Raw genomic sequence first — 56,342 nt, forward strand, 5'->3', positions numbered from 1 at the left:
GCTTTCCATATCGCGCGGGAGCGCGGCGTCGTCGATGCCCACGCCTAGTATCTCCGTTCCCGGGCACGATCCGAACAGGAGGGGCGGACAGAGCTGTGGAAATCACTGCCGGTGGACTGCTGGAGATCCGTATTACCCACGCTGACGTGGGTAAACGGGTTTCTGTGCGACGGGTGGAGGCGGACCTGAGCGGGCGCCCCTCGTTCACGGACACGGTCGGGGTTCTCACATCCTGGACCGAGGGTGTGCTCACGATCACACGCAAGGACGGGCTTTCCGTCCACATCGCGGAATCGACGCTGGTAGCAGGCAAGATCGTCCCTCCGGCGCCGGCCCGACGCAAGGGGCCCGCGGCGTCCTTCGAGGAGCTGGCGCGGGTCACCGCGCGGGCCTGGCAGCCGCTGGAGAGCGAGCCGCTGGGCGAGTGGACCTTGCGGGCGGCGGCGGGATTCACCCGGCGGGCCAATTCGGCGCTGCCGCTGGGCGACCCGGGTATACCCCTGGACGAAGCACTCGCGCGAGTGACGTCCTGGTACGCGCGACATCGCCTTCCGGCGTACGTACAGGCCGCGACCGGCGCGCTCGGCACCCAGGAACGGCTGTGCGCGGAGCTGGAACGGCGCGGCTGGGCGAACGAGGTCTCGGCGGAGGTCCGGATCGCGGCGCTGGCCCCGATCGGGGACGTGGAGGCCGCCGCGGCGTCCGAGGTCCGGCTGACTCGGGCGCCCGACGAGGAGTGGCTCGGGCGGTACGGACGGGTGAAGGATCCCGAGGTGGCCCGGAAGGTGCTGGTCGCCGGGCCCTCGGTGTGGTTCGCGACGCTGCCCGGACGGGCGATCGGACGCATGGTGGTGGACGGCCGGTGGGCCGGCTTCGCGGCGGTCGAGGTCGATCCGGGTGAGCGGCGCCGGGGCCACGCGACGGCGGTGATGGCGGCCCTGGCCCGGCGGGCCCTGGAGGAGGGCGCCTCGGCGGCGTGGCTCCAGGTGGAGACCGACAACCCGGGCGCCCGGGCGCTGTACGACGGGATGGGCTTCGCGACGCACCACGCCTACCACCACTTCCGGGCGGCGGTGTGAGCCCCGGCCGGCGTGCGCGGTTCGCGGCGGAGGCCCGCTCCGAGCGGCCGGACCTGGCGCTGTTGTGCCTGCTGCTGGCGACGGAGGCGGATCCCGGGCTGGACGAGCCCGCCATGGACCGGGCGCAGATCGAGCTGGACCGGCTGGCGGGGATGCTGCCGTACGGGCTGCGCGGCGGGGCGGCGTGGGCGTCGGCGGTGACGGAGCTGCTGGGCGGCCGGCTGGGTTTCCACGGGACTCCGGCCGACTACGACCGGCTCTCGTCCTCGCTGCTGCACGAGGTGCTCGGTCGTCGCCGGGGGCTGCCGATCCTGCTGTCCGTGGTCTGGCTGGAGGTGGCCCGGCGCGCGGGTGCGCCGGTGTACGGGCTGGGGCTGCCGGGGCACTTCGTGGTGGGCTTCGGGGACCCGGAGGAGGGGGTGGTGGTGGACCCCTTCGCGGGGGGCGCCTCGCTCGGGGCGGGCCCGGCGGAGCAGGCGACCGGGCCGCGCACGCCGGCCCGCACGCTGGACATCGTCCTGCGGATCCTCAACAACATCCGGGCGTGGGCCGCCACTCGGCCGGAGCAGTCGGGGGTGGCGCTGTGGGCGTTGGACCTGTCGCTGCTGCTGCCCTCGCACCCCGCGTCGCTGCGGTACGAGCGGGCGCGGGTGCTGGTGGAGCGGGGGGAGTTCGTGACGGGCGCGGCGGAGCTGGAGGCGTACGCGGAGGTGGTCGACGCGGTGGACACGGCGGCGGCGGCCCGCGTCCGCGCGGAAGCCCTCTCGGCCCGGGCCCTGCTGAACTGACCGCCCGATGGGCGGGGCCCGGGGCCGGCCCGGGGCCGGGCCGGGGCCGGGCCGGGGCCGGGGCCGGAACGGGGCGGGGCGGGGCGGGGGGAAGCTTCGTCCGCGCCGCCGCCGCGCAAGTGCCCCCGGCCGCGCCGGGCTCCGCCCGACACCCCGCGCCTCAAACGCCGGCGAGGCTGGGAATGCCCCTAGAGCCAGCCCTTTTCGCGGGCCACGCGGACGGCTTCGGCGCGGTTGCGGGCGGCCAGTTTCTGGATGGCCGTCGAGAGGTAGTTGCGGACCGTGCCCTGGGACAGGTGCAGTCGGGCCGCGAGTTCGGCGTTGGTCGCACCGAACTCCGCGGCGCGCAAAACCTCGCGTTCGCGGTCGGTCAGCGGGTTCGCCCCCTCGGCGAGGGCGGCCGCCGCGAGCGTCGGGTCGATGACCCGCTCTCCCGTGAGGACCTTGCGCACCGCGTCCGCCAACTGCGCGGCCGGGGCGTCCTTCACGAGGAACGCCGACGCCCCCGCCTCCATCGCCCCGCGGAGGTAGCCGGGGCGGCCGAAGGTGGTCAGGATGACGATCCGCAGGTCCGGCAGGGCGTCCCGCAGCGCCGCGGCCGCCTCGATGCCCGTCATGCCCGGCATCTCGATGTCGAGCAATGCCACGTTCACGTCGTGGGCGCGGGCCGCCCTCAGTACCTCGTCGCCCCGCGCCACCTGGGCCAGGACCTCGATGTCCGGTTCGAGGCCGAGCAGCGCGGCGAGGGCTTCCCGGACCATGGACTGGTCCTCGGCGAGGAGGATCCGGATGGGCCGTGGCGTCATGAGGTCGATCCTAGGGGGACCCGGGCCAGCAGCCGGAATCCGGTCCTGCCCACCGGGCCCGCCTCCAGGGCGCCGCCCACCGCGTGAAGACGTTCCGTCAGACCGGTGAGACCGTTGCCGTGGGGCGCCGCGCCGCCCGCACCGTCGTCGAAGACGACCAGCTCGACGACGCGGCCGGCCAGGGTCTGGCGGGTGGCCAGGGTGACCGTGCAGCGCTTGGCGCCGCTGTGCCGCACCGCGTTCGTCACGGCCTCGCGCAGCGACCAGGCCAGCGCCGACTCGATGTCCTGCGGAAGGTCCTCCGGGACGTCCGGGGGAAGGTCGGCGATGACGCCCGCCGCGGTCAGGGCGGTGCGCGCCCCGGCCAGTTCGCCCGGCAGGGTCGGCCGCCGGTAGCCGCTCACCGCTTCCCGTACGTCGACCAGCGCCTGCCGGCTGACCTGTTCGATGTCCGCCACCTGCTGGGCGGCGAGCTCCGGGCGGTCCGGGAGCATCCGGCCCGCCAGTTCGCTCTTGAGCGTGATCAGCGACAGCGAGTGCCCGAGCAGGTCGTGCAGGTCGCGGGCCATCCGCAGCCGTTCCTCGTTGGCCGCGAGCTGCGCCACCGTCGCCCGGGCCTCGCGCAGTTCGATGGTGGTACGGATCATCGCGCGAATGCCGACCATCGCGAAGCCGCCCATCACGGCCGGGATCAGCAGGCCCGCCAGGTAGGCGTCGCCGCCCGGCACCGCCATGGCGGTCGCCGTCAGCAGCGCGGTGGCGGCCGGTACCGTCCAGCGGGAGATCTCCCCCGGCAGCGAGGCTCCGGAGGAGATGGAGACGTAGACGAACAGGACCAGCCATTCCCGGCCGAGGCTCAGGGAGAGGACGGTGGCCTGGACGGAGAGTGCCGCGACGGAGATCAGCAGCCAGCGCACCCGGTCGTCCCGGGCGGTGCGGAACACCAGGACCAGGTACCAGACGACGAAGGCGGCGAGGCCGAGGCCGCCGAGCACGCGGGCCTGCGTGCTGTGTCCGCCGCCGACCAGGTCCGTGACGGGGGCGCTGAGGTAGAACAGCCACAGGCTGATCCACATCGACTTCACGATCTTGTGGCGTCGGGTCTCGGGGCGCATGCCCACTCTCGGCCCTCCGGCCACCCCCGTCAGGCTGTCGTTCACGGCCTTGGTCGCGCTGGTCACTTGCGTCGTCACGCCTTCAGAGAGTCCTTGCGGTACAGCCAGGCGGCGGCACCAGTGAACAGTACGAAGTAGACCGCGAGGATCGCCACGTCCTTCATGTGGGGCGCGCCACCCAGTTCTATCGCCTGGCCGAGGCCCGCGTAGGCGTGGGTCGGCAGCCACTCGCAGATGTCGCGCAGCCACTGCGGGAAGGCGGCGGTGGGCATCCACAGGCCGCCGAGGATGGAGAGGCCGAAGTAGAACAGCATGGTGATGGGGCGGACGGTGTCGCCACTGGCCAGGTAGCCGAGGGCGACACCGAGGGCGGCGAAGACGAGACTGCCGGCCCAGATGGAGCCCGTCAGGGCGAGCCACTGCCAGGCGTCGAACCGGACGCCCTTGACCAGGGCGGCCACCGCGAAGACGACGAGGATCGCGGGCAGGGACAGCACACCGGCGCTGGCGGTCTTGGCCAGGACGTAGCCGCGGCCGGGCAGGGCGGTCAGACGCAACTGACGGACCCAGCCCGACTCCCGCTCCTTGGCTATCCGCTCGCTGTTGCCCATGAGGACGGCGGTCAGGGCGCCGAATGAGGCCATGGCGACCATGTAGAAGGCGGGCATGGTCAGTTCGGTGCCCATGACCTTGGTCGTGCCGTTCAGGGTGCCGCCGAGCATCAGGAAGAGCGCGGCCGGATAGAGGACGGTGAAGAACAGGTACTTCTTGTTGCGCAGGGCGCGGGTGACTTCGAGCTTGACGAGCTTGAGCGTTCCGGTGTTCATGATGCGTTGGCCTCCTCGGCCTCGGTGAGGGCGATGAAAGCCTGTTCCAGGCCCAGCCCGGCGACTTCCAGGTTCCGGGGGTAGAGCCCCAGGGCGTAGACGGCGTGAACGGTCGCGTCGGCGTCGCGCGACTGGAGCTTCACGGTGTCCCCGTGCCGCTCGTATGCGGTGAGGTGCGGGAGGGCGCGCAGCGCCTGCTCGTCCACCTCCTCGTCCGTGAGGTCGAAGGCGATGCGGCGGGCCCCGGCCTTCGCCTTGATCTCGGCGGCGGTGCCGTCGGCGAGGAGCCGGCCCTTGCTCAGGACCAGGACGCGGTCGGCTATCGCGTCCGCCTCCTCCAGGTAGTGCGTGGCGAAGAGGACGGTCCGGCCGCGGGCGGCCTGCTCTCGCATCGTGGCCCAGAACGCCTGGCGGGAGGTGACGTCCATGCCGGTCGTGGGTTCGTCCAGCACGATCAGCTCGTTGTCCCCGGCGGTGGCGAGCGCGAAGCGGACGCGCTGTTCCTGGCCGCCGGAGAGCTTGTTGACGAGCCGGCCCGCGATGTCGGAGATCCCGGCGCGGCTGAGCACCTCGTCCACCGGGTACGGGCGGGGGTGCAGGGCGCAGGTGAGGGCGACTATCTCGCGTACGGTCACCTCCTCCATCAGCCCACCGGTCTGGAGCATCGCCCCGACCCGGCCGGCGGCTATCGCCTCGCGGGGCGTGGTCCCGAAGAGCCGGACGGAGCCGGAGTCGGCGGGGCGCAGTCCGAGCAGGAGGTCGAGGGTGGAGGACTTCCCGGCGCCGTTGGGGCCGAGGAGTGCGACGGTCTCGCCCGGGTGGAGGTCGAGGGAGAGTCCGTCGACCGCACGGACGGCGCCGTAGTTCTTGGTCACGTTCTGGAAGCTCACCACGGAACCGGTGGTGGCTCCGGAGCCCGTGGCGGCGGCTGTTTGCGTCGCGGTCGTCGTCTTCATGGCTCAAGGTTCGCCCGCCGCCGGGGGTCCGCGTCAGTGTCGCGCGTCGTGACTGCCGCATGACAGTTGTCATCCGGTGGAGGTGACGGGGTGCGGAAGACGCGGGAGCCCCTGTCGTCCCCCTCGTGCGAGGGGGTCGGCAGGGGCTCCGGCACGCGGCTGCGGCAGTCGGCGGTCAGCTCGCGTTCGTGTCGATGACCGCGGTCCGCTCGGCGGCCGTTTTGCCGCGCAGGGCCTTGCCGAGGGCGCCCGCGACGTCCTGCGGCGTGACGGCGGTCTTCGCGCCGGTCCCCCGGGTGACCGTGACGCCGTCGAAGGTGTCGCTGTAGGCGGCCTTCAACGCCTCCAGGTCGTACTTCTCGACGAGGTGGCCGTTGACGGCCTGCATGCTGAGGATCTTGGGCAGCGTCTTGGGGCCGAACGCGATGGACTTGCCGCCGGCCTTGACCGTGGCGATGCCCGACATCGCGGGTTCAGCGAACTCCTTCATCGCACGGTTCAGTTCGGCCTGGTCGATGGCCGGTTCGCGGTTGGCGGTGGGCAGTTCGACAGGGGTGGTCTTGCCGGTGGCGACCGCGTCGTGGAACGCCTTGACCACCGGGTCGATGGAGCCGTCCACGTCCAGGCTGGTGCCGGCCTGGCCGGGCACGGCGACGGCCTTGCCCGTGTCGAACTTGATCGTGGCCTCGGTCGCCGTACCCGCGCTGCCCGCCATCTCCTGGAGGGCGACCCGCAGCTTCTCCTCGTCCACGGGCATCACCGCTTCGGCGGTGCGCTCCCGGCCGAGGAGGGAGCCGATGACGCTGACGGGGTTGTAGTCGCTGCCCGCGGCGTTGCGGACGGTGGTCTGGCTGTCGATGGTCAGCCCGGCCTTGTCGGGCTTGAGCTCGACCTGCTTGCCGCCGACGGTGAAGCGGAGCGGGGCGGCGGCGCGGGTGCCGAAGTGGTCCTGGAGCTTGGTGACGGCCTCGTCGCGGCCGCCGCTGATGTCGACGCCGAGGACGGTGGTGCCCTTGGGGACGTCGGAGTGGTTCAGCAGCAGCCCGGCGCCGTAGGCCACGCCGAGCAGGACGATGAGGCCGCCGCCCACCATGACGAGCTTCGAGCGCTTCTTGGCCAACTTGGCGGGCGCCTTGGGGGCCGGCCGGGTCTGCTTCGGCGGCTGCGGGGCCGCCGTCGGCACGACCGGTCCGGGCATGGCACCACCCCCGGAGGGACCGCCGGGCAGCGGACCACCGGGCACGGGAGCGCCGGGGAACGGGCTACCGGGCAGCGGACCGGAACCACCCACCGGCGGGGCCTCGGGGCCGGGCCAGCGCGGCGCGTCGTCGGCGCGTACGGGGGCGGTGCCCAGCGCGGGGCCACCGGTCGGCCCGGCGGGCCCGGCCTGCCGGGAGGCGGGGTCCGTGTAGGCGGGGAACGCCTCGGTGGAGGGCCCGTTGTCGTACCCGGGGGCGCCGAAGTCGGGCGCGCCGAAGTCGGGCCCGTCGAACTCCGGGTACCGCTGGGGCGATCCGGCGCCCGGACCCCCCGGTGCGGGCGGGCCGGGCGGGAACCCCCGGTCGGCGCCGTAACGGGAGGCGGGGGCCTGCGGGCCGGGCGCACCACCGGTACGGGGTCCCGCGGGCCCGCCGGGGCCCGCCGGCGCGGGGCCGCCTGGCCCCCGTGTCGCGTCGGGGCCGACCGGTCCGGCGCCCGGAGCCGAGCCGTAGCCCGCGCCGCCCGGCGGGGGACCGGGCTCGGTCCGCACACCCGCCGGCGGGGTCGGGGGTGCCTTGCGCGGCGCGAACCAGTTGCCGGCCGCCTCGTCGGAGCCGCTCCGGTCCTGCGCGCGGCCCGCCTGGGAGGCGGCCGGGTTCCTCGTGGGCAGCGGCGCGGGCGGCGCCTGCGGGGCACCCCCCGCCTGCGCACCGGCGGACGGCGCGGGCGCCGGAGCGGGAGCCCGACCGGCCGCCTCCTCGGACGCGCCGGGCCGCGATTCGGCGGACTTCTCGGCGTCCTTCACCGGCTTGCGCACGACGACGGGCGGGATCGGCCGTGAACCCGGGATGTTGATCCGGATCCGGGTCGTCAGGGTGGTCTCGGTCTTCGGCCCGTCGGAGTCGGGCGTGGACGGCTTCGAAGTCACAGGGTTCTCCTCCGTGGCGGTCGCCGCGCCAGGTCCGGGTGGCACAGTCGTGGACGGTTGCCGGCCGGTTCCGTACGGCGGCGTGCCCGAGGGGTAGGCGGCTCCACCGTGCCCTTGGGGCCCGGGGGACGAACTGTCAGTTTCACGACTCAAGGCAGGTTCTCCCGGTTGGCTCCGCCGCCCGTCAACCTTGCGCGGGCAGCTCGGCGGCCCGTCCACCATACTGGCCGCCGTGCGCGCGCAACTGTCCGTCGGGAATCAGGGATTCCTCTTGGGTTTCCACGGGCCACCCTCGCACGGACCGTCAAACCCCCTCAAGCCGTCCCCGATCCGAGGCCGGCCGAGTCCGACAGCGCATCAGCCCCGGGAGCGGGCGGCCGAATCCGGCCGGTGCGGCGCCCCCTTCATCGTGGCGCAGATCACAGCGACGACGACCCCGCCCAAAAGGTAGGCGTACAGGCCCTTTCCGGACGAACCGAGCAGGAAGTCCCCTTCGGGGCGCGGCAGGCTGAGCATCACGTACGTCAGGAACCAGCCGGCCGCCGCCGCGCCCACCCCGATGCCGCCGCCGGTCACGAGCCGGCCGGCGAGGAAGACCCCGAAGAGGGCGAGCAGCGCCAGCAGCAGTCCGCCCGGGAACCAGAGGTCGACCACGAGCCAACCGGCCGCGCCGGTCACCGCCCCAGCGACGAGCAGCCCCAGGAGGGCGGCGATCCGCCCGGCCGTCAGGGTCCCGGTCATGCCGTCACCCCCGCGAACAAGTCGTGCTCCCGCTCGCCCGCCGGGACGCCCGGCTCTCCCGCGACGAGTTCGTAGAACTCGCGGGCGAAGAGCGGCTGGGCCAGATCGTTCGACAGGGCGAAGAAGGGGCCGTCCACGGCGACCTGCGTGGCGTGCGCCCGCATCGCGGCGGCCTTGGCCCGCACGAAGGTCTCCCGGCCGTTCTCGTCGCCGATCTCGGCGGTGATCCGCTCGTCCGGCACCACGCCCGGCACGTCCCCCGCGGTCGCGACGCCCGAGAACGGCACGGCCGCACCCGCCGCGCGCAGCCGCGCGAAGCCCTCGTCGACCACCGAACGCGGCACCCGGTTCCAGTAGACCTTGCCGATCCGGTGCGGTTCGCCGAGGTCGCGGCGGTACGTGGGCTCCGCCGCGAGTTCCGCTGCGCGGGTGGCGACCCGGTGTGCCTGGATGTGGTCGGGGTGGCCGTAGCCGCCGTCGGGGTCGTAGGTGACCAGCACCTGCGGCCGCAGTTCGCGGATCACTTCCACCAGGTGCGCGGAAGCCTCGTCGACATCGGCGGACCAGAAGGCCCCGGGCCGGTGGTTCTGCTCCGCGCCCATCATGCCGGAGTCCCGGAAGCGGCCGGCGCCACCGAGGAAGCGGTGGTCGGTGACGCCCAGTTCCTTCATGGCGGCGGCGAGCTCGCCGACACGGTACGCGCCGAGGGTGTCGTCGCGGTCGGGCGCGAGGTGGGCGAGCTCGGGCGGGATGACCTCGCCCTCCTCGCCGAGCGTGCAGGTGACCAACGCGACGTGGGCGCCCTCGGCCGCGTACTTGGCCATGGTGACGCCGTTGTTGATCGACTCGTCGTCCGGGTGCGCGTGCACGAGCAGCAGACGACGGGCGGGAAGACCGTTCATGGGGTCAGCCTACGAGGCCGCCCTACAGCTTGAGCCCACTGATCATGCTCGCCACGTTGGACGTGAGCTGGCTGAGGGTGGGCGCGATGGTCGAACTCGCCAGGTAGAAGCCGAGGAGCACACAGACGAAGGCGTGTCCCGCCTTCAGCCCCGACTTCCGCACCAGCAGGAAGACGACGATCGCCAGCAGCACCACGGCCGAGATCGAGAGTGCCACGGCGTTTCACCTCCACGTCGAGCGGACATCGGTACGCGTACTCGTGCTCGGCGAAGTCATACCCACCGTGCGCTACGGATCATAACTATCCGTACCAGCGCATCGATCGAATTCCGGCAGCACGAGGGGCGCACGCCGCGCACGTGGAGGGTCACGGGGAGGCCGGCCGGGAAGGCCGTAGGCCCGCCCGACCGGCTGTCGGCACCCGCACGGCCGCACAGGGACCAGGCTGCCCGGTCGATATCTCGGGGCAGATACGGTCAAGTTGCGGCGAAGTAAACGGAGTTGCCCCCACCGGAGAGGTATTCGGACGCACACTCGGGGGTGGCCGGAAATCATCGTTCCCCCGGGGGGCGCTCCTCCTTCGACAGCCCCGCCGGCGGTACGACCGGCGGTGGACCGGGCGGCGGGGCCGTCACCGGCACCACCTGCTTCTCGGCCGCGAAATGACAGGCCGACGGGTGCGCCCTCGGCCCGGACGGGAACCACTCGGGCACGGCGAGCGGCGGCACCTCCACCGCACACCGCTCCTGCGCCTTCCAGCAGCGCGTGCGGAAGCGGCACCCCGACGGCGGGTTGGCCGGGGAGGGCACGTCGCCTGTCAGGATGATCCGCTCCCGCAGCGCCCTGGCTCGCGGGTCGGGCACGGGCACGGCCGAGAGCAGCGCCTGGGTGTAGGGGTGGGTGGGGTGCTCGTAGATCTCGGTGTCGGAGCCGATCTCGACGATGCGGCCCAGGTACATGACGCCGACCCGGTCGGAGATGTGCCGCACGATCGACAGGTCGTGCGCGATGAACACGTAGGACAGGCCGAACTCGCCTTGGAGGCGCGCCAGCAGGTTGACGACCTGCGCCTGGACCGAGACGTCCAGCGCGGAGACCGGCTCGTCGGCGACGATGATCTCCGGCCGCAGGGCCAGTCCCCGGGCGATGCCGATGCGCTGGCGCTGGCCGCCGGAGAACTGGTGCGGGTACCGGTTGATGTACTCCGGGTTCAGTCCGACCACGTCGAGGAGTTCCCGGACCTTGCGCCGCCGGTCGCCTTTGGGGGCCACCTCCGGGTGGATCTCGAACGGCTCGCCGATGATGTCGCCGACCGTCATTCGCGGGTTCAGCGAGGTGTACGGGTCCTGGAACACCATCTGGATGTTGCGGCGGACGGCCTTGAGGGCGCGGGCGGAGAGCCGGGTGATGTCCTCGCCCTTGTACGAGATCGTCCCCGCGGTCGGACGCTCCAGGTTGACCAGCATCTTGGCGACGGTGGACTTGCCGCAGCCCGACTCGCCGACGATGCCCAGGGTCTCGCCGGCCGCGAGGTCGAAGGAGACGCCGTCCACTGCCCTGACGGCGCCGATCTGCCGCTTGAGGAGGATGCCCTGGGTCAGCGGGTAGTGCTTGACCAGCTCCTTCACCTCCAGGATCGGCTCAGGCATGCAGGCATTCCTTCCAGAAATGGCAGGCGGTGGTGCGGGGCACGGGCGACTCGGTCACCTCGTAGAGCGGGGGCACGTCGGTGCGGCAGACGGGCTGCGCCATCGGGCAGCGCGGGTTGAACGCGCAGCCGGGCGGGATGTGCAGCAGGTTGGGAGGCAGCCCCTTGATCGCGTAGAGCTCCTGCCCCTTCTGGTCGAGGCGCGGGATCGAGTCGAGCAGTCCCCGGGTGTAGGGGTGGGCGGGGGCGGCGTAGATCTCGTGCACGGGGGCCGCCTCCACGATCCGACCGGCGTACATGACGGCGATCTTGTCGGCGACGTCCGCGACCACGCCGAGGTCATGGGTGATCAGGATCAGCCCCATGTTCAGTTCGCGCCGGAGCTCCGCGAGCAGGTCCATGACCTGGGCCTGGACCGTGACGTCCAGGGCGGTGGTGGGCTCGTCCGCGATGATCAGCGCGGGTTCCAGGGCGAGCGCCATGGCGATCATGACGCGTTGGCGCATGCCGCCCGAGAACTGGTGCGGGTAGTCCCCCACCCGCTGCTTGGCCGCCGGGATCCTCACCCGGTCCATCAGCTCGACCGCCTTGGCCCGGGCCGCCTTGCGGGAGAGGCCGTGGTGGACCTCGTACATCTCGCCGAGCTGGGCGCCTACGCTCAGTACGGGGTTCAGCGAGGAGAGGGCGTCCTGGAAGATCATGGCCATCTCGGCCCCGCGGATCTTGCGGCGCTCCTCCTCCCGCATCTTGAGCAGGTCCCGGCCCTGGAAAAGGATCTCGCCACCCGTGATCCGGCCCGGCGGCATGTCCAGGATGCCCATCACCGCCTGCGCGGTCACCGATTTGCCGGAGCCGGACTCGCCGAGCACGGCGAGGGTCTCGCCCGCGTCCACGGAGTAGTCGACGCCGTTGACCGCCTTGGCGACCCCCTCGCGGGTGGTGAACTCCACGTGCAGGTCGCGCACTTCGAGCAGCATGGGCAAGGGCTCCTCAGCGCAGCTTGGGGTCGAGGGCGTCGCGCACCGCGTCGCCGAGCATGATGAAGGCCAGGACGGTCACGCTCAGCGCGCCGGCCGGGTACAGCAGCATGTGCGGGGCGTTGCGGATCTGCGAGGCGGCGTTGGAGATGTCGATGCCCCAGGAGACGGTCGGCGGCCGCAGGCCCACCCCGAGGAACGACAGGGTGGCCTCCAGGGCGATGTAGGTGCCCAGGGCGATGGTGGCGACGACGATGACGGGGGCGACGGCGTTGGGCGCGACGTGCCGCAGCAGCATCCGCGTGTTGCCCGCGCCGAGTGCCCGGGCGGCCTGGACGTAGTCGTTCTGCTTGGCGGTGATGACCGATCCCCGGGCGATGCGGGCGAGTTGGGGCCAGCCGAGCAGCACGATGAAACCGACGACGGGCCACACGGTGGTGCTGGTGACGACGGACAGGAACACCAGTCCGCCGAGGACGACCGGGATGCCGAAGAAGATGTCGGCGATCCGGGAGAGCAGCGCGTCGCCCCATCCGCCGAAGAACCCGGCGAGCCCGCCGAGCGCCGAGCCGAGGAGGGCGGCGCCGAGGGTGGCGCAGACGCCGACGGTGATGGAGGCGCGGGCCCCGTAGACGGTGCGGGTGTAGACGTCGCAGCCCTGGGTGTCGTAACCGAAGGGGTGTCCCGGGGAGGAGCCCTGCTGTGACTTGGACAGGTCGCAGTGCAGCGGGTCGCCGCTCGCGATGAGCTGCGGCCAGATCGCGATGACGACGAGGAAGAGGATCAGCAGCGAGGAGACGAGGAAGACGGGGTTGCGGCGCAGTTGGTGCCAGGCGTCGGACCAGAGGGAGCGGGCCTTCTCCGCCGGGCCCGACGGGTCGTCGCCCAGTGTCTTCTCCAGGCTTTCGGCCTCGTCCAGCGCGAGGTCCATGGGGCCGCCCTGGCCGGTGGGTGCGATGGCCTCTCCCTCTCCTGGTTGCAGCGGGTCGTAGGCGGGCTCGTCGCGCTCAGGCATAACGGATCCTCGGGTCCAGGACCGCGTACAGCAGGTCGACGAGCAGGTTGGCCAGCAGGAAGACGATGACGAGGATCGTCACGAAGCCGACCACGGTCGGGGAGTTGTTGCGCAGGATGCCCTGGTAGAGCTGGTAGCCGACGCCGTGGATGTTGAAGATCCGCTCGGTCACGATGGCGCCGCCCATCAGGGCGCCGATGTCGGTGCCGATGAAGGTGACGACGGGGATCAGCGAGTTGCGCAGCAGGTGCCGGGTGATGACGCGCCTGCGCGGAAGGCCCTTGGCGGTGGCGGTGCGGACGTAGTCGGCCTTGGCGTTCTCGGCGATGGAGGTGCGCGAGAGCCGGGTGACGTAGGCGAGGGAGACGAGCGCGAGGACGATGCCGGGCAGGAGCAGTTCCCCGAAGGGGGCGTCCGGGGAGACGGTGGGCCGCACCCAGCCCCACTTGACGCCGAAGAGGTACTGGAGGAGGTAGCCCGTCACGAAGGTGGGCACGGAGATCACGATCAGGGTGAGGACCAGCAGGCTGGTGTCGACGGACTTGCCTCGGCGCAGTCCGCTGACCACGCCGAGGGTGATCCCGACGATGATCTCGATGACGATGGCGACGATGGTCAGCCGCAGGGTGACGGGGAAGGCCGTGGCCATCAGGTCGGTGACGCTCTGGCCGTTGAAGGCGGTGCCGAAGTCGCCCTGGAAGATCTGCCCCATGTAGTGGAGGTACTGCTTCCACAGCGGCTGGTCGAGGTAGAGGTCCTTGCGGATGCGGGCGGCCGTCGAGGGGTCGGGTGCCTTGTCGCCGAAGAGGGCCGCGACGGGGTCACCGAGCGCGTACACCATGAAGAAGATCAGGAACGTGCTGCCGATGAACACCGGGATCATCTGGAGCAGCCGCCGGATCACATAACGTCCCATGGACTGCTCCAGGTTCGATCCGAAGGCGGGTCAGCTGACCTTGATCTCGTTGTAGACCGGGACGCTGAACTGGTTGAGGGTGACGTCGGAGATCCTCTCCGAGTGCCCGGCGCTGCCGTTCTGGTACCAGAGGGGGATGGACGGCATCTGCTCGGCGAGGATCTTCTCGGCGTCCTGGAACTTCGTGATCGCCTTGGCGGAGTCGCTCTCCTGGTTGGCCTCGTCGACGAGCTTGTCGAAGTCCGGGTTGCTGAACTTGCCGTAGTTCGAGGAGGCGCCGGTGAAGTAGAGCGGCTGCAGGAAGTTCTGGATCAGCGGGTAGTCGGCCTGCCAGCCAGAGCGGAAGGGGCCGGTGAGCTTGTAAGAGCTCTGCTGGTTGCGGAAGTCGGCGAAGGTGCCGACCGGGTTGACGGTGCACACCGGGCCTTCCCCGAGCGTGTTGTTGATGCTGTTGCAGACGGCGTCCATCCACTCGCGGTGCGAGCCGGTGTCGACGTTGGAGGTCAGCGTGATCTTGCCGCCGGGGACCCCGCCGGCGTCCTGGATCATCTTCTTCGCCGCCGCCGGGTTGTACGTGCAGAGGTCGCCGCAGACGTCCTTGAAGCCGCCCTTGTCGCCGAGGGCCGGGGAGGTCCAGTCCTTGGCGGGGGTGCGGGTCTCACGGAAGATCTGCTTGGTGATCTCGTCGCGGTTGATGGCGCGGGAGATGCCCTGCCGGACCTTCTCCATCCCTTCCTTGCCCCAGTTGGCGTCGTACAGGGGGAAGGTGAGGGTCTGGATGATGAGGGCCGGCTGGTTGATGTAACGGTCCCCGAGGTCGTTCTTGACGTTCTTGAGCTGCTGCGCGGGCACGTCGTCGACGAGGTCGAGGTTGCCGGAGATCAGGTCCGTGTAGGCGGTGTTGTTGTCGGTGTAGACCTTGAGGTCCACGCCGCCGTTCTGGGCCTTGTCAGGGCCCGGGTAGCCGTCCCACTTGCGCAGCTTCATGCCGGTGCCCTTGGTGTAGGAGTCCACCGTGTACGGGCCGTTGCCCACGGGCTTGTTCAGCCAGCCCGCGTGGTCGGTGAAGAACGCCTTGGGCAGCGGGGAGAACGCCTGGTAGCCGAGGGTCTGGGGCCAGGTGGAGAACTTCGCCTTCAAGGCGACCGTGAAGGTCTTCGCGTCCTTGACGACCAGTCCCGACATCGTCTTCGCCTTCGGTTCCCCGGAGGCCGGGTGCAGGTCTGCGTACCCGACGATGTCGGCGAAGAAGGGCGCGTTGTTCTGCTTGTGGCTCACGTCCGCCGCGTAGTTCCAGGCGTCCACGAAGGACTGGGCGGTGACCGGCTCGCCGTTGCTGAAGGTCCAGCCGTCCTTCAAGCTGATCGTGAAGTGCTGGCTGTCGGTCGTGTCGATCTTCTGGGCGAGCATGTCGACGGCCTCGCCCGTCTTCGGGTCGTACCGCTTCAGGCCCCGGAAGAGCATGTCGAGCACCTTGCCGCCCTGCACCTCGTTGGTGTTGGCCGGCTCCAGGGGGTTCTGCGGGTCACCCCAGGAGGAGCTGACGATGCCCGCCTCCCCGCCGCCCCCGCCGCTGTCGCTTCCGCCGCCGCAACCCGTCGCCGCGAGGGCGACGGCCGCCGCACACGCGGCCCACTTGGCGTGGGTGGCTGCGCGCATGGAGTGCCTCCTAGGTCCCAAAAACCACGTAGGCCCCAATGTCACCCCGGGGAGGGCCCTCAGCACTCATGGTTGGACCGATTCCACCCAGGCGATACGCGCGCGTCACCCCTGTGGGTGCAAACGCAGCTCCCAGGTATCGAGGGTGTAGTGCGGTCTCATGCCGTGCGCCTCGTAGAGCGCCAACGCGCCGGTTTCGTTGCCGGTGTCGACGCCGAGCCCCACGGTGTCCCGGCCGCGCCCGGCGTAGACGGCGAAGGCGTGGCGCAGCAGGAAGCCGCCGATGCCCCGGCCGCGCACCTCTTCGCGGACGCCGAGGTGGCTGATCCAGCCCATGCCGGTGCGGTCGTCGCGGGTGAGGAGGACGGCTACGTCGCCCGGCGCGGGCAGTGTCGCGATCCAGACCAGGCTCCAGTCGAGGTCCCGGGCGTCGAGGTGGTCCAGCCAGGGCCCGTACGCGCGCTCCACGTGCCCGAAGTGCGCCGCGAAGGTCTCCTGGACCAGGGCGTGCGCCCGCCGCCGGTCGGCCGCGTCCGTACCGCAGTGGCGCAGGGTGAGTCCGGCCGGGACGCCCCCCGCTCCCCCACCGGGATCCAGCGGGCGGGTCATGACCTGGTGGCGGCGCACGGTGCGGTAGCCGCGCCGGGCGAGGACTCCGGGGTGGAGGATCGGCTCCGCGTTGAGTTCAAGCCGCAGGACGGCGCCCCGGTCCGGGCCGGCCATCCGGCGGGCCCGGATCTCCATCGGCTCCAGCAACCGCAGGGCCGCGGCGGTGTGGCCGGGCAGGACGTAGTGGTCGCCGTCGACCCTGCCCGGCCCGGAGTCGGCCCGGACCAGCGCGTAGGCGACGGGCCGGCCGCGTTGGAAGGCGAGCCAGGAGTCGGTGGCGAGGTTGGTCCCGGGGTGGTGCAGGTCGGCCTCGACACTGCCGAGGTCCGTCTCCGGTCTACCGATCTCGATCACGTCGACGGCGTTGAGCAGCGCGCAGATGTCGGCGGCGTCCCCGGGCCCGGCGGGGCGGACGGTCAGCGTGTCGGTCATCCGGACACTCTCGGCGGCGCCCCGGCACGGCCGCAACCGCCTTCGCCCGTGCGCCCGTGCGCCCGTCGCGGCTCGCCGGTCGCCGGCCCCGCACCGGCCCCGCCCCGCCCCGAAGGACCCCGCCCCCTCGCGGAGCGGAGAACGCCGGAGCCGTGAACGCCGGAGCGCCCGGCGCCGGAGGAATCCGGTGCCGGGCGCTCTGGTGTACGTACGCCTCGCGGGATCAGACGGCCAGGACGGCCTTCTCCTCCGCGAAGTGACAGGCCGACTCGTGGGCGGCCGGGCTGTCCACGGTCTTGAAGCGCTCCGGGACCGCCAGCAGCGGCTCCTCGGTCGCGCACTTGTCCTCGGCCTTCCAGCACCGGGTGCGGAAGCGGCAACCCGACGGCGGGTTGGCCGGGGAGGGCACGTCGCCGGTGAGGATGATCCGCTCGCGGCCTTCGCGGGCCTCCGGGTCCGGGACCGGGACGGCCGACAGCAGCGCCTGCGTGTACGGGTGCGTCGGGTGGTCGTAGATCTGGGTGTCGGTGCCGATCTCGGCCATCTTGCCCAGGTACATGACGCCGACGCGGTCCGAGATGTGCCGGACGATCGACAGGTCGTGCGCGATGAAGATGTAGGAGAGGTTGAACTCGTCCTGCAGCTTCGCCATCAGGTTGATCACCTGCGCCTGCACCGACACGTCGAGCGCGGAGACCGGCTCGTCGCAGATGATGATCTCCGGGTTGAGCGCCAGGCCGCGGGCGATGCCGATGCGCTGACGCTGGCCGCCGGAGAACTGGTGCGGGTACCGGTTGATGTACTCCGGGTTCAGACCCACGACGTCCAGGAGTTCCTGGACCTTGCGCCGCCGGTCGCCCTTCGGGGCCACCTCGGGGTGGATCTCGAACGGCTCGCCGATGATGTCGCCGACCGTCATGCGAGGGTTCAGCGAGGTGTACGGGTCCTGGAACACCATCTGGATGTTGCGGCGGACGGCCTTGAGGGCCCTGCCCGACAGCTTGGTGATGTCCGTGCCCTTGTAGAAGACCTCGCCGGACGTCGCCGTCTCCAGCAGCATCAGCAGCTTGGCGACGGTCGACTTGCCGCAACCGGATTCGCCGACGATGCCGAGGGTCTCGCCCTGGTGCAGGTCGAAGGAGATCCCGTCGACCGCGCGGACGGCGCCGATCTGCTTCTTGAACAGGATGCCCTGGGTCAGCGGGAAGTGCTTGACCAGGTTGCGCACCTGGAGGATCGGCTCACCTCGGTCGACGGGCGCCTCGATGGCGGCCAGGGCCGCCGTCTCGGTCGCCGCGTCGACGACCTCGACCTCGCTGATGCCGGGGGTCGCGTCCACGGCGTCGTCCTTCTTGTCCAACTCAGCCATGGAGCTGCTCCTCCCGGAAGTGGCAGGCGCTGCCGCGGCCGACCAGTTCGGTGCCGTCCCGATCGGTCACCGGCAGCAGGGCCGGGACCTCGGTACGGCAGATGTCCTGCGCCTTCGGGCAACGCGGGTTGAAGGCGCAGCCGGAGGGGGTCTTCAGCAGGTTGGGCGGCAGCCCCTTGATCGCGTAGAGCTCCTGGCCCTTCTGGTCCAGGCGCGGGATCGAGTCCAGCAGCCCTCGGGTGTACGGGTGCGCGGGGCGCTTGTACAGCTCGTGGATCGGCGCTTGCTCGACGATGCGGCCCGCGTACATCACGGCGATCTTGTCCGCCACGTCGGCGACGACGCCGAGGTCGTGGGTGATCAGGATCAGACCCATGTTGTACTCGCGCTGAAGGTCCGCCAGCAGGTCCATGACCTGGGCCTGGACCGTCACGTCGAGCGCCGTGGTGGGCTCGTCCGCGATGATCAGGTCCGGCTCAAGGGCGAGCGCCATGGCGATCATGATGCGCTGGCGCATACCGCCCGAGAACTGGTGCGGGTAGTCGTTGACTCGGCTGCGGGCCGCCGGGATCTTGACCCGCTCCATCAGCTCGATGGCCTTGGCCTTGGCGTCCTTCTTCGACATGCCCTGGTGGACGCGGAACATCTCGCCCAGCTGGTTGCCGACGGAGAAGACCGGGTTCAGCGCCGACAGCGCGTCCTGGAAGATCATCGCCATCTTCGGACCGCGCAGCTTGCGCCGCTCGCTCTCCGGGAGCCGGAGGATGTCCTGGCCCTGGAAGAGGATCTCTCCCTGGGAGACCCGCCCGGGGGGCGAGTCGAGGATGCCCATGATCGCCTGGGCGGTCACGGACTTGCCGGAGCCGGACTCGCCGAGCACGGCCAGCGTCTCACCGGAGGACACGCTGTAGTTGACGCCGTTGACGGCCTTGACGATGCCTTCGCGGGTCTTGAACTCGACGTGCAGGTCGCGCACTTCGAGTACGGGGCCCTCGGCGCCCTCGCCCCTCTGTCGGGGCACTTCTGCGGTGATGCCTGAAGTAGTCATGTGATGGTGCCGCCCTTCTAGCGCAGCTTCGGGTCAAGGGCGTCGCGGAGCCCGTCACCGACGAAAACGAAGCCGAGAACCGTCAGCACGATCGCGATGCTGGGGTACGTCCAGAGGTAGTCCTTGACGCCCATGAAGTCCTTGGCGGCGGCGAGCATGTTGCCCCACTCCGGCTCCTCCGGGCTCACACCGACGCCCAGGAAGGACAGCGAGGCTTCGGCCACGATGGCACCACCGACGTTGAAGGCGGCGTAGGCCATCACGGCGGCGATGGAGTTGGGAAGGATGTGGCGCAGGATGATCCGGCGGGTGTTGGCGCCCAGGGCGCGCGCCGCCAGCACGTAGTCGGCCTCGCGGACCGACAGGATCGAACTGCGCAGCAGTCGCGAGACCGTCGGCCAGGAGAAGACGGCCAGCGAGATGATCACCGGCGTCACCCCGCGGCCCATCACGATGATGATCACGATGGCGCCGATGAGCAGCGGGAAGGCGAAGAAGACATCGGCGATGCGCATCAGCACCGAGTCGGTGCCGCGGCCGAAGTAACCGGCCAGCGCGCCGACGACGATGCCGATGACGCAGGCCAGGAAGATCGAGGCGAGACCGACGACGACGGCGATACGGGTGCCGTAGAGGATGCGCGAGAGCTGGTCGCGGCCGAGCGCGTCCGTGCCCAGCAGGTGGTTCCCGCCCGGGCTCTGCAGCGTGTTGGTCAGGTCCTGGGCGTACGGGTCGTGCGGGGACAGCAGGGGCGCGAAGATCGCGGTCAGGAACAGCAGAGCGACCAGCGCGAGGCCGACGACCGCGAGCTTGTTGGCCAGGAAGCGGTGGCGGATCTCGCCCCACTGCGTGACGCGGGCGACCGCCGGCTCGGCGGGGGCGGCCGGCGCCGTTTGAGCGGGCCCCGCCCCAGCTGTGCTCTTGGTGAGCTCGGACATGGGAGTGACTCCTAGAACAGGCTGCCTGGAATCAGGCGAGACGGATGCGCGGGTCGAGGACCGCGTACAAGAGGTCGACGATCAGGTTGAGCAGAACGAACACGGCGACGCCGAAGCTCACCACGCCGATGATGATCGGGTTGTTCTGCTGCTGGACCGCTTGCACGAGCGCGAGTCCGATGCCGTCCCAGTTGAAGATCGCCTCGGTGATGAGCGCACCACCGAGCAGCGTTCCGAACGAGATGCCCAGGTACGTGACGACCGGGATGATCGAGTTGCGCATCACATGCTTGAAGAGCACCGTCCGCCGGGGCAGACCCTTGGCGACGGCCGTCTTGACGTAGTCGGCGCGCAGCACTTCCAGCATGGTGCCGCGCATGAGGCGGGCGACCAGCGCGGCGTCGAGGATCGCCAGGGTGAAGGCGGGCAGGATCAGGGAGTTGGCGGTTCCGTCGGAGATCAGCGGGAACCACTGCAGTTCGACGACGAACGCCTTCTGCAGCACCATGCCGATGACGAACGACGGGAAACCGACGGCCATCGTCGTGAGCAGCGTGATCAGCACGTCCCAGAACGAGTATCTGAACAGCGCCGCGACCAGGCCCGCGAGGAGGCCGATCACGATGTCGATGACGATGGCGGTGATGGCCAGCTCGGCGGTGTTGACGAGCTTGGGCTGCAGGATCTCCGTCACCGGTCGGCGCTGGGTGAAGTCCTCGCCGAGGTCTCCCTTGGCCAGGTTCGTCACGAAGTGTCCGTACTGGACGGGGAGCGGATCGTTGAGTCCGTAGCGCTCCCTGAGCTGTTCGATGACAGCCGGGTCGCGGGCCTTGTCACCGCCGAGCGAACCCACGGGGTCGCCGGGGAGGATGAAAAGACAGCAGAAGAGCACAATCGTCGCACCGAAGAGGACGACCACCATCTGCCCGAGCCGGCGGATCACATATCTGCCCACGATGCCTCCTTCACATACTGAGCGTGGGAATGGGCGGCATCATCCGATCGGGAGAGGGGCCGCCGCCGGGCGCCGGTAGAGGGGTGCGCCCGTGACTGAACGAAGGCCGTGGAGAGAGGAAGTTGCTCCGTCCCCACGGCCTTCGCTTACCTGCTTGTGTGTGGAGGGGCCGCTACTTGAGCGAGATCTCCGCGAGGGTCGGGTCCTCGTAGAAGTCCATGTTGATGTTCTTGAACTTCTTGGTGTTGGCCAGGCGGTACTGCGTGCGCTGCCACAGCGGGATGACACCCTGGTCGGTGTCGACGGCGAGCTTCTCCGCCTGCTTGTACAGGGCGGCGCGGGCGGCGTCGTCCTTGGTGGCCTTGGCGGTGACGAGCAGCTTGTCGAACTCCGGGTTGGAGTAACGGCCGCGGTTGTCGCCCTGCGCCTTGCCGGTCGTCGGGTCCTCACCGATGCCGGTGGTGCTCAGCAGGGGGGTCATGAAGTTGTCCGCGGTCGGGTAGTCGGCGGTCCACGCCTGACGCCACAGACCGGAGGTCGCCTTGTCCTGCTGGGTGGCCAGCGCCTCCTTGAACGGCTTGCCGTCCAGCTTGACGTCGAGGCCGAGGACGTCCTTCAGCTGCTGCGCGACGGCCTGGACCCACTCTTCGTGGCCGGCGCCGGTGTTGTAGCCGAAGTTGACGACGGTGCCCGGCTTGAGGCCGCCCTTCTCGGCGTACTCCTTGGCCTTGGCGACGTCCTGCTTGACGCAGCTGCTGCAGACACCGGCCTGGTAGACGTCGGAGAACGACGGCGGCAGGAACGCGGCGGCCGGCTTCTGCAGACCCTGGAAGACGCCCTTGGTGATCGCCTCGCGGTCGATCGCGTAGGAGATCGCCTTGCGCGCGTCCGGGTTGTTGAAGGGCGCGTTCTGGTTGAAGAGTTCCAGGTAGTTGATCCCGGAGAAGTCACCGGAGATCCACTCGCCCTGCGGGTCGTACTTGGCCTTGGCCGCGGTCTGCTGCGGCGTGGGCATACGGGCGTAGTCGAACTGGCCCGACTGGAAGCCCTGGTACTCCAGCGTGTTGCCCTGGGCCGGGTTCAGGATCTTCGCCTCGACCTTGTCGAGGTGCGCCTTCTCCAGGCCGTAGTCGTCGTTGCGGACGAGCGTGATCGACGTGTTGTGCTGCCACGGAGCGGTCATCTTGAAGGCGCCGTTGCCGATGGGCTGGTCGTTGAACTTCTTGTTGTCACCGGCGCCGGCGACCTTCGGCACGGGGCTGAAGACGGAGTGCGCGGTCTTCTTGACGAACTCGAAGTCCGGGATGGACAGCTCCACCTTGAGGGTGGTGGCGTCCACGGCCGTCAGACCGGCGAACTTGTCGCTCTTGCCGGTGTGCAGGTCCTCGTAACCGGCGATGTCGGCCATGTGGTACGAGACGTCGGAGGCGGACGCCTTGGCGGAGACACGGGTCCAGCCGCGGACGAACGCCTCGGCGTCGACCGGCTCACCGTTGGTGAACTTGGTGCCGGCCTTGATCTTGAACGTCCAGGTCTTGCCGTCGTCGCTCGGCGTGCTGGACTCGGCCAGCTTCGGGATCAGCTTGCCGTCGTTGGACGTGTCGTACAGCCCGGTGAAGAGCGCGCGGGCGATGACGATGCCCTCGGACTCCTGCGCGTTCACGGGGTCGATGGCGGTCGGCTCGGTGATACCGAAGCGGAACGTACCGCCCGACGCGCCGTCAGACTTCTTGTTGTCGCCACCGCCGCACGCCGTGGCAGCCATCGCCACGATGACGGCACCCACGACCCACTTGGCGCTCGTTGCTCCGCGCATGGGTAATTGCCTCCTCAGGAGTCACTGTCGATAGTGAAGGGCCGTCCCCCGCTGACACCCCTGACAGCGAAATCCGGTCCCGTCGTGTGCTCGTGAGTCGACGCTCCCCACAGCGTGTGACCCATTGACCCGAGCTCAATGGAGCCATCCTCGGCGACACCCACACCGTAAACCACACTTACGGGGTCTCGTTTTCACAACATCACCGCATAGCGAAAACCCGAAATCCGGACAAACGGATAGGAGACAGACACGTGCGAAACGGACGGTTAGCTCACCATCCGGAGTGTCACGGTCGGTATGCGGACACCAGACGACATAAATCCGCTTGACAAAAGCGACCGGCCCCTCCCCTCACGGACATCGTGAGGGGAGGGGCCGGTCGACCGAACGGCTTTCAGCCGCCGCCGGAGCGGGGCTCGGGCAATTCGCCTGTCACTTACCGGACTTGGCACGCGACGCGGTGCGCGAGCGCTCCTTCTGGTCCAGGACGACCTTACGGATGCGGACGGCCTCCGGGGTCACCTCGACGCACTCGTCGTCGCGGCAGAACTCCAGGGACTGCTCCAGGGAGAGCCTGCGGGGCGGCACCACGTTCTCGGTGTTGTCCGCGGAAGCCGCACGCATGTTGGTGAGCTTCTTCTCCTTGGTGATGTTCACGTCCATGTCGTCGGAGCGCGAGTTCTCACCGACGATCATGCCCTCGTACACCTCGGTGCCGGGCTCGGTGAACAGCACACCGCGCTCCTGGAGGTTGATCATCGCGAAGGGGGTGACCGCGCCGGCGCGGTCGGCGACCAGCGAACCGTTGTTACGGGTCACCAGCGGGCCGAACCACGGCTCGTGGCCCTCGTGGATCGAGTGGGCGATACCGGTACCGCGGGTGTTCGTCAGGAACTCCGTACGGAAGCCGATGAGACCGCGCGACGGGACGACGAACTCCATGCGCACCCAGCCGGAGCCGTGGTTCGACATGTTGTCCATGCGGCCCTTGCGGACGCCCATGAGCTGCGTGACGGCGCCCATGTGCTCCTCGGGCACGTCGATCGTCATGCGCTCGACCGGCTCGTGCACCTTGCCGTCGATCACCTGGGTGACGACCTGCGGCTTGCCGATGGTCAGCTCGAAGCCCTCGCGGCGCATCTGCTCGACCAGGATGGCGAGCGCGAGCTCACCACGGCCCTGGACCTCCCAGGCGTCCGGGCGCTCGGTGTCGAGCACGCGGAGCGAGACGTTGCCGACCAGTTCGCGGTCCAGACGGTCCTTGACCTGGCGGGCGGTGACCTTGCGGTCCTTGACGGCGGACTTGGCGTCCGCGCCCTTGCCCGTACCGCCGCGACCGACGAGCGGCGAGGTGTTGGTGCCGATGGTCATGGAGATGGCCGGCTCGTCGACCGAGATCAGCGGCAGCGCGATCGGGTTCTCCGGGTCGGCCAGGGTCTCGCCGATCATGATCTCGGGGAAACCGGCCACCGCGCAGATGTCGCCCGGGCCCGCCACCTCGGCCGGCTTGCGGGTGAGCGCCTCGGTCATCATCAGCTCGGTGATGCGGACGTTCGACATCGTGCCGTCACGCTTGATCCAGGCGACGGTCTGACCCTTGCGCAGCTCACCCTGCTCGACACGGACCAGGGCGATGCGGCCGAGGAAGTTGTCGGCGTCCAGGTTGGTGACGTGGGCCTGGAGCGGGGCCTCCTCGTCGTACACCGGGGCCGGGACGTGCTCCAGGATCGTGGAGAAGAACGGCTCCAGGCTGTCGCTGTCGGCGGGGACGGTGCCGTCCTCCGGCTTGGTCAGCGAGGCGATGCCGTCACGGCCACAGGCGTAGACGATCGGGAACTCGATCTGCTCCTCGGTCGCGTCCAGATCCAGGAAGAGGTCGTACGTCTCGTTGACGACCTCGTCGATCCGCGAGTCCGGGCGGTCCGTCTTGTTGATGCAGAGGATGACCGGCATCTTCGCCTGGAGCGCCTTGCGGAGCACGAAGCGGGTCTGGGGCAGCGGACCCTCGGAGGCGTCCACCAGGAGGACGACGGCGTCCACCATCGACAGACCGCGCTCGACCTCGCCACCGAAGTCGGCGTGGCCGGGGGTGTCGATGATGTTGATCGTGATGGGCGCCCCGCCGTCCTTGGGGTGGTACTTCACCGCCGTGTTCTTGGCGAGGATCGTGATGCCCTTCTCACGCTCCAGGTCGTTCGAGTCCATCATGCGGTCGTCGAGGTGCTGGTGGGCGGCGAAGGCACCGGCCTGCTTGAGCATGGCATCGACGATGGTCGTCTTGCCATGGTCGACGTGGGCGACGATGGCGACGTTACGGATGTCGTGGCGCGTGGGCACTTCGGCGCTTCTCCCGGGATCGTGGATGGCGGCGCGTACGGTCCGGCACGCGAGCCTTGAGCCGGGCGGAAACCTGCCACGGCCTTACCCCATGGTACGTCGAATGGCGGGAACCGCATGCCGTGGGGTCTGTCAAGAGGCCGGACGACTGAGCGGGGGCGGGTGTGGAGTGGGGTGCCGCGACCCTGGCAGTCGCCCGCATTCGCCTGGGATCAACGCGGGTCAACGGGTATCCACGACCTTGCCCGCCGGGTGTCCGGCGGGCAAGGCAATTGAGTCACATCTGAGGTTGCTACTTCTTTCCGTTCTTCTCCGGGGCCGCGCCCGGCTTCTTCCAGCCGATGTCCTGGAAGCGGGGGGTGCCGAGGCCGAAGGCGCCCGCGTTGACCAGGTTCGGCTTGACGGCCACCAGCTCAGGACGCTGGTAGAGCGGGATGGACCCCGCGGCGGCCCAGATCCGCGCGTCCGCCTTGCGGATCAGCTCGCGCGACTGCTCCTCGTCGAGCTCACCGAGCGCTTGGTCGAAGAGCTGGTCGATGTGGTCGGTGCCCACCCGGGTGTAGTTCTGCTCCACGAGCAGCGATCCGTCGGCGGCCGGCGCCGGCTTGGCGAAGATGGGCCGGGCGTCGGTGGCCGGGTAGGCCGTCGCGGGCCAGGAGTAGAGCGCCAGGTCGTACTGGCCGGAGGCGATGTGGTCCTTGAAGAAGCTCTCGTCGGCGACCTTGGTCAGCTCGGTCTGGATGCCGACCTTCCGGAGCATCTGCGAGATCCGCTCGCCCACCGTCCGCAGCGCCTCCGAGCCGGGGCCCGCGGGAAGCACGAACCGCAACGTCAGGGGCTTGCCGTCCTTGGCGAGCGGGGCGCCGGCCCGGTTCTGCTTGGCCGGGGCCGCCGGGGCCGGGCTGACCTTCGCCGGTTCGGGCGCGGGGGCCGGGTCCTTGGCGTCGGCGCCGTCCTTGGCGTCCGCGCCGTCCTGGCCGTCGCGGGCCGCGGCCCGCTTGGCGTCGTCGATGACCTTCGTCGCCTGGGCCAGCAGCGCCTGCTCCTGCTGGACCGCGAGGGGGGCCGGGGCGAGCACCGGCGAGGGCCGGCCGGCGGTGGCGTCCGGCGCGAAGCGGTCCGCGTCGACGATCTCCCCGTCCGGGGCGTACAGGCCCTCGGGCAGGCTCGCCTCGGCGGGCAGCATGCCCGCGCTCCGCAGACCGCCGCGGGCCCGGTGGTCGCCGGGCCGGCCCGCCCGGACGCCGTGCCCCGCGCCCGCGGGCTTGTCGTCGCCGTTGCGGTCGTCCTGGCCGACGATGTAAAGGCCGTCGTTGCCGGTGCCGGGGCCCGAGGGGGTCTTGCCGTCGTCCTTCGCGACGACCCCGTCCTCGCCCTCCGGGCCCGCCTTGGCGCCCGACGGCTCCTTGATCTTGCCGCCCCGGTGCCAGCCCGCGTCGGCCAGCAGCGCCTGGGCCGCCTGGGTGTCCTGGCCGCCGAGGGCGTCGCTGTTGTCGGCGTACGCGCGCTGCCCGGCCAGTGCCAGGTGGCTGCCGACGGGCTTCGCGGGCAGGCCGAGCGGCTTCAGTACGGTCTCCGCCAGGGCCTTGCGGTCGATGGCCCGGGCCACCGCGCGCCGGACCCGCTCGTCGGAGAGGGGACCGGAGGCCCCGTTCATGGCCAGCTGTGTGTAGGCGGGCTCCAGCGACTTGCGGACCATGAAGGTGCGCAGGGCCGCCTGCTCGTCGGCGTACTTCTTGGCCGCGTCCGCGTTCCTGGCCCGGGTCTCCTGCTCCTCCCGGGCCTTGTTCTCGTCGGCGCCGTACGCCAGCGCCCAGGACATGGTGGCCTCCGCGGCCGTCATCGAGGCGCCGGGGCCGTGCGCGCCGCTCCCCTGGCCGGCCTCCCGCTGGGCCAGGGCGATCCGGTCGGCGCCCGCGCGGTCGACCTCCGCCATGTCGAGCCGGCCCGCGGCGAGGGCGGCCGGGCGCTCGGAGCGCGGAACGGCGGTCAGGACGAGGCTGTCCAGCTTGGCGGGCCGGCCCCACCAGCGGGCGTTGCGGGTCAGCGCCGCCGTGCCGGTCTTCTTGTCGATGGTGCCGAGGTTGAAGGGTCCGGCGGTGACCTTGAGGGCGCCGCGCGCGCCCTCGTTGAAGGACTCGGGGGTGCCGGTGACCTGCTTCGGGTAGAGCGGGCTGAACAACGAGCGCCAGTCGGTGTACGGCTTGGCGAAGGTGACCTTCACCTCCAGGTCGGTCTTGCCGCGCTCGATCTTCTCGATCCGGTCGTAGCCCGCGTTGCGCGCGGTCCAGTACGCCGAGTCCTTGCCGTTCAGGGCCCGCCACTGGGCGACGAAGTCGGCGGCGCCGATCTCGCGGCCGTCGCTCCACACCGCCTGCTGGTTCAGCTTGTACAGGACGACCTGCTTGGGCTCCCGCTCGACGATCTCCGCCTTCTCCAGGTAGTCGGGATCGGCCACCGGCCGTCCCTTGTCGTCGAGCGTGAACAACTGCGGCAGCACCGCCCCGGCGATCCGGGCGGTGGTGCCGTCGGCGTCGGCCTGGAAGGTGTTCAGGGTCTCCGGCAGGGCGTCCACGGCCCAGCGCAGCACGCCGCCGTCGGCGACCCGGTCGCGGGCCGTCGCGGCGATGTCCTGGCCGGCGGCGACCGGACCGCCCTCGTCTTCACCCGCGCCGCATCCCGCGAGCAGCGGCAGTGCGAGGACTCCCGAGGTCAGCAGCGCCAAGGACCTGCGCCTTCTCTGGGTCATGGGTGGTACCTCCGGGGCGGGGCGTGGGCGGAGCCTGAGCGTGAAGCTTGATCAATTTGGCGGTATATGGAGCTGATCACACTGCCTGCGAAACCCACTGAAATCGACGGCCCGCCGGGTGCCCCGGAGGGGGACCGCGCCACGCCGCGAACCCCACCCGTGCGGACCAATCCCCTTGCGGCACGGTGTTCCCGAGGGCATCGGCTTGAGGGGCGTTCCCCCGTACGAGGGATGAGAATGGGGGCAGGGAGGGGCGCACACATCGCGCCTGCGCGCCCGCAATCGCTGCACGTCCCTTCACAACGGGGGAAGGGAAGCGCGACACTCGCAGGCGCCCAGGAGCATTGCCACCGCACGCGCGGAAGTGAGGGCACGTCATGTCCCTGCAAGACGATTTGACCGCCGTACGACGGAATCTGAACGAGCTGGTCCGCTCTGTCGAGCGGCTGGAACAGGATGTCGCCCGCCAGGCCCCGGCCGCCTCCGGGCCGGCCGGCCGAGAGGGCATGGTCAGCGTCCCGGACACCCCGTACGACAGCACGCTGTGGACGGATTCCGACGACGAGGGCCTAGGAGCCCGCGACCGCCGGGCCCCCTGACCCGGCATACTCCCCCGCACACCCACCCCATCAGACCCGGCCGCCGCAGTACGCGGCCGGGTCTCCCGGGCCACCCCTCTTCACTCCACCCGGAGTCCCCCTTGGCCACAGGCACGGACCTGCCCCCATCCCACCGGCCCCCTCGGGCCGGCGGTGTCCACGAACCCTCCCGGGCCGCCATCGCGGCCCGTCACCTGCGGACCGACCGGTGGTGGCTCTCGCCCGCCGGCACCGCGGCCGGATTGCTCGCCTTCATCGCGTACTCCACCTGGCGGGCCTTCGCGAACGCCGACTACTACGCGGCCCCCTACGTCTCGCCGTTCTACTCGCCCTGTCTGGCGGAGAACTGCCGGACCATGCGCGGCGGCCCCAACCTGGACCTGTTCGGGAGCTGGTGGGGTCTGTCCCCCGCGCTGCTGATCCTGATCTTCCCGCTCGGCTTCCGGCTGACCTGTTACTACTACCGGAAGGCGTACTACCGGGGTTTCTGGGCCTCGCCGCCCGCCTGCGCGGTCGCCGAGCCGCACACCGCGTACACGGGCGAGACCCGTTTCCCGTTGATCCTGCAGAACGCGCACCGGTACTTCTTCTACGCGGCGCTCCCGGTCGCGGCGATCCTCACCTACGACACGGTGCTGACCTTCCGCAACAGCCGTTACGAGTGGGGCCACATGGGCCTCGGCACGCTGCTGTTCGTCGTCAACATCATGCTGATCTGGGCCTACACGCTCTCCTGCCACTCCTGCCGGCACATCATCGGCGGCCGCCTCAAGCACTTCTCCAAGCACCCCGTCCGCTACCGCCTGTGGGGCTGGGTGAGCCGGCTCAACGCCCGCCACATGCAGCTCGCGTGGGCCTCGCTGATCAGCGTCGCCCTGTGCGATCTGTACGTCTACCTGGTGGCGAGCGGCGCCTTCACCGACCCGAGGATCTTCTGACATGGCTCAAGTCGACCGACAGCAGTGGGACGTGGTCGTGGTCGGCGCGGGCGGCGCCGGGCTGCGGGCCGCGATCGAGGCCCGCGAACGCGGCGCCCGTACGGCCGTGATCTGCAAGTCCCTCTTCGGCAAGGCCCACACGGTGATGGCGGAGGGCGGGATCGCCGCCTCCATGGGCAACGTCAACGAGGGCGACAACTGGCAGGTGCACTTCCGCGACACCATGCGCGGGGGGAAGTTCCTCAACCAGTGGCGCATGGCGGAGCTGCACGCCAAGGAGGCGCCCGACCGGGTATGGGAGCTGGAGACCTGGGGCGCCCTGTTCGACCGGACCCGCGACGGGAAGATCTCGCAGCGCAACTTCGGCGGCCACGAGTACCCACGCCTCGCCCACGTCGGGGACCGGACCGGTCTGGAGCTGATCCGCACCCTCCAGCAGAAGATCGTGGCGCTCCAGCAGGAGGACTTCAAGGAGTTCGGGGACTACGAGGCCCGGCTCAAGGTCTTCCAGGAGTGCACGGTCACCCGCGTTCTGCTGGATCGCGGTCCCGACGAGGGGGACAGGGTCTCGGGGGCCTTCTGCTACGAGCGCGAGACCGGCCGGTTCTTCGTGCTGGAGGCCCCGGCGGTGGTGCTGGCCACGGGCGGGATCGGCAAGTCCTTCAAGACGACCTCCAACTCCTGGGAGTACACCGGCGACGGCCACGCGCTGGCCCTGCTCGCCGGGGCCCCGCTGCTCAACATGGAGTTCGTGCAGTTCCACCCCACCGGCATGGTCTGGCCGCCCTCGGTGAAGGGCATCCTGGTCACCGAGTCGGTGCGCGGCGACGGCGGGGTGCTGCGCAACAGCGAGGGCAAGCGCTTCATGTTCGACTACATCCCGGACGTGTTCAAGGAGAAGTACGCGCAGTCGGAGGAGGAGGGCGACCGCTGGTACGAGGACCCGGACCACAACCGGCGCCCGCCCGAGCTGCTGCCGCGCGACGAGGTGGCGCGGGCCATCAACTCCGAGGTGAAGGCCGGACGCGGCTCACCGCACGGCGGGGTGTTCCTGGACGTGTCCACGCGGATGCCCGCCGAGACCATCAAGCGGCGGCTGCCGTCGATGTACCACCAGTTCAAGGAGCTGGCGGACGTCGACATCACCGCGGAAGCGATGGAGGTCGGACCGACCTGCCACTACGTGATGGGCGGGATCGCGGTCGAGTCGGACACCGCCGCCACCCTCGGGGTACCGGGGCTGTTCGCCGCCGGCGAGGTCGCGGGCGGCATGCACGGCTCGAACCGGCTCGGCGGCAACTCCCTCTCCGACCTGCTGGTGTTCGGCCGGCGGGCGGGGCTGCACGCGGCGCGGTACTCGACCGGTCCGGGCGCGCCGCCCGCCGTCTCCCAGGCGGAGGTCGACGCGGCCGCCGCCGAGGCGCTGGCCCCCTTCCACGCGGAGGAGGGCGCGGAGAACCCGTACACGCTCCACCAGGAACTCCAGACGACGATGAACGACCTGGTCGGCATCATCCGCCGCGAGGGCGAGATGGCCGAGGCGCTGGAGCGGCTGCGCACACTGCGGGCGCGGGCCGCGCGGGCCGGGGTCGAGGGCCACCGCCAGTTCAACCCGGGCTGGCACCTGGCACTGGACCTGCGGAACATGCTGCTGGTCAGCGAGTGCGTGGCGCGCGCCGCCCTGGAACGCACGGAGAGCCGCGGCGGCCACACCCGCGAGGACTACCCGTCGATGGAGCGCGACTGGCGGCCGGTGAACCTGCTGTGCCGGCTGGTCGAGCCGGGGCCCGGGGACGACCCGGCCGCGGACCGGATCCGCCTGGAGCGGACCCGTACCGAACCCGTACGCCCCGATCTGCTCGCCCTCTTCGAGAAGGACGAGCTGGCCAAGTACCTCGCCGAAGAGGAGCTCTCCGAGTGACTACCTACGACGCCCGCTTCCGGATCTGGCGGGGCGACCCGGAGGGCGGGGACCTGCGGGACTTCACCGTCGAGGTGAACGACGGCGAGGTGGTGCTGGACATCGTCCACCGGCTCCAGGCCACGCAGGCCCCGGACCTCGCCGTCCGCTGGAACTGCAAGGCGGGCAAGTGCGGCTCGTGCAGCGCGGAGGTCAACGGCCGGCCCCGGCTGATGTGCATGACCCGCATGTCCACCTTCGCGCGGGACGAGACGATCACCGTGACCCCGCTGCGGGCGTTCCCGGTGGTCCGCGACCTGGTGACGGACGTGTCCTTCAACTACGCGAAGGCGCGGGAGGTGCCGGCCTTCGTGCCGCCGCCGGGGGTGGCGGCGGGCGCGTACCGGATGCAACAGGTGGACGTGGAGCGCTCGCAGGAGTTCCGCAAGTGCATCGAGTGCTTCCTGTGCCAGGACACCTGTCACGTGGTGCGTGACCACGAGGAGAACAAGAGCTCCTTCGCCGGTCCGCGGTTCCTGATGCGGGTGGCGGAGCTGGACATGCACCCGCTGGACGCCGCCGCCGACGAGGGGCTGGACCGCAAGCGCACGGCGCAGGAGGAACACGGACTGGGCTACTGCAACATCACCAAGTGTTGTACGGAGGTCTGCCCCGAGGGCATCAAGATCACCGACAACGCGCTGATCCCGCTGAAGGAGCGCGCGGTGGACCGCAAGTACGACCCGCTGGTGTGGCTGGGGAACAAGATCCGCCGGCGTTCGGAAACCTCCTGACCGTCTCCGGGCGACCCGGCGCGGCCCGGCACGCGCGATCCGACCTCGCGCGCTGCCGGGCCGCGGCGGTAGCGCCGGCCCGGACCGGACCCACCCATCTGCCCCGCCGGCCCGGCTACCCGTACATGCCGAGCAGTTGTTCGGCCGACAGCTCCGTCACCGGTTCCGCGGCGGCGCCCGGGAGCGGGAGTTCGAACCACACGGTCTTGCCCCGGTGGGTCCGCCGCGTGCCCCACCCGGCGGACAGCAGCCCGACCAGCTGGAGACCGCGACCGCCCTCGTCGGTGTCGCGCGCCCGCCGCCGGCGCGGCTGCGCCAGGTTCGCGTCCCACACCTCGCACACCAGGGTGCGGTCCAGCAGCAACCGCAGCCGGATCTCCCCCTCCCCGTAGCGCAGGGCGTTGGTCACCAGCTCGCTCACCAGCAGTTCGGTGGTGTCCAGCAGCCCCTCCAGGCCCCACGCCGGCAGCTTCGCCCGCGCCAGCTCCCGGGCACGCCCCACCGACCGGGCCTCGCGCGGCAACTGCCAATCCCCGACCGCGTCCACCGGGAGCCCCTGCACCCGTGCCATCAGCAGGGCGATGTCGTCCTCGCCGTGCCGGGTCTCCAGGGTGTTCAGCACGTGGTCGCAGACCTCCTCCAGCGGACGCGCCGGGTCGGCCAGCGCCTCGCGCAGTCCGCTCAGCCCCTCCTCCAAGGGGTGGTCGCGCGATTCGACGAGCCCGTCGGTGTAGAGCGCGAGCAGCGCCCCCTCGGGGAGGTCGACCTCCACCTCCTCGAACGGCTCGCCGCCCACCCCCAGCGGCATCCCGGTCGGCACCTCCAGCAGCAGCCCGGGGCGCGGCGGGGCGCCCTCCTCGGCGGGTTCGACCAGGACCGGCGGCATGTGGCCGGCGTTGGCGATCGTGCACCGCCGGGTCACCGGGTCGTAGACGGCGTAGACGCAGGTGGCGAGGTAGACCTCCGAGCGGTCGGCGTCCCTCGAATGCAGCGCGGCGCGGGACGCCTGCTGTGAGCCGCCCGGCGCGCCGAGGCCGCGGGCCACCTCGTCGAGGGCGGAGAGCACCTCGGCCGGTTCCAGGTCCAACAGGGCCAGGGTCCTGACGGCGGTCCGCAGTTCGCCCATCGCGACGGCGGCGCGCAGCCCACGGCCCATCACGTCCCCGACGACCAGGGCCGTGCGGTGGCCGGGCAGTTCGATGACGTCGAACCAGTCGCCGCCGACCTCGGTCGCCGCGTTCCCGGGCAGGTAGCGGCAGGCTATGTCCAGCCCTGCCGCCTCGGGGTCCCCGGGCGGCAGCAGGCTCCGCTGGAGGATCAGGGCCCGCTCGTGCTCGCGCCGGTAGAGGCGGGCGTTGTCGATACAGACGGCGGCCCGCGCGGCCAGTTCCACCGCGACCGCCCGGTCGCGTTCCCCGAACGGTTCGCTGCCCTTCGTACGCGAGAACTGCGCGAGGCCGACCACCGTGTCGTGGGCGAGCATCGGCACGACCAGCGTCGACTGCACGAGGTCGTCGGAACCGGCGGCCTCGACGAGGCGGGGCCGGGCCGTCCGCAGGGCCAGGGCGCCCGGCGACCCGGGCGGATAGCGGTGGGTCTCGCCCACCGAGACCGGCGCGCCCGGCCCCGACAGCGGGGCGTCGGACACGGCGGAGGCGAAGGCCACCCGCCGCAGCGGCGCGGACGGCGCCCGCCCGGAGCCCTGACCGGGCAGGGCCGGCATGCCCCGACGCCGGCCCTGGGGCCGGGCGGGCCGGTCGTCGTCGCCGAGCAGCAGTCCCTGGTAGAGGTCGACGGCGGCCAGGTCGCAGAAGCCGGGAACGGTGACGTCGAGGAGTTCTCGGGCGGTGGTCTCCAGGTCGAGGGAGTTGCCGATCCGGTGCCCGGCCTCGTTGAGGAGGGCGAGGTTGCGCCGGACCCCGGCGGCTTCGCGGGCCGCGAGGTGGCGCCGGGTGACGTCGATGCCGATGCCGGCGATGCCGATGGGGCCGCCGGTGCCGTCGTGCACCCGGTAGAGGTTGATCGACCAGTGGCGGTCCTCCCGGCTGCGCGGGGTGGCGCCGGTGATCCTCAGGTCGTTGACGGACTCGCCCGTCTCCAGCACCCGTCGCAGGGCCTCGGCCATCCGGTCGGCCTCGTGCGGCGGCAGGTAGTCGTGGACCGTGCGGCCCCGGTGCTCCTCCGCCGCGCCGCCGAAGACGGTGGCGAACCGGCGGTTGGCGCGCTGCACCGTGAGGTCCGTACCGAACAGCAGGAAGCCGAAGGGAGATTGACCGAATATGGCCTGCGAGGCAGCGAGATCGGATTCGATCCGGCGCAGCGCGCGTACGTCGACGACGACACACAGGGCGGCCCGCCGGCCCGTCTCCGTCCGCGTGGGCATCACGTAGATCTCCGCGACCCCGTGCGCACCGTTCCCGTCGGGGATGCGGAAGGGGATGAGACCGGTCCACTCCTCCCCGTCGAGGATCTCGGCGACCTTGCGGTGGCCGCCGGCGCGCAGCTCCGGCGGCATGAAGGCGTCGACCGGATCGCGTCCCACCGCCTGGCCGGCGGTCAGGCCGAAGAGTTCCTCGGCACGCAGGCTCCACTGGTCGATGAGACCGCCCGGGCCGATCGAGAACGACGCGACCCTTATGTAGTCATATATCGAGCCAGGCGGGCTGCTGTGCCACAGGGAGTCGTGCCACGCCTCCCCGCTCACGCGGGCCTGATGTGCCTGTGCAGGTATCTCGCTCACGCGACCGTCCCCTCCAGCTCACCGCAACCGGACCGGCCATGACCGAAGTATTCAGCACCACGGCCCGGGACGGCACGGCGTTCACGATCACAAAAAGGTCCCGTTGTTTTGAGCCATTCTGGATGGTGGTCGGCCACCCTTCACCTTGTTACTCACCAGGAAGTGCCAACTCGAACCACACAGTCTTGCCCGACTTCCCGTGCCGGGTCCCCCAGCGCCGGGCGGAGACGGCCACCAGGTGCAGGCCCCGGCCGCTCTCGTCCTCCGGCTTCGCGACCCGCTCGCGGGGCGGATCCGGAAGCGGATCCGAAACCTCCACGATAAGCGCCGGACCCGAGGCGGTGTCCCCGGCGGCGCGGTCGCGCCGCTCCAAGCGGACCCCGATGGGGCCGGAGGCGTAGCGCAGGGAGTTGGTCACCAGCTCGCTGACCAGCAGAACGGTCACGTCGCCCACGGAATCCAGTCCCCAGGCGCGGAGCTTTCCGCGCACGGCGTGGCGAGCGGTGCGGACGGCACCGGGCTCGGCGGGGAAGGCCCACTCGGCGCACTCACCGTCTGTGTCGATCACGCCGATCACTTCCCGGGCCGCGGCGGCCCCAGTCGGGTTCAGCAGGGACGTTTCGGAGACGAGATAGGGATTAATAGCGACATACCCGATATCCGAGGCCTCGTACCACCCCTTCCCCCGGTCACCGGCGCACTGTGGCGCAGACGGCCTACAGGGTGAGCCGCCGTGCGCCCCCTTCTTTTTCCGGGGCTCGGTTCGGGTCCGGGGCGCGGGTTGCCGAAGGTGCTTACTCGCGCGGGTGGAGAAAGAGGCGGCGGGCGGCTTCGGCGACCGCCGGGCGGTCCTGGTCGAGCCAGTCCACCGAGTCCAGTTCGTCCGGGCCGAGCCACCGCAGTTCGTCGTGGTCCTCCAGCGGCTCCGGGACCCCGGACACCAGCCGGGCCGTCCACACGTGCAGGACCAGGCCGGGCCTGAGCGGCCACTCGCCCGGGATCCGCTCCAGCGCCTCGGTCTCCACGCCGAGTTCCTCGCGCAGTTCGCGCACCAGCGCCTCGGGGACCGTCTCGCCGGGTTCGGCCTTGCCGCCCGGGAGTTCCCACCGGCCGGCCAGCTCGGGCGGCGCACTGCGCCGGGCGGCGAGCAGGCGCCCGTCATGACAAAGGGCTCCGCCCACGACCACGCGTACAGTCATGGGCGGAGCCTATGTCAGCGCGCCGACAGCCCCGGCGCCCGGTGATCCGCTCGGGACGTCGCTCAGTTCGTGGTCGCGGTCTGGGAGCCCTGACCGACCCGCTCGACCCAGTAGACCTGCTTGTGTCCTCGGTCGTCGAGGCTGTCGACGACCTTCTGGGCCTCGGCCCGGGTGGCGTACCGGCCCACCCGGTAGCGGTTGCCGTTGTCGTCCTGACGTATGACCAGCCATGAGAGCAGGGCACCGCTGTCGTTCATCGCGTTTCACCCTCCGCCGATGTGCCTGCCCGGGAAACCGCATTGCGCATATGCCGGAGCTTACGCCCGACCTTTACTGTGCGGATACGGTTTTTCACCAAGAGGTACCTGGCAGGCGTACGCATCCGGCCACGCGTACGAACACACCGCGCGTGCACCGGCGCACATCCAGCACCGGCATTCACAGGGCGCACGCCCGGCGGGCCTCACACGCCCGGCGCACGGGGCCCACACGGCGGGGTCACATCGCGGGGTCGGGCGGCGGGGTTGCGCGCCGCTCCCCGCCCCGGGGTCACCGCACCGGCAGGTGGTACGCCAGGCGGTACCGGTCCGCCGGCACCACGACATCGGCGGTCTCGACGGCCAGGCCCGAGGCGTAGTAGGTACGGCCCACCACCAGGACCACGTGTCCCGGGACACCGCCCAGCAGCGCGATCTCCTCCGCGAGCCCCGGCCGCGCGCCGACTTCCTCCACCACGTTGTCCACGACCACGTCGATCGCGGCCATCCGTTCCACCACCCCGGACCCGCCGAGCGGCCCCTCCTCCGGCAGCATCACCGGGGTCCGGCCGGTCACGGCCAGCGGCTCCCAGGAGGTGGAGAGCATCATGGCCTCCCCCGCGTCACGGAAGACGTACCGGGTCCGCATGACCCGGTCCCCCGGCCCGACGCCCAGCCGCTTCGCGATCTCCGGCGGGGCGTCGACCTGTTCGCTGTTCGACTCCCAGGTGCCGCGCGCCCCCGCGTCCGCCTGCTCCTGGCGGAACGGCGTGGACGGGCCGCCCGTCCGGTAGCCGGAACGGGCCACCCGCCGCGGCACGGGCTGCTCGCGCACATACGTACCGGAGCCGGAGCGGCCCTCGACGAGACCCTCTGCCATGAGGACCTTCCGGGCCTCCAGTGCCACGGTGTCGGACACCCCGTACTCCTCGCGGATACGGGCCTGCGACGGGAGCCGGGCGTGCGGGGGCAGGGACCCATCGACGATCTTCTGTCGCAGATCCCCGGCGACGCGCAGATAGGCCGGCTGCTCACCGAAAGTCACTGGCCACTCCCATCAGGTTGACAGACAGCTACACCCTGGCAACCCATGGTTGTACGCCGCAAGCAGAGGCCAGAGTTTCACCCGAAGTGATGAAGCCAGGTCACTCAAACCCGTTAGCGCGCGTTACCTACCGTCCCGCCTCGCGCGCGCCGTCCCGCGGTCCCCCACCGTCACACCCGCTCGGACGACGGCCCCTTCGACGAAGGACCCTTCCCGGAACCGCCGCCCATGTCCCCCGGGCCCGGCCGCTGCCACGGCGGAACGTCCGTCGACAGGCCGTACGCCCCGCGCAGCGCCTTTTCCGAGTCGACCGTGACCGTTTCAAGCGCCCGGTCCCACGCCTCCTGGAACCGGTCGGGGGTCGTCGCGCTCGCCGCCCGCCGCCACTCCCTGCGCGCCGCCTCGATCTCCCTGATCCGCGCCGTCGCCGGAGCGGCAACCTCGGGGCGCGCCTTCGAGGCGGTCTCCAGCATCCGTGCCTCGCCGCCCAGCGCCGTCTCCACCTCCCGCGCCCACGTCCGGTACTCCGCGAGCGCGCCGTCGACGTCCGTCTCCGGCTCGCGCCCCATCGCCTGGTCGACGCCGTTCATCGCCCGCAGGAACGTCACCTGGTCCGGTTTCAGGGTTCCCTCGTCGTTGCGCAGGGAGCCCCGGTGCTCCTTGGTGGCCGTGCCTATGACGCACATCAGTCGCCGGTCCCCGCTCCGCCACGACTCGCGCGAGGGCGCGAAGTAGTACATCTCGGCGTAGTCGGGCACCGCCCAGCTGTCCATGGCGTAGGCGTCCTGGGCCTTCCAGCACGCGGCCGTGGCCTTCTGCTTGAGCCGCTCCGGATTCGGGAAAGCGGAGTCGTCCATGCGGCCCGAGGACGTCACCTCCGCGTGGTGCACCGCCTCGCACCCCGTCTTGTAGGCGATCGTGTGCCCGGCGAGCAGGTCGCCGCCGGGGACGTTGAAGCAGTCGCCGGGTCGCAGGTCGCGCATGTCCGTCAGCCGGCCGTCGACGTACTGACGGGCCCGCTCCGAGCCCAGGCGTCGGAAGAAGGGGTCGGCGTACCGACCCGTGGCGTAGACCAGGGCCGCGCTCATCGCCAGGGACACCACCAGGCCCATCACGGCCAAGGCCCTGCCCCGGTCGCCCTTGCGTGCGATCTGCACCAGCGCGACGACGGCGAAGACGACCCCCAGCGGCGGCAGGCAGAGCAGTCCGACCGGCAGCGAGGCGGCGGCGAAGCCGTTGAGCGCGGGCGGCAGCGGGGTCACGGGCGAGCCCCACACGGACGGCGCGGGCGGCGGGGGCCAGTAGTGGCCCGGGCCGGGGGGAGGAGGCGGTGGGGGCGAAGTGGTCACGAGGCGGGGTGCTCCATCACAAGGGTGCGCGGGGCGCGAGGGCGCGGGGCGCGGACGATTGCGCGCATAGTACGAGGCGGGGGCACCCGGACTGCCGGTCGCCCCCGCGTTCACCGACCGACAGCACGGCCCCCTCCGGCGCGGGCCTTCAACGGGCCGTCGCTGCCGCGGCGTTGCCGCCGAGCAAAGGAGACACGCGTGACGTACGCACCCCCCGGCTATCTCTGCCCCGTCGACGGCACCCGGGCGGAGGTGGCGACCGCGAGGTGGTGCTGCCCGACGTGCGGTGGCCCCTGGGACCTCGATTTCACGCCGGACCCGTCCGTGCCGCTGGAACCGGCGGGCGGTACCTGGTCGTTGTGGCGGTACGGGCCCGTGCTGCCGCTGCCCGGGGAGATCCCCATCTCGCTCGGCGAGGGGCACACCCCGCTGGTGCCGCTGACGGAGCGGATCCACGCCAAGCTCGACTTCCTGATGCCGACGCTGTCCTTCAAGGACCGGGGCGCCGTGATGTTGGTGGAGTTGGCGCGGCGGCTGGGCCCGGAGCGGGTGGTCGCGGACAGCAGCGGCAACGCGGGGACGGCGTTCGCGGCGTACTGCGCGCGGGCCGGCCTGACCTGTGAGGTCTTCGTGCCGGAGGGCACCTCGGAGAAGAAGACCGAGCGGATGCGGGCGCACGGGGCGGCGGTCCGGGTCGTCCCGGGCGGCCGGGAGGCAGCGGCGCGGGCGGCGCGGGCGGCGGCAGACGTGCCGGGGGTCTTCTACGCCAGCCACGTCTTCAACCCGTACTTCCTACACGGGACGAAGACGTACGTGTACGAGATCTGGGAGCGGCTCGGGGGACGGCTGCCCGAGGCGCTGGTGGTCCCGGTGGGCAACGGCACGCTGCTGCTGGGCGCGGCGCTGGCGGTGGCGGAACTGTCCCGGCGCGGGGTACGGCCGCCCGCGCTGATCGGGGTGCAGGCGGAAGCGGTGTCCCCGCTGGCGGCGGCGTTCGCGGCGGGCGCGGACGACGCGGAGCCGGTGGTGCAGCGGCCGACCCTGGCGGAGGGCATCGCGATCCCGGCCCCGCCGAGGGCCCGGCAGATCCTGGCGGCGGTCCGGAAGTCGGGCGGCACGATCGTGACGGTGTCCGACGACCGCCTCCGCGCGGCCCGCGCGGACCTGGCCCGACGCGGCCTGTCGGTCGAACCGACGGCCGCGGCCTGCTGGGCGGCGGTCTCCCCCGCCTCCCCCACCAACCCCCTGGGAACCCGCACGGCAATCCTTCCCCTCTGCGGCGCCGCCGCCCCCGCCGGCCCAGCCGGCGTCTGAGGCGCGGGGACCGGGGCGGGAGCCCGATCTCCCACCCCCGTCGGCGATCGAGGCGCGGGGACCGGGGCGGGGCCCCGAAAGCCCGGCGCAGCCGGGGCGCGCGGCGGGACGCTGCGCGGCCCGCCCGGCCACCCCGCGACCTCGTCGGAAAATGGCCAGCCCCGACCCCCCGCCTTCTGGTGGACTGCCCCCATGACGACAGCCACCGCAGCCCGCGCACTCGCCTTCGCCGCCCTCCACACCCCCGCCTCCCCCCTCGCCCTCGCCAACGCCTGGGACGTCGCCGGCGCCCGCCTCGTCGAGGCCGCCGGCGCCCCCGCCGTCGCCACCACCAGCGCCGGCGTCGCCTGGTCGCTCGGCTCGCCCGACGGCGACGCCCTCGCCCGTGACCGCGCGCTCGAACTCATCGCCCGCGTGGCCGCCGCCGTCTCGGTACCCGTCACCGCCGACATCGAGGGCGGCTTCGCCACCGACCCCGCCGGCGTCGGCGAGACCGTCACCGGCGTCCTGGCCGCCGGCGCGGTCGGCATCAACATCGAGGACGGCAACCGCGCCCCAGCCGATCACGCCGACCGCATCGCCGCCGCCCGTGCCGCCGCCGAAGCCGCCGGGGTCCCCCTCTACATCAACGCCCGCGTGGACACGTACCTGTTCGGTCTCGGCGACCCGGACACCCGCCTCGACGCGACCCTCGCCCGCGCCGCGGCCTACCTGCGCGCCGGGGCCTCCGGCATCTTCGTCCCCGGTGTCACCGACCCCGCCACCGTCGCGGAACTCGCCAAGGGGATCGACGCCCCGCTCAACGTCCTCGTCGGCCCCGGCGCCCCGACCGTCGCCGAACTCGGCGCCCTCGGCGCGGCCCGCGTCAGCCTGGGGTCGGCGGTCGCCCAGGCCGCGTACGCCGTCGTGCGCCGCGCCACCGAGGAACTGCTCACCACCGGCACGTACGACGCTCTCTCCGACAGCCTCCCCTACGGGGAGCTGAACGGCCTGCTCGACCGCTGATCCCCGAAGGCCGACCGGGGCCGCCCGTCGCCGTAGGCTCCCGAGGTGCGCACATCCAAGATCTCCGGCTCCGTATGGATCGCCCTCACCCTCGTGTACGTGCTGTGGGGCTCGACCTATCTCGGCATCCGCGTCGTCGTCCGGACGATGCCGCCGTTCCTCTCCGCCGGGGCCCGGTTCATCACGGCCGGGCTCCTGCTGGCCGGGATCGTCGCCTGGCGCTTCGGCCCGTCCGCGCTCCGCGTCACCCGCGCCCGGCTCGGCTCGGCGGTGCTGGTGGGGCTGCTGCTGGTCCTCGGCGGCAACGGCCTGGTGGTGCTCGGCGAGACCTCGGTCCCCTCCGGCCTCGCCGCCCTGCTGATCGCCGCCGTCCCGATGTGGCTCGTGGCGCTGCGGGCGGCCACCGGCGACCGGCCGCCGCCGCGCACCGTCGCCGGGGTGTTCCTGGGGCTCGTCGGTCTGGCGGTGCTGACCAGTCCCGGGATCGGTGGCGAGGTGCGCCTGTCGGGGGTGTTGCTGGTGCTGGCCGCCTCGGTGTTGTGGGCGCTGGGCTCGTTCGCCTCCTCGAAGCTGCCGATGCCGACCAACCCGTTCGCCGGCAGCGCGTACCAGATGCTCGCGGGCGGGGTCGGCGGTGTTCTCACGGGTCTCGCCCGGGGCGAGCAGCACGGCCTGCGTCCGGCGGACTTCTCCACCGCCTCCTGGCTGGCGCTCGGCTACCTCGTGCTCTTCGGCTCGCTCGTCGCCTTCACCTCGTACGTGTGGCTGCTGCGCTCGGCGCCGCTTTCGCTGGTGGCCACGTACGCCTACGTCAATCCGGTCGTCGCCGTCGCGCTGGGTTGGCTGATCCTGGCCGAGCCCCTGACCTGGCCGATCGTGACCGGCGGCGCGATCGTCGTGGCGGGCGTGGGGCTGATCGTGAGTACCGAACGCGGCTGAGGCGTGGAGCGGGCCGCGCGGGCCCGGTTCAGCCGCGGGCGGCCCGCTCGTACAGCGCCTTCGCCCGTTCGTCGTAGAGCGCGGCCGTGGAGTCCACGTCCGTGTCGCCGCCGCTGAGCACCCCGATGAGCCGGCCCGGCCGGCCCGGGCCGCCCCGGTCGGCGATCCACGGGCTCCCGCTGGTACCCGTCCAGAACCCCGAGCAGCTGATGTAGAGCATCGCGGGGTCGTCATCGTCGTGCCGCGTCTGCGTGGTGCACGACACCGGCTTGTTCTGCGGGTTGCGGTCGGGCTCCGGGTACCCGACGACGGTGACCTCCCGCTCGTAGCCGGAAGTCCAGTCGGGTTTCGGCGCCTCGTCGCGACCGACGCGGTCCTGCACGCTGTGGCCGTCCTCGTCGGGTTCGACGGTGAGGAAGGCGAAGTCGGCGGTCTCGTCGCCCCACTTCGTCCAGCGGTCGTCCACCTGGATGGACCGGACCTTCCACAGCCCGAAGGGTCGGGTACCCGAGCCCGCGCCGGAGAATGCGGGGGCGAAGGCGAGCTCGCCGATGGCCTGGCCGTCGTGCGCGGCCTCGCCCGGTTGTCCGTCCTCGCCGGCCGGGGCGACGCAGTGCGCGGCGGTGGCGACGACGTTGCCCTTGGGGCTGTCGACGACGCTGGCCGTGCACCAGTGCTCGCCGCCCGCCATCAGCACGCCGACGGTGGGGAAGGGGTGCACCGCCCGGTCGCCCGTGGCCTCGACGAACGCCACGCCGAACACCGCCGCGATCCCGGCGGCGGCCAGCGCGCCGATGACGGCGCGTCCGCGTCCCCTCACCGCCGGGCTCACGGCACGTCGGGGTCGGGGGTCGGCGCGAGCATCACTTTGCTGATCCACTCCAAGGAACCCTCCCTCATGCCCCGCACGTACGACTTGCCATTGTGCTCGCCATCCTGGATCACCTGGAGCCGGGTGTGCACGGGACCCTTGCCGTACTCCCTCATGAACCTCTCGGCCAGGTCGCGGCCGCTCTCCTTGGTGCCGATCTGGAAGTTGACGTAGACGTCCGGGCCGCCCGCCTTGATCAGCTCGGCGGCGAGCTTCTCCGGGTTGTTCCGGTCCATGGCCCGCCGGTTCCCCTTCCACAACGGGGAGTCGGGGACGATGTCCACGCCGCTCGCGATGACGGCTTTGAAGCGGTCGGGGTACTTCAGGACGTCCTTGAAGGCACCGAATCCGCCCGAGGACGAGCCCATGAAGGCCCATCCGTCGCGGGAGGTGAAGGTCCGGAAATTGGCCTTGGTGAAGGCGGGGACGTCATCGGCCATCCAGGTGCCCATCTTGGGCTGACCGGGGATGTCCGAGCCGTCGAAGTGGTGCTTGGTGTCGGCGTTGATCACCGGCATGACCAGGATGAACGGCAGGCTCTTGCCGGCCTTCGCGCCGTCTGCCACGGCCTGCTGCAGTCCGAGGCCGGGGCCGGTCCCCCAGTAGTTGGTGGGGTAGCCGCGCCCGCCGGGCAGCGAGATCAAAACCGGGAAGGCGCTCTTGGCGTACCTCGGCTCGTCGTACTCCTTCGGCACCCACACCCACACGTCGCCGGTGAAGCCGGACTTCGGGCCGGTCAGGGTTGTCTTGGCGATCTGGGTGCCGTCGGGGAGTCGGGCGGTGCGGACGAACGCGGCCCTCGGGCCGGTGGGCATGCGCACCCCCCTGGGCATGTCCACGGTGGCCGCGGCGGTCTCCTGGGTCTTGCCGAAGGCGACCGGTTCGCCGACGCCCGAGAAGACGCCGGTCCGGTACGCGGCCACGCCACCCCCTGCGGCCAGGGCGACGGCGAGGCCGCCGCCGAGGAGGATCAGGCGCCGCCGGCCCGGGGGCCTGGTCTTCGGGCCGCCGTCGTCTTGCTGGTCTTGCTGCACGGATTGTTCCCGTTCCTGCTCCGGCGCTCTCCACGAGCGCGGGTCGGACCGATAGGTCCCCCTTACACCCCTGACAGAGGTGTGAACGACGCTATGGGTTGCCCGGGACGGGTGCGACGTGGCGGGAGCCACGCGGGGGACGGCCGCCGGCGCGGGCCGACGGGGCCCGCGCGGGGGCACTTCGTCCGGGCTGCGGACCGGGCCACGGGAGCCGCGTGGCGGTCGTTTTCGCAGGCCACGGCCGGTGGGACCGGCCGGCCGGGCCGCTAGTCAGCCGGCCGCCGGTCGGGGGCCCTTCATCACCTTGCTGATCCACTCCAGGGAGCTTTCCTTCATCCCCCGGACGTAATGCCAGCCGTTGTGTTCGCCGTTCTGGATGTCGTGGATGGTCGTCTTGACCGGGCCCTTGCCGTACTCGCGCTGGAACGCGAGCATCCGGTCCTTGCCGGTCTCCTTGGTCCCGACCTGGAAGGTGATGTAGACGTCCGGGCCCTTGCCGTCGATCAGCTTCCGGGCGAGGTTCTCCGGGTTGTTCTCGTCCATCTCCGCCTGGTGGCCCTTCCAGAGCGGCGAGTCGGGGACGATCTCCCCGCCGCTGGCGATCGCGGCCTTGAACCGGTCCGGGTGCTGGAGGACCTGCTTCATGCCGACGAAGCCGCCGGAGGAGGCGCCCATGAAGGCCCACCCGTCGCGGGACTTGTACGTACGGAAGTTGGCGCGGGTGAAGTCCGGGATGTCCTCCGCGAGCCAGGTGCCCATCTTGGGTCGGCCGGGGATGTCGGAGCCGTCGTAGTAGAACTTGTTGTCCGGGTTGAGCACCGGCATGATCAGGATGAACGGCAGGCTGGTGCCGGCCTCGACGCCGTCCTCGATCGCCTTCTGGAGGCCGAGGCTGCGGTCGGACCAGTAGTTGGCGGGGAAGCCGTTGCCGCCGGGCAGCGAGATCAGGACCGGGAAGGCGCTCTTGGCGTACTTCGGGTCGCTGTACTCCTTGGGCGTCCAGACCCAGACGTCACCCTCGAAGCCGGATTTGGCGCCCGCGACGCGCGTCTTGGCGATGACCGTGCCGTCGTCCAGCTTGGCGGTCTGTTTGAAGTCGGAGCGGGGGCCGGTCTCCATCAGCACGTCCGGGTCGCCGGTCGGCTCGGCCGGGACGGAGCGGGCGGGCGGGGTCCGCACGGCCTTGTCGTCGCCGTGCGCGGCCGGCGGGGGCGTCTTGGCGAAGGTGATCGCCTGACCGTTGCCGGAGAACCACTCGTACTTCCAGGCGGCGGCGCCACCGCCCCCGACGATCAGCGCGACCGCGAGGCCGGCGCCGATCCGTATCGCGCGCCGGGACCGCTCGGGCGCGCGGCCGGCGGTCGTCTCGTGGGGCCGCGGGCTTTGCGGGGACTGGGGCACGGACTTCGCTCCGAACGCTGAACGGGTTGGGCCATCTGTGGGTGCTGACGTAGGGCATCCTGCCGGGGGTTGCGGGGCGAGACAAAAAATCCCGTCGCCGGAGCGCGAGAGCCCGCCGAACGTGGACGGAGGCGTCTCACTTCAGGGCGGGAGACGTCTCACTTCAGGGCGTCGAGGACCCGGGCGCACCGCCCCAGCAGCTCGATGAGCCGCTCCCGTTCCTCGGCACTGAACTCGGCCGCGAGCCGCCGCTCGACCCGCACCGCCGCCGTGTCCGCCAACTCCATCACCGTGCGCCCCTGCTCCGTGAGCCGGGTCTCCAGCACGTTGCGGTGCCATTCGTGCGGGGTCCGCTCGATGAGCCCGCGCTCCTGGAGGTTCTTCAGGACCGTGTTCATGGTGGGCGGTGTCACCCCGCACAGGCGGGAGAGCGCGGCGGCGGAGATGCCCGGCTTCTCGGAGAGCCAGAGCAGGGCGGCGTACTGGGGAACCGTTACTGCGGCCGGCTTGAGAGCCGTGTTCTTCGCCGCGAGCAGCGCCTGCTCGGCGCGCTTGATGTGCGAGCCGATGCGCTCCTCGACGGACAGGGAAGTCATTCCCGCATACTACGGCCCTTGCAAGCATTAGAGCTCTAACGTACCTTCGTGTTCAACCGACCAGAAGATCACACAGAACGGGAAGCCCTCACATGCGACGCGCCTCCAAGGCCCTGCCCCTCGCCGCCGCCCTCGCCACGGCCCTGACGCTGGCCGCCACACCGACCTCCGCCTCCGCCGCCGCCTCCGCCTCCGCCTCGGCCTCCGCGCAAGCCACCGCCACCGCGCACGCCCCGTCGGCCCCGCGACTGTCCACCGCCTTCGTCCTCCCCGGCGAGAAGGTCTACCCGGAGGGCATAGCCTCGGACGCCCGTACCGGCACGGTCTACGTCGGCTCGTACGCGACCGGCGCCGTCTACCGCGCCCGCCCCGGCCAGGGCACGGCCGAGGTCTTTCTCCCGGCCGGGACCGACGGCCGCCACACCGCGAACGGCCTGGCCGTCGACGCCCGCGGCCGACTGTGGGTCATCGACTCCACCAAGGGCGTCGCGGTGTACGACACCCGTACCGGCGCCCGCATCGCCCACTTCGACACCCCCGGCGGCGCCCCCTCCTTCGTCAACGACCTGGCGATCACCCCGGACGGCACCGCCTACCTCACCGACAGCCTCCGCGCGGTGGTCTACCGCGTGACCCCGGCCCGGCCGGCCACCGGCTCCGGTTCCCTGGAGGTGGCCTACGACCTGAGCGGCCAGGTCACCCCGGCCCCGGCGGGCAGCGTCACGCTGAACGGCATCGTCGCCGACCCGGCGGGCCGCTTCCTGCTGACCGTCGACATGACCGCGGGCGACCTCCACCGGATCGACCTGCGCACGGGCGCCCTGTCCCGCGTCACCCTCCACGGCGGAGACCTCAAGCACGGCGACGGCCTCCAGCTCTCCCCCGGCGGCGTCCTGCGCGTGGCCCACAACACCACCGACACCCTGACCCGCTGGCAGCTCACCCCGGACGGCACCCACGCCCGCCTGACCCGCACCCTCACGGACCCGGACCTCCAGATCCCCACGACCCTGGCCCACACCCTCGGCCGCACCCTGGTGGTCCGCTCCCAGTTCGACAAGGGCGGCCCCATGACCCCCTCCACGGGCACCCCGACCACCTTCACGATCGCGTCGATCCGCGACCTCTGACCGGGCCGGAACAGGGGCGGGGCGGCCCCTCATGAGGGCTGCAATCGCCAGCCTTCCGCGCGCGGCGGGCGCATCCAGTCGGGCAGTGCGGTCATGGCTTCACGGTAGCGGCCCGCAGCTCAGGCCTGGGAGCCGACAGATGTCCAGCTCGTTGTCGAGGTCGTCTCGCCGGAATCTGCCCACCGCCACCGGACCGTCAAGCTTCGCAAGTATGCCGAGGCCGGCATCCGGCACTATTGGTGCATCGAGGACGAGGACACCGTCCCCGCCGTGCACGTCTACGAGCTCGACGAGCCGACCGGCTCGTACGCGCCGGCGGGAATCTTCCGCCACGCGCTCCAGCGATCCCTGCCGTTCGAGATCAGCCTCGATCTGGACAAGCCGGCACCGGGCCAGTCGGCCTGACACCACGTTTCCAAGTCGGCACCAAGTCAGCACGGTAATGCAGAAAGGGTCGGACTCGACGGAGCCCGACCCTCCCTGGCCTGCACGTTTGACTAAATACTTAACGCAAAGTATGGACGTCGCTACACGTTGAAGCGGAACTCCACCACGTCGCCGTCCTGCATGACGTAGTCCTTGCCCTCCATGCGGGCCTTGCCCTTGGCGCGGGCTTCGGCGACCGAGCCGCACTCGACCAGGTCGGCGAAGGAGATGACCTCCGCCTTGATGAAGCCGCGCTGGAAGTCGGTGTGGATGACGCCGGCCGCCTCCGGGGCAGTGGCGCCCTTCTTGATGGTCCAGGCGCGGGTTTCCTTCGGGCCGGCCGTCAGGTAGGTCTGGAGGCCGAGGGTGGCGAAGCCGACGCGGCCCAGGGTGGCCATGCCGGGCTCTTCCTGGCCGACCGACTGGAGGAGTTCGAGGGCCTCGTCGTCGTCGAGCTCGATGAGCTCCTGCTCCAGCTTGGCGTTGAGGAAGATCGCCTCGGCCGGGGCGACCAGGGCGCGCTGCTCGTCCTTGAACGCCTCGTCCGTCAGTTCGTCCTCGTCGACGTTGAAGACGTACAGGAACGGCTTCGTGGTCAGCAGGTGCAGCTCGTGGAGGAGGTCGCCCTGCTCCGTGCCCTTGGTGATGCCCTTGGAGAAGAGCGTGTCGCCGGCTTCGAGGATCTTCTGCGCCTCGGTGACGGCGGCCAGGACGGCCACCTTCTCCTTCTGGAGGCGGGACTCCTTCGTCAGGCGCGGCACCGCCTTCTCGATCGACTGGAGGTCGGCGAGGATGAGCTCGGTGTTGATCGTCTCGATGTCGTCCTTGGGCGAGACCTTGCCGTCGACGTGGACGACGTTCTCGTCCTTGAAGGCGCGGATGACCTGGCAGATGGCGTCGGACTCGCGGATGTTCGCGAGGAACTTGTTGCCGAGGCCCTCGCCCTCCGACGCGCCGCGCACGATGCCCGCGATGTCGACGAAGTCGACCGTCGCCGGGAGGACCTTCTGCGACCCGAAGATGTCCGCGAGGACGGCCAGACGGTGGTCCGGGACACCGACGACGCCGACGTTCGGCTCGATGGTGGCGAACGGGTAGTTGGCCGCCAGCACGTCGTTCTTGGTCAGGGCGTTGAACAGGGTCGACTTGCCGACATTCGGCAGGCCGACGATTCCGATCGTGAGCGACACGTTGGCGACTTCCCGTAGCTGGAGGGGCGGCGGCCCGGGGATGGGCCACCTGACAGTTTACTTTCCGCTGAGTGGCGCTCGATGTACGCGTGTCCGGGCCGCCCCGGGCGGCCCCTCGCGCCTAGTTTGGTGCGGTGGAGCCTTACAGGGTGGAGCACCGGGTGGAGGAGTACAGCAGCGTGGAGCGATACGGGACGAAGCGCCCCGTACGACGGCCCCCGGCGGCCTCGACGCCGCGGCCTGCGCCCGTCCGGCGGTTGCCCCGGCCCCGGCTGACCGGGCTCGGCGGCGGGCTGTTCGCGTGCGCCGCGATGGTGCTGGTCGCCGGGATCGACTGGCTGCTGTTCGGCTCGTCGCTGTTCGCGTACGGGCTGCTCTTCCTTCCCGTCGCCGCCGCCACCGCGCTCTGGGTGCGCCCGGCGGACCTGATCACCGCGCCGGTGGCCGTGCCGATCGCCTTCGCCGTCGGGGTGTGGCCCGTCGCGGGCGGCTCGGGCGGCTTCGGCGGGGAGCTGATGGGGATCGTGTCGGCCCTGTCCCTGCACGCCGGCTGGCTGTACGCGGGGACCGTCGTCGCCGCGCTGATCGCGCTGGTGCGCAAGGCCGTGCTGATCGGGAAGCGGCGGCTGCCCAGGCGCATGGCTTGAGGGCCGGCCGGGCAGCCGCCGTCCGGGAGTGCTCGCCCAGCGGTACTACGCCGGCTTCGCCGACCGGGCCGCCATCGCCGCGCCGACGATGCCCGCGTTGTTCTGGAGCTGCGCCGGCACGATCTCCGCGCGGATGCCCTCGATCAGCGGGAGGAACTTCTCGGGCTTGCGGCTGACGCCGCCGCCGATGATGAAGAGCTGGGGCGAGAACAGCATCTCCACGTGGGCCAGGTACTTCTGGACGCGCCGCGCCCAGCGCTCCCACGTCATGTCCGCGTCCTCCTTGGCCTTCACCGAGGCCCGCTTCTCCGCGTCGTGGCCGTGCAGCTCCAGGTGCCCGAGCTCGGTGTTGGCCACCAACCGGCCGTCGGTGAACAGGGCGCTGCCGATGCCGGTGCCGAGGGTGAGCAGGATGACGGTGCCGGAGCGGCCGCGGCCGGCCCCGTACGTCATCTCCGCGACGCCGGCCGCGTCCGCGTCGTTCAGCACCGTGACGGGGCGCCCGCCCAGCCGGCTCGTGAGCAGGGATGCCGTGTCCATGCCGACCCAGGCGGGGTCCATGTTGGCCGCGGTGCGGGTGACGCCGTCGGTGACGACGCCGGGGAAGGTGACGCCGACCGGGCCGTCCCACTCGAAGTGACGGACCACCTCGACGACGACGTCGGCCACCCCCTCGGGGGTGGCCGGCTGCGGTGTCGGTAGTTTCAGGCGTTCGCCCACGGGCTCGCCGCGGTCCAGGTCCACGGGAGCGCCCTTGATGCCGGTTCCGCCGATGTCCACGCCGAAGATCTTCATGGGACCACCGTAGAGAACGGCGTGGGCCGCGGCCTACCGGTCGGCCTACTCGGCGATGTCGGCCGCCCCGCCGCGTCCCGCGACCAGCTCGGCCGCCTCCGCGCGCAGGTCGCGGCGCAGCTCCTTCGGCAGCGAGAAGACGATCGACTCCTCGGCCGTCTTGACGATCTCCACGTCCCCGTAGCCGCGCTGCGCCAGCCACTCCAGCACCTCTTCGACCAGCACCTCCGGCACCGAGGCGCCCGAGGTCAGACCGACGGTGGTGACGCCGTCCAGCCACGCCTCGTCGATCTCGCTCGCGAAGTCCACGAGGTGGGCCGCGCCCGCACCCGCGTCCAGCGCCACCTCGACCAGGCGGATGGAGTTCGAGGAGTTCTTGGAGCCGACGACGATCACGAGGTCGGAGTCGGCGCCCATCTGCTTGACGGCGGCCTGCCGGTTGGAGGTGGCGTAGCAGATGTCGTCGCTCGGGGGCGAGACCAGCAGCGGGAACTTCGTCTTGAGCGCGTCGACGGTCTCCATCGTCTCGTCCACCGAGAGCGTGGTCTGCGACAGCCAGACGACCTTCGACTCGTCGCGGACGGTCACCTTCTCCACGTCGTGCGGGCCGTCCACGATGGTGATGTGGTCGGGGGCCTCGCCGGAGGTGCCGATGACCTCCTCGTGGCCCTCGTGGCCGATGAGGAGGATGTCGAAGTCCTCGTTCGCGTAGCGGATGGCTTCCTTGTGCACCTTGGTGACCAGGGGGCAGGTCGCGTCGATCGTCGCGAGCTTGCCGCGCGCCGCCTCCTCGTGGACCACGGGGGCCACGCCGTGCGCGGAGAACATGACGATGGAGCCCTCGGGGACTTCCTCCGTCCGCTCGACGAAGATGGCGCCCTTCTTCTCCAGGGTCTGCACCACGTACTTGTTGTGCACGATCTCGTGGCGTACGTAGACCGGCGCGCCGTACTGCTCAAGGGCTTTCTCGACGGCGATCACGGCTCGGTCGACACCCGCGCAGTAGCCGCGGGGGGCGGCGAGCAGGACGCGGCGGGAAGCGGGAGCAGGGGCGGCAGCAGTCATGGTCTCCATCGTACGGGGGTCTCCGGCAGGCCGGTCGTCGCCCGTTCGACACAGACTGGGTCGCACGTACGTACCGGCTATCCCCCGGAGGAACGATGGCGTCCGCGACGGACACCCCCACGGCGCCCACCACACTTCGGCGCACCCTCGGCTTCCGGGACCTGGTCGTCTACGGGCTGCTCTTCATCGCCCCGATGGCCCCGGTCGGGGTCTTCGGCACGCTCGACGCGAAGTCGCACGGCGCGGTCGCGCTGGTCTACCTCGCCGCGACCGTCGCCATGGCCTTCACCGCCTCCTCCTACGCTCAGATGGTGCGGGTGGCGCCGCGCGCCGGGTCGGTGTTCACGTACGCCCGCCAGGGCCTGGGCGAGGGGCCGGGGTTGATCGCCGGGTGGATGGCGATGCTCGACTACCTGCTGATCCCGGCGGTCGCCTACCTCTTCTCCGGCATCGCGATGAACGCCCTGGTCCCCGAGGTGTCCCGGTGGGTGTGGACGGCGCTGGCGGTGGTGGTGACGACCCTGCTGAACCTCTGGGGCGTACGGACCGCGGCGCGCGTGGGCTTCGCGGTGCTCGCCATGGAGATCCTGGTGCTGCTGGTGTTCGTGGTCGCGGCGGTGACCGTGCTGGTCCAGGGCGGTGCGCGGCGCGGTTGGCTGTCACCGCTGACCGGGGACGGCGCGCTGGGCTTCTCGGTGGCCGCCGTACTGGGCGCGGTGTCGGTCGCGGTCCTGTCCTACCTGGGCTTCGACGCCATCGCCTCCTTCGCGGAGGAGGTGACCGGGGGTTCCGAGCGGGTCGCGCGGGCGGTGCTGTTCTGTCTGGCGCTGGCCGGGGTGCTGTTCGTCGCGCAGAGCTACCTGGCGGCGCTGCTGATGCCGGTGTCCTCGGCGGAACTGGCGGCCGACCCGGCGTCGCAGGGGCCGGCCTTCTACACGGCGGTGGAGTCGGCGGCCGGGACCTGGCTGCACGACCTGGTCGCGGGGAGCAAAGCGATCGGGGCGGCCTTCGCGGCGCTGGCGGGGCAGGCCGCGGCGGGCCGGCTGGTGTTCGCGATGGCCCGGGAGCGGCGGTTGCCGCGGGTGCTGGCGGGCACCTCGGACGGCACGCCCCGGCCGGCCTTGCTGGTGGCGGCCACGGTGACGCTGATCGCGGCGGTGTGGGCGGCCCGGCGCGACGACGGCCTCGACCACCTGGTGTCGGTGGTGGACATCGGGGCGCTGGTGGCGTTCACGCTGCTGCACGCCTCGGTGGTGGGGTGGTTCGTCGTACGGCGCGGGTCGGGCCCCCCGAACTGGTGGCTGCACCTGGTGGTCCCGGTGCTCGGGGCGGCGGTGACCATCGCGGTGATCGTCGAGGCGGCGTGGACGGCGCAGGTGGTGGGGGCGGTGTGGCTGGTGGTGGGTCTGGGGGTGCTGGTGGCCCAGCGGGGGCGACGCGCGCGGGACGGGAGGACGGGCCCCGGCACGGGTGTCGGTCCGGGCGGCTAGCCTGCCTGCATGGGTCTGAATACGTCGGCCGAGGCGCCGCTGCCGGTCGGTCAGGTGTCCCGGCTCATCGGGGGCTGGATCGACAAGCTCGGCCAGGTGTGGGTGGAAGGGCAGATCACCCAGTTGTCCCGGCGGCCGGGGGCGGGGGTGGTCTTCCTGACGCTGCGCGACCCCTCGCAGGACATCTCGCTCGGCGTCACCTGCTTCCGCCAGGTCTACGACGATGTCGCGGACCTGGTGTCGGAGGGCGCGCGCGTCGTCGTACGGGCCAAGCCGGAGTGGTACGCCCCGCGCGGGCAGCTGTCCCTGCGGGCCACGGAGATACGGCCGGTCGGGATCGGCGAGCTGCTGGCGCGCCTGGAGAAGCTCAAGCGCTCGCTCGCCTCGGAGGGGCTGTTCGCCCTGGACCGCAAGAAGCCGCTGCCGTTCCTGCCGCAGCTGATCGGGCTGGTGGTGGGGCGCGCGTCGGCGGCCGAGCGGGACGTACTGGAGAACGCCCGCCGCCGGTGGCCGGCGGTCCGCTTCGAGGTGCGCAACGTCGCCGTGCAGGGGGTGAACGCGGTACCGCAGGTGATCCGGGCCGTGCGGGAACTCGACGCCCTGGACGAGGTCGATGTGATCATCGTGGCGCGCGGCGGCGGCAGCGTCGAGGACCTGCTGCCGTTCTCCGACGAGGAGGTCGTACGGACGGTCGCGGCGGCCCGTACGCCCGTCGTCTCGGCGATCGGGCACGAGCCGGACTCCCCGCTGCTCGACCTGGTCGCGGACCTTCGGGCCTCCACCCCCACGGACGCGGCGAAGAAGGTGGTCCCGGACGTGGGCGAGGAACTGGAGCGGGTACGCCAGCTCCAAGGCCGGGGGCTGCGCGCGCTGCGCGGGCTGCTCGACCGCGAGGAGCGCGGGCTCGCCCACGCCTTGGGGCGGCCGGTGTTCGTCCACCCGCGGCGGATGGTGGAGAGCCGGGAGGTGGAGGTGGAGGCCCTGCTGGCGCGCAGCCGGCGGACGCTGGGGCACCTGCTGGACCGGGCGGAGTCGGAGCTGACGCACACCCGGGCGCGGGTGGTGGCGCTGTCCCCCGCGGCCACCTTGGAGCGCGGGTACGCGGTGCTCCAGCGGGCCGACGGCCACGTGGTGCGCTCGCCGGAGGAGGTCGCGTCCGGGGACGTCCTGCGCGCGCGGGTGGCCGCCGGGGAGTTCACGGTCCGCGTGGACGGGGCCGGGCGGCCCGAGGAGACGGGTGGGCCCGAGGAAACCCGGCGGGCCGAGGAGGCAGGGCCGGCCGGAGACACCCGGCGGGCCGGGGAGACAGGTCAAGAGGCCGCCCGCGCCGCCGAATGACGGCGCGCGTCGGCTCGCCGCACGAGCCGTTCAACCGCAGATCCACCGCAAATCGAGCGCATGAAGGTGAGATGGGAATGACCGAGGCCGATACGGCGCTGGGGTACGAGCAGGCGCGGGACGAACTCATCGAGGTCGTCCGAAAGCTGGAAGCCGGCGGCACCTCGCTGGAGGACTCGCTCGCGCTCTGGGAGCGCGGCGAGGAGTTGGCGAAGGTGTGCCGGCACTGGCTGGAAGGAGCCCGCGCACGGCTCGACTCCGCGCTGGCCGCGCGCGATGGAGCCGAGGAGGGCTCCGGGAACGACCGCGAGTAGAAGGCCGCAGCGTCCCGGATGTGACCTCGCTCACTCCGGAGAGATTTAGTTGAAAATTCATCTATCTCTCTCGTAGAGTCGAGGACATCGCGCTTCACCTCCGCATAGAAGAAGGCTTTCCGATGTCTCTCGTTCTCGACGCCGCCGCTCAGGACCTGCTGTTCCGCGAGGCCCGCACCGCCAACACCTTCTCCGACGAGCCGGTGACCGAGGAGCAGGTCCAGGCGATCTACGACCTCGTGAAGTTCGGCCCCACCGCCTTCAACCAGTCGCCGCTGCGCATCACGCTGGTCCGCTCCCCCGAGGCCCGCGAGCGCCTCGTGAAGCACATGGCCGAGGGCAACCAGGCCAAGACCGCCGCCGCCCCGCTGGTCGCGATCCTCTCCGCGGACAACGAGTTCCACGAGGAGCTCCCGCAGCTGCTGCCGCACTTCCCGCAGGCCAAGGACGCCTTCTTCGCCGAACGCCCGGTCCGCGAGCAGGCCGCCCTGCTGAACGGCGCCCTGCAGGCCGCGTACTTCGTCATCGGCGTCCGGGCCGCCGGTCTGGCCGCCGGCCCGATGACGGGTCTGGACTTCGCCGGTGTCCAGAAGGAGTTCCTGGACGCCGACCACACCCCGCTGATGGTCGTCAACATCGGCAAGCCGGGCGAGGACGCCTGGTTCCCGCGCTCGCCGCGCCTGGCGTTCGACCAGGTCGTCACGACCGTCTGAGCGCGGCAGCGACCACGCCGGAGCCCCGCTCCACGGCAACGCGAGAGGCCGCCCGCCCCGATCCCGGGGTGGGCGGCCTCTCGCATGTCCACGGCCTTCGCATGTCCGCAGCGGGCTACCGGCCCGGGGCTACCGGCCCTGCTTGAACTCCAGCGCCGCCGCCAGCGCGCCCAACTGCTCGTAGGAGGCCGTCCCCGTCACGACCGTGACGTGGCCCTGCTCCTGGCGCACGAGCGCGTCGTACTTGTCGCCGTCCCAGCGCTCCCAGTCCTGGTCGCCGATCCGCTGCGACTGCCCGGTGGGCTTGGCCTGCCGGGTCACCGTGCCGATGTTCTTGGCGGACGCGTCGCTGGACTGCTCGACCGCCACGTACTGCTTGTCCGGGTCGAGGAAGCCCAGGTGCCAGGCGTTGGCGTTCTTGCGCTCGTACGACACCGAGGTCGCCCGCCACTCGGCCGGCAGACCCACCGGCGCGGCGACCGGGTACGGCGCCGCGCGCCGGGCCGTCGCCGTCTCCACGCGGTAGTCGACCACGTGCGTCGGGTCGGCGTTCTCGTCATGCGGGATGAACATGTAGATGCCCGCCACGACGACGCCGATCACCGCCAGCGACCGGACCATGTCCCAGACCGTCTGCTTGCCCTTCATACCTGCCACGGCTCCATAGTCCCGTACGCGCGGGAGCGATCACCGCCGGGGTAGGGCGCGGCGTGCCGACGTAGCCGCCGGCCAGGGCGCAAGATGTCCGCTCAGGCCAACACCCTGACCGATATTCCGCTCATACGTGACCCGCTCTGCTCAATATGTCGACGTACCGATAGAGTTTCCAGCACCCTCACATCCCGGCCGTCGTCGTACAGAAAGGTGCGCTCCGATGACCGAGCACAACCTGCCGCCCCAGCTCGAAGTCTCCCCGGAGGCCCCCGACCGCAACCTCGCCCTGGAACTCGTCCGGGTCACCGAAGCCGCCGCCATGGCCGCCGGCCGCTGGGTGGGCCGCGGCGACAAGCTCGGCGCGGACGGCGCGGCGGTCAACGCCATGCGCACCCTGATCTCCACCGTCTCGATGAACGGCGTCGTCGTCATCGGCGAGGGCGAGAAGGACGAAGCGCCGATGCTCTTCAACGGCGAACGGGTCGGCGACGGCACGGGCGCCGAGGTCGACATCGCCGTGGACCCGATCGACGGCACCACCCTGAACGCCAAGGGCATGCCGAACGCCATCGCCGTCCTGGCCGCCGCCGACCGCGGCACCATGTTCGACCCGTCGGCGGTCTTCTACATGGAGAAGTTGGTCACCGGCCCCGAGGCCGCCGACTTCGTCGACATCAACGCGCCCGTCTCGGTCAACATCCGCCGCGTCGCCAAGGCCAAGAACATGGCCGTCGAGGACGTCACCGTGGTCATCCTGGACCGCCCCCGCCACGAGGGCATCGTCA

The 56,342-nt window shown here is 71.2% G+C and carries 51 protein-coding genes and 1 pseudogene (1 of these 52 running past the window's edge); 17 read left to right on the forward strand and 35 right to left on the reverse strand.

The genetic code is table 11. From position 1 onward, the window contains the following. Positions 1-95 precede the first annotated feature (95 nt). Positions 96-1,079: a GNAT family N-acetyltransferase gene (locus tag ABZ934_RS08060; RefSeq protein WP_361309886.1), complete on the forward strand. Its 984-nt coding sequence runs from the start codon at positions 96-98 to the stop codon at positions 1,077-1,079. Beyond that, complete coding sequence (locus tag ABZ934_RS08065; RefSeq protein ID WP_361309889.1) at positions 1,076-1,867, forward strand: transglutaminase-like domain-containing protein; 792 nt, start codon at positions 1,076-1,078, stop codon at positions 1,865-1,867. The genes ABZ934_RS08060 and ABZ934_RS08065 overlap by 4 nt, the downstream gene beginning before the upstream one ends. Before the next feature lie 188 nt (positions 1,868-2,055). On the opposite strand, the gene ABZ934_RS08070 is transcribed toward ABZ934_RS08065, so the two are convergent. The 21 genes from ABZ934_RS08070 to ABZ934_RS08170 form a co-directional block, all read right to left on the reverse strand. Then, positions 2,056-2,673, reverse strand: coding sequence for a response regulator transcription factor (locus tag ABZ934_RS08070; RefSeq protein ID WP_361309892.1), 618 nt, complete (start codon positions 2,671-2,673; stop codon positions 2,056-2,058). Beyond that, complete coding sequence (locus tag ABZ934_RS08075; RefSeq protein ID WP_361310320.1) at positions 2,670-3,788, reverse strand: sensor histidine kinase; 1,119 nt, start codon at positions 3,786-3,788, stop codon at positions 2,670-2,672. Before ABZ934_RS08075 ends, ABZ934_RS08070 begins: the two co-directional genes overlap by 4 nt. A 74-nt stretch (positions 3,789-3,862) precedes the next feature. Further along, complete coding sequence (locus ABZ934_RS08080) at positions 3,863-4,615, reverse strand: ABC transporter permease (protein ID WP_361309895.1); 753 nt, start codon at positions 4,613-4,615, stop codon at positions 3,863-3,865. After that, on the reverse strand, positions 4,612-5,571 hold the full coding sequence (locus ABZ934_RS08085; protein ID WP_361309898.1) for an ABC transporter ATP-binding protein: 960 nt from the start codon (positions 5,569-5,571) through the stop codon (positions 4,612-4,614). The genes ABZ934_RS08080 and ABZ934_RS08085 overlap by 4 nt, the downstream gene beginning before the upstream one ends. 175 nt (positions 5,572-5,746) lie before the next feature. After that, positions 5,747-7,699 carry a hypothetical protein gene (locus tag ABZ934_RS08090; protein WP_361309900.1) on the reverse strand — a complete coding sequence of 651 codons (1,953 nt, stop codon included), beginning with the start codon at positions 7,697-7,699 and terminating at the stop codon, positions 5,747-5,749. Between the two features lie 357 nt (positions 7,700-8,056). Continuing rightward, a complete protein-coding gene (locus ABZ934_RS08095) occupies positions 8,057-8,440 on the reverse strand; it encodes a DUF6113 family protein (RefSeq protein WP_361309903.1) in 384 nt (127 codons plus the stop codon). Then, on the reverse strand, positions 8,437-9,342 hold the full coding sequence (gene mshB, locus ABZ934_RS08100) for an N-acetyl-1-D-myo-inositol-2-amino-2-deoxy-alpha-D-glucopyranoside deacetylase (RefSeq protein ID WP_361309905.1): 906 nt from the start codon (positions 9,340-9,342) through the stop codon (positions 8,437-8,439). The genes ABZ934_RS08095 and mshB overlap by 4 nt, the downstream gene beginning before the upstream one ends. A gap of 22 nt (positions 9,343-9,364) precedes the next feature. Further along, a complete protein-coding gene (locus ABZ934_RS08105; protein WP_136213899.1) occupies positions 9,365-9,559 on the reverse strand; it encodes a hypothetical protein in 195 nt (64 codons plus the stop codon). A gap of 335 nt (positions 9,560-9,894) precedes the next feature. Further along, positions 9,895-10,992 carry a dipeptide ABC transporter ATP-binding protein gene (locus tag ABZ934_RS08110; protein ID WP_361309907.1) on the reverse strand — a complete coding sequence of 366 codons (1,098 nt, stop codon included), beginning with the start codon at positions 10,990-10,992 and terminating at the stop codon, positions 9,895-9,897. Next, positions 10,985-11,968 (reverse strand): ABC transporter ATP-binding protein, encoded by a 984-nt coding sequence (locus ABZ934_RS08115; RefSeq protein WP_361309910.1) that lies wholly within the window; start codon positions 11,966-11,968, stop codon positions 10,985-10,987. The genes ABZ934_RS08110 and ABZ934_RS08115 overlap by 8 nt, the downstream gene beginning before the upstream one ends. Before the next feature lie 13 nt (positions 11,969-11,981). After that, the gene (locus tag ABZ934_RS08120; protein ID WP_361309913.1) at positions 11,982-12,983 is read right to left on the reverse strand and encodes an ABC transporter permease; all 1,002 of its coding nucleotides are present in this window, start codon (positions 12,981-12,983) and stop codon (positions 11,982-11,984) included. Further along, the gene (locus tag ABZ934_RS08125; protein ID WP_361309916.1) at positions 12,976-13,899 is read right to left on the reverse strand and encodes an ABC transporter permease; all 924 of its coding nucleotides are present in this window, start codon (positions 13,897-13,899) and stop codon (positions 12,976-12,978) included. The genes ABZ934_RS08120 and ABZ934_RS08125 overlap by 8 nt, the downstream gene beginning before the upstream one ends. A 30-nt stretch (positions 13,900-13,929) precedes the next feature. Then, entirely contained in the window at positions 13,930-15,558 is a 1,629-nt protein-coding gene (locus ABZ934_RS08130) for an ABC transporter substrate-binding protein (RefSeq protein WP_361309919.1), read from the reverse strand. 105 nt (positions 15,559-15,663) lie between these two features. After that, positions 15,664-16,599, reverse strand: coding sequence for a GNAT family N-acetyltransferase (locus ABZ934_RS08135; protein WP_361309922.1), 936 nt, complete (start codon positions 16,597-16,599; stop codon positions 15,664-15,666). Between the two features lie 223 nt (positions 16,600-16,822). Continuing rightward, positions 16,823-17,968 carry a dipeptide ABC transporter ATP-binding protein gene (locus tag ABZ934_RS08140; protein WP_361309925.1) on the reverse strand — a complete coding sequence of 382 codons (1,146 nt, stop codon included), beginning with the start codon at positions 17,966-17,968 and terminating at the stop codon, positions 16,823-16,825. Then, positions 17,961-19,016, reverse strand: coding sequence for an ABC transporter ATP-binding protein (locus ABZ934_RS08145; RefSeq protein ID WP_361309928.1), 1,056 nt, complete (start codon positions 19,014-19,016; stop codon positions 17,961-17,963). The genes ABZ934_RS08140 and ABZ934_RS08145 overlap by 8 nt, the downstream gene beginning before the upstream one ends. A 17-nt stretch (positions 19,017-19,033) precedes the next feature. After that, entirely contained in the window at positions 19,034-19,954 is a 921-nt protein-coding gene (locus ABZ934_RS08150) for an ABC transporter permease (protein ID WP_361309931.1), read from the reverse strand. Positions 19,955-19,985: 31 nt separating this feature from the next. Then, positions 19,986-20,909: an ABC transporter permease gene (locus ABZ934_RS08155; protein ID WP_361309934.1), complete on the reverse strand. Its 924-nt coding sequence runs from the start codon at positions 20,907-20,909 to the stop codon at positions 19,986-19,988. A gap of 172 nt (positions 20,910-21,081) precedes the next feature. Continuing rightward, positions 21,082-22,725 carry a peptide ABC transporter substrate-binding protein gene (locus ABZ934_RS08160; RefSeq protein ID WP_361309937.1) on the reverse strand — a complete coding sequence of 548 codons (1,644 nt, stop codon included), beginning with the start codon at positions 22,723-22,725 and terminating at the stop codon, positions 21,082-21,084. A gap of 435 nt (positions 22,726-23,160) precedes the next feature. After that, positions 23,161-25,065, reverse strand: a complete 1,905-nt coding sequence (gene typA, locus ABZ934_RS08165; RefSeq protein ID WP_361309940.1) for a translational GTPase TypA — start codon at positions 25,063-25,065, stop codon at positions 23,161-23,163. Between the two features lie 292 nt (positions 25,066-25,357). Continuing rightward, positions 25,358-27,814, reverse strand: a complete 2,457-nt coding sequence (locus tag ABZ934_RS08170; protein WP_361309943.1) for an ABC transporter substrate-binding protein — start codon at positions 27,812-27,814, stop codon at positions 25,358-25,360. Positions 27,815-28,191: 377 nt separating this feature from the next. Here ABZ934_RS08170 and ABZ934_RS08175 point away from each other — a divergent pair, with 377 nt between their 5' ends. The 4 genes from ABZ934_RS08175 to ABZ934_RS08190 all read left to right on the forward strand — a co-directional run bounded on the left by ABZ934_RS08175 (position 28,192) and on the right by ABZ934_RS08190 (position 32,045). Continuing rightward, on the forward strand, positions 28,192-28,413 hold the full coding sequence (locus ABZ934_RS08175; RefSeq protein WP_361309946.1) for a hypothetical protein: 222 nt from the start codon (positions 28,192-28,194) through the stop codon (positions 28,411-28,413). Between the two features lie 101 nt (positions 28,414-28,514). Next, on the forward strand, positions 28,515-29,351 hold the full coding sequence (locus tag ABZ934_RS08180) for a hypothetical protein (protein ID WP_361309949.1): 837 nt from the start codon (positions 28,515-28,517) through the stop codon (positions 29,349-29,351). A 1-nt stretch (position 29,352) separates the two neighbouring features. Beyond that, entirely contained in the window at positions 29,353-31,272 is a 1,920-nt protein-coding gene (locus ABZ934_RS08185; RefSeq protein ID WP_361309951.1) for a fumarate reductase/succinate dehydrogenase flavoprotein subunit, read from the forward strand. Further along, positions 31,269-32,045 carry a succinate dehydrogenase/fumarate reductase iron-sulfur subunit gene (locus tag ABZ934_RS08190; RefSeq protein ID WP_361309954.1) on the forward strand — a complete coding sequence of 259 codons (777 nt, stop codon included), beginning with the start codon at positions 31,269-31,271 and terminating at the stop codon, positions 32,043-32,045. Before ABZ934_RS08185 ends, ABZ934_RS08190 begins: the two co-directional genes overlap by 4 nt. A 115-nt stretch (positions 32,046-32,160) precedes the next feature. Here the strand turns inward: ABZ934_RS08190 and ABZ934_RS08195 are convergent, their stop codons facing one another. The 6 genes from ABZ934_RS08195 to ABZ934_RS08220 all read right to left on the reverse strand — a co-directional run bounded on the left by ABZ934_RS08195 (position 32,161) and on the right by ABZ934_RS08220 (position 38,548). Beyond that, complete coding sequence (locus tag ABZ934_RS08195; protein ID WP_361310322.1) at positions 32,161-34,776, reverse strand: SpoIIE family protein phosphatase; 2,616 nt, start codon at positions 34,774-34,776, stop codon at positions 32,161-32,163. Positions 34,777-34,933: 157 nt separating this feature from the next. Continuing rightward, complete coding sequence (locus tag ABZ934_RS08200; protein WP_361309956.1) at positions 34,934-35,362, reverse strand: ATP-binding protein; 429 nt, start codon at positions 35,360-35,362, stop codon at positions 34,934-34,936. 217 nt (positions 35,363-35,579) lie between these two features. Next, positions 35,580-35,984 carry a (deoxy)nucleoside triphosphate pyrophosphohydrolase gene (locus ABZ934_RS08205; protein ID WP_361309958.1) on the reverse strand — a complete coding sequence of 135 codons (405 nt, stop codon included), beginning with the start codon at positions 35,982-35,984 and terminating at the stop codon, positions 35,580-35,582. 62 nt (positions 35,985-36,046) lie between these two features. Continuing rightward, the gene (locus ABZ934_RS08210) at positions 36,047-36,241 is read right to left on the reverse strand and encodes an SPOR domain-containing protein (protein ID WP_361309961.1); all 195 of its coding nucleotides are present in this window, start codon (positions 36,239-36,241) and stop codon (positions 36,047-36,049) included. Between the two features lie 292 nt (positions 36,242-36,533). Continuing rightward, a complete protein-coding gene (locus tag ABZ934_RS08215; RefSeq protein WP_361309964.1) occupies positions 36,534-37,286 on the reverse strand; it encodes a GntR family transcriptional regulator in 753 nt (250 codons plus the stop codon). A gap of 170 nt (positions 37,287-37,456) precedes the next feature. Continuing rightward, a complete protein-coding gene (locus ABZ934_RS08220) occupies positions 37,457-38,548 on the reverse strand; it encodes a DUF4190 domain-containing protein (protein WP_361309966.1) in 1,092 nt (363 codons plus the stop codon). A gap of 285 nt (positions 38,549-38,833) precedes the next feature. On the opposite strand from ABZ934_RS08220, the gene ABZ934_RS08225 reads away from it, so the two are divergent. The 3 genes from ABZ934_RS08225 (at position 38,834) to ABZ934_RS08235 (ending at position 41,893) form a co-directional block, all read left to right on the forward strand. Then, positions 38,834-39,949: a pyridoxal-phosphate dependent enzyme gene (locus ABZ934_RS08225; RefSeq protein ID WP_361309968.1), complete on the forward strand. Its 1,116-nt coding sequence runs from the start codon at positions 38,834-38,836 to the stop codon at positions 39,947-39,949. A 192-nt stretch (positions 39,950-40,141) separates the two neighbouring features. Continuing rightward, entirely contained in the window at positions 40,142-40,954 is an 813-nt protein-coding gene (locus ABZ934_RS08230; RefSeq protein ID WP_361309971.1) for an isocitrate lyase/phosphoenolpyruvate mutase family protein, read from the forward strand. A 45-nt stretch (positions 40,955-40,999) separates the two neighbouring features. Further along, the gene (locus tag ABZ934_RS08235; protein ID WP_361309972.1) at positions 41,000-41,893 is read left to right on the forward strand and encodes an EamA family transporter; all 894 of its coding nucleotides are present in this window, start codon (positions 41,000-41,002) and stop codon (positions 41,891-41,893) included. Between the two features lie 28 nt (positions 41,894-41,921). On the opposite strand, the gene ABZ934_RS08240 is transcribed toward ABZ934_RS08235, so the two are convergent. From ABZ934_RS08240 to ABZ934_RS08255, 4 genes are all read right to left on the reverse strand, one after another. After that, positions 41,922-42,713: a trypsin-like peptidase domain-containing protein gene (locus tag ABZ934_RS08240; RefSeq protein ID WP_361309975.1), complete on the reverse strand. Its 792-nt coding sequence runs from the start codon at positions 42,711-42,713 to the stop codon at positions 41,922-41,924. An 8-nt stretch (positions 42,714-42,721) separates the two neighbouring features. Then, on the reverse strand, positions 42,722-43,798 hold the full coding sequence (locus tag ABZ934_RS08245; RefSeq protein WP_361309977.1) for an alpha/beta hydrolase-fold protein: 1,077 nt from the start codon (positions 43,796-43,798) through the stop codon (positions 42,722-42,724). Positions 43,799-44,068: 270 nt separating this feature from the next. Next, positions 44,069-45,199: an alpha/beta hydrolase-fold protein gene (locus tag ABZ934_RS08250; protein WP_361309979.1), complete on the reverse strand. Its 1,131-nt coding sequence runs from the start codon at positions 45,197-45,199 to the stop codon at positions 44,069-44,071. 158 nt (positions 45,200-45,357) lie between these two features. After that, entirely contained in the window at positions 45,358-45,795 is a 438-nt protein-coding gene (locus ABZ934_RS08255; RefSeq protein WP_361309982.1) for a MarR family transcriptional regulator, read from the reverse strand. A gap of 92 nt (positions 45,796-45,887) precedes the next feature. Between ABZ934_RS08255 and ABZ934_RS08260 the strand changes: the two genes are divergently transcribed. Both ABZ934_RS08260 and ABZ934_RS08265 read left to right on the forward strand, forming a co-directional pair. Then, positions 45,888-46,925 carry an SMP-30/gluconolactonase/LRE family protein gene (locus ABZ934_RS08260; protein WP_361309985.1) on the forward strand — a complete coding sequence of 346 codons (1,038 nt, stop codon included), beginning with the start codon at positions 45,888-45,890 and terminating at the stop codon, positions 46,923-46,925. Positions 46,926-47,057: 132 nt separating this feature from the next. Then, positions 47,058-47,330, forward strand: a pseudogene (locus ABZ934_RS08265) (Uma2 family endonuclease); the annotation flags it as partial. 122 nt (positions 47,331-47,452) lie between these two features. Here the strand turns inward: ABZ934_RS08265 and ychF are convergent. Further along, positions 47,453-48,541 carry a redox-regulated ATPase YchF gene (gene ychF, locus ABZ934_RS08270; protein WP_361309988.1) on the reverse strand — a complete coding sequence of 363 codons (1,089 nt, stop codon included), beginning with the start codon at positions 48,539-48,541 and terminating at the stop codon, positions 47,453-47,455. 134 nt (positions 48,542-48,675) lie between these two features. On the opposite strand from ychF, the gene ABZ934_RS08275 reads away from it, so the two are divergent. Continuing rightward, positions 48,676-49,188, forward strand: coding sequence for a DUF6542 domain-containing protein (locus ABZ934_RS08275; protein ID WP_361309990.1), 513 nt, complete (start codon positions 48,676-48,678; stop codon positions 49,186-49,188). Between the two features lie 45 nt (positions 49,189-49,233). On the opposite strand, the gene ppgK is transcribed toward ABZ934_RS08275, so the two are convergent. After that, positions 49,234-49,983 (reverse strand): polyphosphate--glucose phosphotransferase, encoded by a 750-nt coding sequence (ppgK, locus tag ABZ934_RS08280; protein WP_361309993.1) that lies wholly within the window; start codon positions 49,981-49,983, stop codon positions 49,234-49,236. Positions 49,984-50,028: 45 nt separating this feature from the next. Further along, complete coding sequence (locus ABZ934_RS08285) at positions 50,029-51,048, reverse strand: 4-hydroxy-3-methylbut-2-enyl diphosphate reductase (protein WP_361309996.1); 1,020 nt, start codon at positions 51,046-51,048, stop codon at positions 50,029-50,031. A gap of 95 nt (positions 51,049-51,143) precedes the next feature. Here ABZ934_RS08285 and ABZ934_RS08290 point away from each other — a divergent pair, with 95 nt between their 5' ends. The 4 genes from ABZ934_RS08290 (at position 51,144) to ABZ934_RS08305 (ending at position 54,903) form a co-directional block, all read left to right on the forward strand. Further along, the gene (locus tag ABZ934_RS08290) at positions 51,144-52,538 is read left to right on the forward strand and encodes an APC family permease (RefSeq protein WP_361309999.1); all 1,395 of its coding nucleotides are present in this window, start codon (positions 51,144-51,146) and stop codon (positions 52,536-52,538) included. 9 nt (positions 52,539-52,547) lie between these two features. Next, positions 52,548-53,876, forward strand: coding sequence for an exodeoxyribonuclease VII large subunit (xseA, locus tag ABZ934_RS08295; protein ID WP_361310001.1), 1,329 nt, complete (start codon positions 52,548-52,550; stop codon positions 53,874-53,876). Positions 53,877-53,953: 77 nt separating this feature from the next. Further along, entirely contained in the window at positions 53,954-54,190 is a 237-nt protein-coding gene (locus ABZ934_RS08300) for an exodeoxyribonuclease VII small subunit (RefSeq protein ID WP_361310004.1), read from the forward strand. A 122-nt stretch (positions 54,191-54,312) separates the two neighbouring features. Continuing rightward, positions 54,313-54,903, forward strand: coding sequence for a malonic semialdehyde reductase (locus tag ABZ934_RS08305; protein WP_361310007.1), 591 nt, complete (start codon positions 54,313-54,315; stop codon positions 54,901-54,903). 129 nt (positions 54,904-55,032) lie between these two features. On the opposite strand, the gene ABZ934_RS08310 is transcribed toward ABZ934_RS08305, so the two are convergent. After that, complete coding sequence (locus ABZ934_RS08310; RefSeq protein ID WP_361310324.1) at positions 55,033-55,551, reverse strand: DUF4245 domain-containing protein; 519 nt, start codon at positions 55,549-55,551, stop codon at positions 55,033-55,035. Positions 55,552-55,777: 226 nt separating this feature from the next. Between ABZ934_RS08310 and glpX the strand changes: the two genes are divergently transcribed. After that, on the forward strand, positions 55,778-56,342 hold the 5' portion of the coding sequence (gene glpX / locus ABZ934_RS08315; RefSeq protein ID WP_136213856.1) for a class II fructose-bisphosphatase. It continues 467 nt past the right edge of the window; 565 of the gene's 1,032 nt are visible here — the first part of the coding sequence; the start codon lies at positions 55,778-55,780; its stop codon lies beyond the right edge, outside the window.

The organism is Streptomyces sp. NPDC046557 (genome assembly GCF_040645975.1).
Taxonomy (GTDB): domain Bacteria; phylum Actinomycetota; class Actinomycetes; order Streptomycetales; family Streptomycetaceae; genus Streptomyces.

What these genes read in the sequence shown, in the direction of transcription:
- ABZ934_RS08070 (WP_361309892.1), bottom strand. Translation starts at nt 2,673, where the DNA reads ATGACGCCACGGCCCATCCGGATCCTCCTCGCCGAGGACCAGTCCATG.
- ABZ934_RS08075 (WP_361310320.1), bottom strand. Translation starts at nt 3,788, where the DNA reads ATGCGCCCCGAGACCCGACGCCACAAGATCGTGAAGTCGATGTGGATC.
- ABZ934_RS08080 (WP_361309895.1), bottom strand. Translation starts at nt 4,615, where the DNA reads ATGAACACCGGAACGCTCAAGCTCGTCAAGCTCGAAGTCACCCGCGCC.
- ABZ934_RS08085 (WP_361309898.1), bottom strand. Translation starts at nt 5,571, where the DNA reads ATGAAGACGACGACCGCGACGCAAACAGCCGCCGCCACGGGCTCCGGA.
- ABZ934_RS08095 (WP_361309903.1), bottom strand. Translation starts at nt 8,440, where the DNA reads ATGACCGGGACCCTGACGGCCGGGCGGATCGCCGCCCTCCTGGGGCTG.
- mshB (WP_361309905.1), bottom strand. Translation starts at nt 9,342, where the DNA reads ATGAACGGTCTTCCCGCCCGTCGTCTGCTGCTCGTGCACGCGCACCCG.
- ABZ934_RS08110 (WP_361309907.1), bottom strand. Translation starts at nt 10,992, where the DNA reads ATGCCTGAGCCGATCCTGGAGGTGAAGGAGCTGGTCAAGCACTACCCG.
- ABZ934_RS08115 (WP_361309910.1), bottom strand. Translation starts at nt 11,968, where the DNA reads ATGCTGCTCGAAGTGCGCGACCTGCACGTGGAGTTCACCACCCGCGAG.
- ABZ934_RS08120 (WP_361309913.1), bottom strand. Translation starts at nt 12,983, where the DNA reads ATGCCTGAGCGCGACGAGCCCGCCTACGACCCGCTGCAACCAGGAGAG.
- ABZ934_RS08125 (WP_361309916.1), bottom strand. Translation starts at nt 13,899, where the DNA reads ATGGGACGTTATGTGATCCGGCGGCTGCTCCAGATGATCCCGGTGTTC.
- ABZ934_RS08130 (WP_361309919.1), bottom strand. Translation starts at nt 15,558, where the DNA reads ATGCGCGCAGCCACCCACGCCAAGTGGGCCGCGTGTGCGGCGGCCGTC.
- ABZ934_RS08135 (WP_361309922.1), bottom strand. Translation starts at nt 16,599, where the DNA reads ATGACCGACACGCTGACCGTCCGCCCCGCCGGGCCCGGGGACGCCGCC.
- ABZ934_RS08140 (WP_361309925.1), bottom strand. Translation starts at nt 17,968, where the DNA reads ATGGCTGAGTTGGACAAGAAGGACGACGCCGTGGACGCGACCCCCGGC.
- ABZ934_RS08145 (WP_361309928.1), bottom strand. Translation starts at nt 19,016, where the DNA reads ATGACTACTTCAGGCATCACCGCAGAAGTGCCCCGACAGAGGGGCGAG.
- ABZ934_RS08150 (WP_361309931.1), bottom strand. Translation starts at nt 19,954, where the DNA reads ATGTCCGAGCTCACCAAGAGCACAGCTGGGGCGGGGCCCGCTCAAACG.
- ABZ934_RS08160 (WP_361309937.1), bottom strand. Translation starts at nt 22,725, where the DNA reads ATGCGCGGAGCAACGAGCGCCAAGTGGGTCGTGGGTGCCGTCATCGTG.
- ABZ934_RS08170 (WP_361309943.1), bottom strand. Translation starts at nt 27,814, where the DNA reads ATGACCCAGAGAAGGCGCAGGTCCTTGGCGCTGCTGACCTCGGGAGTC.
- ABZ934_RS08175 (WP_361309946.1), top strand. Translation starts at nt 28,192, where the DNA reads ATGTCCCTGCAAGACGATTTGACCGCCGTACGACGGAATCTGAACGAG.
- ABZ934_RS08185 (WP_361309951.1), top strand. Translation starts at nt 29,353, where the DNA reads ATGGCTCAAGTCGACCGACAGCAGTGGGACGTGGTCGTGGTCGGCGCG.
- ABZ934_RS08205 (WP_361309958.1), bottom strand. Translation starts at nt 35,984, where the DNA reads ATGACTGTACGCGTGGTCGTGGGCGGAGCCCTTTGTCATGACGGGCGC.
- ABZ934_RS08210 (WP_361309961.1), bottom strand. Translation starts at nt 36,241, where the DNA reads ATGAACGACAGCGGTGCCCTGCTCTCATGGCTGGTCATACGTCAGGAC.
- ABZ934_RS08230 (WP_361309971.1), top strand. Translation starts at nt 40,142, where the DNA reads ATGACGACAGCCACCGCAGCCCGCGCACTCGCCTTCGCCGCCCTCCAC.
- ABZ934_RS08255 (WP_361309982.1), bottom strand. Translation starts at nt 45,795, where the DNA reads ATGACTTCCCTGTCCGTCGAGGAGCGCATCGGCTCGCACATCAAGCGC.
- ABZ934_RS08260 (WP_361309985.1), top strand. Translation starts at nt 45,888, where the DNA reads ATGCGACGCGCCTCCAAGGCCCTGCCCCTCGCCGCCGCCCTCGCCACG.
- ppgK (WP_361309993.1), bottom strand. Translation starts at nt 49,983, where the DNA reads ATGAAGATCTTCGGCGTGGACATCGGCGGAACCGGCATCAAGGGCGCT.
- ABZ934_RS08285 (WP_361309996.1), bottom strand. Translation starts at nt 51,048, where the DNA reads ATGACTGCTGCCGCCCCTGCTCCCGCTTCCCGCCGCGTCCTGCTCGCC.
- ABZ934_RS08290 (WP_361309999.1), top strand. Translation starts at nt 51,144, where the DNA reads ATGGCGTCCGCGACGGACACCCCCACGGCGCCCACCACACTTCGGCGC.
- xseA (WP_361310001.1), top strand. Translation starts at nt 52,548, where the DNA reads ATGGGTCTGAATACGTCGGCCGAGGCGCCGCTGCCGGTCGGTCAGGTG.
- ABZ934_RS08300 (WP_361310004.1), top strand. Translation starts at nt 53,954, where the DNA reads ATGACCGAGGCCGATACGGCGCTGGGGTACGAGCAGGCGCGGGACGAA.
- ABZ934_RS08305 (WP_361310007.1), top strand. Translation starts at nt 54,313, where the DNA reads ATGTCTCTCGTTCTCGACGCCGCCGCTCAGGACCTGCTGTTCCGCGAG.
- ABZ934_RS08310 (WP_361310324.1), bottom strand. Translation starts at nt 55,551, where the DNA reads ATGAAGGGCAAGCAGACGGTCTGGGACATGGTCCGGTCGCTGGCGGTG.